Below are 57,443 nucleotides of genomic sequence, written 5' to 3' on the forward strand. Positions count from 1 at the left end.
GAGGCGTAGCTAGATGGGACAGCAGAGTTCCGCATGCGGGCCCGGCCGGTTTGACTAAACCATGAACATCGATACAACGAACGGTAACGTAGCGGCTCGCGAAACAGGATTGAATGCCCGAGAAACCTTAAGCTCCAGAGACATCATGAAACGATTTCTAATTTTGAACGGCGACAAGACGACGGCTAACGGCGTCGTTCAGGCAGTGCCGGCCACCATTCAATTGAGTGATAAAGACGTTGCCCATGAAGGGGATCCGATCGCGTGCCCCGCTTGTAATACAACGGGGAAAATCCAGTGCGACGGACCGCGCCAGGTTATGACCGCGCCGGACGGAAGGCATGCCGCGTTGAGTGACGATTTATGCATTTGCGGCTGCCATCCACCGCCGCGACTGGTGTCCTCGCAGCAGATGATGTCCGTCGATGCCTAACGATTGACCCGCGCCTCCGCCTCTGTCTTAATCCACAACGGGGCACCGCGCGTGGGAATACCTGACCAACGAGGAAAGGGTCCACGTGCACGATAGTTTCTATCGAGGTTTGAAAGATGAGTTCACGCAGACTTTGTCCGCGCCATGGTTTTCATGGGGTACATCGAATCATCAAAGGATATTGATGCCTGCATCGGTGCGAGGGGACAGTTTGCTGCTGGTCAGCTAGTCAAGGTGTCGTTCGACAGACCGAAGCGCAGCAGGGAGGTCTGGGTGCACCTAGCTGAACTGGCCGAGTACGCACACCTCATCACTTACGCGGGAAAGACCGCTCATCTGAAAGACTTTCCGTCTATAGCCGCAATCGAAAGGTCTTTGGTTCCGGTCTGCCCGCGCTGTCTCGGCGAATTGTTGGCGCGCTCCGACGAGCAGCCCTTGCAGGTCACCTCAAGAGAAAGCGCTTTCGACACTTCTCTCGTCGCTGAAGACGCCAATGTGTCGGAAGACGTTCTCTCCTGCCCGATACATGGCCTTGTGCGTCCGAAGAGAACTTCGCCGCAGATTGCTGACGCAATCGATTCAGGTGGGGCGCTTCCAAGTAGCCCTTTGATTAAAACCATTCTCGAATCCGACAAACATGAAGACGTGTTCTGGTTTGAGGCCAGCTATTTGCGTAGGCGGTTTGGCCCGGGAATCGATTTGACATCGTCGACCTATCGGTTGAATTGGGGGGAGCAAGAGGAAGCACTGCTGGAAGGCGCCGTGCGGGTCTGCCCTGTGTGTTTACGCGACTTTCTTATTCGTAACGGTATCGGAGTCTGAACGACTACTTCAAGCCCGAGATATTTCATGAAACGATATTTGATTCTGAACGGCGACAAGACGACAGCTATGGCGTCGTTCAGGCTGTGTCAACCACCATTCAATTGAGCGATAAGGATGTTGCCCATGAAGGGGATCCGGTCGCCTGCCCCGCTTGCAATACAACGGGGAAAATCCAGTGCGACGGACCGCGCCAGGTTATGACCGCGCCGGACGGAAGGCATGCCGCGTTAAGTGACGATCTATGTATTTGCGGCTGCCATCCGCCACCGCGGCTGGTGTCCTCGCAGCAGATGATGTCCGTCGATGCCTAATCCAAGACGCGTGCCTGTGTCGCTGGCTTAGCCCACAACAAGACGCCCAAAAAAAGCAAGAAATATCCTTGCTGCAGCATTTATGGACATGCATGTTGTTTTTACCGAATTCATATGTGCATCGAATCAAGGCGAAACAAATTCCGATTTAACATTTGTTTTTGAATATACGATTGCTGTAAACGTCTGATCTTTTGTATTATCGCGCGATGGCGCGGGGGCGCAAATTGCATAAATAAGAGGCGGCATGGGCGCGCAGGACATTATCGCGGCAATAAAAGGCGGCTTGTTGCAAAGCGACCGCCTGCTTAAACTGGACACGCCATTGGGCGCTAATGTTCTTCTGCCACAAAGACTGGTGGGCCAGTCGCGCTTGGGCCGTGATTACGAGTTCACGCTGGATGCCGTTTCCACGTATGACAACATCGAACTCAAAACGCTGATCGCCCAGCCAGTTACGCTCTGGATGCAGCAAACCGACCAGTCCTACGCCCCGCACCACGGTTATGTCCACACCGCCCGCCGTTTGGGCTCCGACAGCACCTTAACCAGCTATCAGATCGGGTTTGTGTCGTGGATGCATTTTCTGCGCTTCCGGAAAGATGCACGGATCTGGCAGGATAAACCGGCTGATGAAATTCTCACCGATGTATTCAATATGCATCCGCAGGCGCAAGGTGCATTCCGTTTTGCGTTGCGCAATCCTTTGCCGCAACGCTCGTTCTGCGTCCAATACGAGGATGACTGGAATTTCTGCCACCGGCTGATGGAAACGGAAGGCCTGTTCGGCTATTTCGAACAGGCCGCCGATGGTAAATCGCACACGCTGGTGGTCACTGACGATATCGGCAGTCTCCAACCCTTGTCGCCCCAAAAGGTCGATTTCTACCGCTCAGGTACCAACAGCGAAACTGACGCTTTTGTGCAGTGGAGCGGCACCCGCACGCTGCAGAGCACGACGCTCACCACCCGCACGTTCGACTACAAGTCGCCATCATCGTCTGCGAATCCGAAGGGCACGACGGTCCCGACGCTGAGCACCCAGGGCAACCTGCCGCAGCAGGCCGAGGTGTACGAGTACACGGGCGCGTATACGTACGGACAGCAGGACCGTGGCGATCAGCTGTCGAAGATACGCATGGAAGAGTGGGAGTCGCGCGCGAAGCGTTTCCATGGGGTAGGCGCGGTACGCCGGATCGATGCGGGCCGCTGGTTCGAACTGCAAAACCACCCGGAGCACGACGCTGGCAGTCAGCAGGACCGGCAGTTCGCGGTGATCGACGTCGAATGGGTCATTGAGAACAACCTGCCGGTCTCTGCCGGGACGACGGACTTCCCGCATAGCCTGAAGCAAACGATAGCCGCAGCCCGTGCGCAGCACGCGAACGATCCAACGCTGCTCATCAAAGCGGCAGACGGCAGCGAAGGTTTCTTCATGGCGACGGTCGAAGCGCAGCGCAAGGCCATCCCGTTCCGGAGTCCACTTGAGCATCAGAAGCCCGAGATGCACATGCAGACGGCGACCGTGGTGGGTCCGGCGAACGAGGAAGTCTTCACCGATTCGCTGAACCGCATCAAGGTGCAGATGCACTGGGATCGCCTGAACCCCGGCGATGAGAACGCGTCGTGCTGGATGCGCGTTGCGCAATCGCATGCTGGTGGCGGGCATGGCGGCGTACATGTACCGCGCATCGGCGAAGAAGTCATTGTGTCGTTCCTCGACGGCGACTGCGACAAGCCGCTCGTCACCGGCCGCGTCTATAACGGTGCGAAGACTCCCGACTGGCATTCGAATGGGATCCTGTCGGGATATAAGTCGAAGGAATACCAGGGCAGCGGCTACAACCAGATGGTGATGGACGATGCCACCGGCCAGAACCGGGTGCAGCTCTACAGCACGAGCGCAGACTCCCAACTGCATCTTGGATATCTGATCGCGCAAACAGGCAACTCGCGCGGCGCCTATCTCGGCAGCGGCTTCGATCTGAAGTCCGATGCGTATGGTGCGGTCCGGGCGGGGCAAGGCTTGTATGTGTCGACGCATCCAACGACCGGGACATCAAGCCAGCCTCTCGACGTCCGTGACGCGAGTAATCAGTTGGTCAATTCGGAAAGCGTGATCGAAGCGCTAAGCCAGGCAAGCGAAACCCATCAGGCAGAAAGCCTGAAAGACGGTCACGACTCGCTCAAAACTTTTACCGATGCGACACAGAGCAGCGTAGCGGGCGCAACAGGTAGCGGTGGCAATACCGCAGGGGGTGGCACTGGCAATGCCAACGGCTTCAAGGAGCCGATCATGCTGTTCGCGACGCCATCGGGCATCGGGATGTCGACACAACGGTCAGCACACGTAGCCGCGACCGAGCATGTCAACCTCGTCAGCGGCCAGAGTACCCACATCGCAACCGGCAAGTCACTGCTCGTGAGCGTTGCCGAAAAGATCAGCCTGTTCGCACAGAACGCGGGTATGAAGCTTTTCGCGGCGAAGGGAAAAGTCGAAATCCAGGCGCAAGGCGATAACCTTGAAATCACCGCCCAGAAGACGCTGAAGTTGCTCTCCGCGACCGAGAAAATCGATGCGGCTGCCAAGCAGGAAATTCTTCTCACATCGGGTGGCGCGTACGTGCGCATTTCCGGCGGCAACATCGAGATTCATGCGCCGGGAAAGATTGACATCAAAGGAGCCCAGCACGCTTTCAGCGGCCCGACGAGTCTCGATCGAACTTACAACGCGGAGGGCAAGAAAGCCGACATGCGCATCCGCTACATGGATGCGGAAGGCAAAGTGCCCGAAGGTGAACCGATCAAGCTCGCGTCGGAGGATGGCGCGCTGCATAACGTCGTTCTCGATGGTGAGGGCAAAGGCGAACTGAAGGGCATCGATTTCGGCAAGTTCGTGGCAGACCAAGTCAAGCGAAGCGGAGAATAACAATGGCCGACCGTCCCCTGATCCAACATACCGTGTGCATCGATTTACCGGGTGAACCGGTCGAATGCTGGGCCGAGACTGATATCACCGTTCTGCTACGCAAGCACCGCGACGTGATATTCGATATTCAGGTGAAGAAGGGAGCAACCTATACCGTCGAAGCAACCGAGGACTGGATTTACGACGTGGTCAGGAAAAAGCGCGTCAAGCAGGGGCAGTTCCAGGACGGCCAGCGTTATCACATCTGGATTAGCAGGGATTTCAAGGGACATCTGATACTCAAGCAGAATGGCAAGGTGTATCAGAACTATTCTATGCAGATGTTCGGTTTGACGAACACCGCCGCTTCGCCGAAAGCCAAGCCTGAGCCGATCATCATCGCGATCGGTACGAATCACGCCTCGCATCCGCCTACCGCTCCAACGTCATCGAAGTCGACGAACGTATCGCCACTGATCACGTACCCGCAAGCGCCCACCCCCGAGTATCTGCGCCTTGCGCCGCCGTTTGATCCGCTGCGCGCAGATCAGCTATGGTCGTGCCCGTTGCCGATCAAGTTGGCGCCTGGCACCACGGTCGAGCCAACGCAGGAGGCACATGTCTTCGAAGTCGACAAGAGCTCGGTTCCCAAGGAAGTTGTAGATGCGCTGGCCGCGGGCGGCTCTGACGAAACGGCGATCGACACTAACAAGATTGCGACACGTAACTGGCTAATTGGGCAACTGGCCGGTACAACGGCGTTTCTAAACGATAACAAGCAATGGATTCAGGAGCTCTGGGGAGAGAAGTTCAGATTGACGAAGGTTGTTCACAAAAACGTCGGAGAAAGGCTGTATGTCGTTTTCACCGGCAACCCGAGATTGCGCAAGCTGGTGACGGCCGCGCGGTATGGCGTGAAGAACGAAAAGGTGCTGACGATTGCTGGCGGCGCTGGCACGGCAGAGTCGGGCGCGGCGGCCGCCTGGGAAGGATCCAAGGGCGCATTCAAGAAGGCCGGTTTGATTGCGTTGATTTTTACCGTCACGCTCGATACGGCTGAATGGCTTCACGATTACGAAGAGATCGGTCCGGACGGAAAGCGAAAGAAGGACTTTGCGGATTTGCTCGGCAAGATAGGCATCGATCTTGCCAAAGCAGGCTTAAGTGCCGCCATTGCTTCCGTCGTGGTTGGTGCCATTGTGGCCGGACTGGCGGGCACTGTGGCCCTGCCGGTTGCCGCAATCGTGGTGGGAACCATTGTCGTGGCGATCGCGGTGGGTTACGGGCTCGACTGGGTCGACAAGAAAACGCACGCGACGGAGCATGTCACCTCGTGGTTCCGCTCCATCGGCGAGTCGATGAAGCACGCGGCTGAATACTTGGAAAAGTCCATGCCAAAAGATTACGATACGTACCCAATGATGTACATGCCGTGATAGGACATCCACCGGAAAGCGAACCTAGATGCCACGAGCACAATCGATGACGAAGCCCCAGGCGGAACCGAAAGACTCGGTTTGGGAGATGACGAAGAAAGCCGCGCCGATGAGCCTGTTGCTTCCCTTGCTGGGCACGGGTATTTCGTACGCGGCATATGCGGACGATCTTGCGGTATCTGGATGGCCATGGAAAATCGGCCTGCTCGTTACGCTGTTTTGCCTTTTCGTACCGTTCGCTGTCTCGATGATGTACCGCCGCACGAACCTGTTGTGGGTGTGCGGATTGGTACTGTCGACCGGAATATTTGCCGTCTATTTTTTCTTTGGTGTATTCGCTTATTTTTACTATTTTGTGTTTGCACCAATGTCACCCGTTCTGCGTTGGCCAGGACTATTGGGCGGGATTGCATTGACGCTGTACTGGATCGTCATGTCGCGGCAAACAGTGAAGCATACGATCACGACAACCTCTTTCGTCAAGGAGGCCTTCGACGAAAATGCATCTGACTTTCGCTATCGAACCCAAGCCGGAATGGCGCTTTTCGAGCGGCTCAATAAAGAGCGTTCGCCGTTTCCAAAAATCTATTCCTACATTGCCTTCGGTATTGCGCCTTTCTATCTGATATTGGGTCGATTATTGTCGTCGAGCTTTGGGGCGAACGGTGTGTTGTTCGCCTTGGCGGTGTTGGGTATGCCAGTGTCGCTTTGGTTTGTTGGCCTGCTCGTCCGCATCTATCTCGTGATGGTCCGCTTACCTAGAAAGCTGGAGCAGGAACATCGCAAGCCTGTGTTGGTGGCCGATTAGGGAAATGGGGAATTCTATGCAAGTGATGCGCCACCATCTGTCGGGACTGAGGGTTTGTGCCACGCGCGGTGGAGCGTGAAGGTGGAAGACGATCTGCCGCCCTACAAGATCAGACTTCGATAGAAGTCGAGCACTGAGAGGCAACCAGTTTCGGCGGCGGAGTGCACTGGCAGATGCACAGGTCGTCGCTCAGTGCCGACAGTCGCGTGCATGCCCGCGTGCTGCCCCGGCACTGGCGCCCGACCGAACCGCTGCACCGCGCCATAGTTGAAGGGGCGGTGCCGGCCTCGAACCGAACCAGTGTACCGGCTGCCTCTTTGGTACTCGGCGCCCGATGAGGCGCGCATCCCATTTCGACTCCCCGAGATGCTTGAGTGGCTGGCGAGCTCTCCACCCACAGCCAGTCCACAAGCGCCGGCGGCATTCCAACGATGACATTTGTGTTCCAGAAGATTCCAGACTGATCTTCAAACATAGCATGCGGCTTTGAAGTCTCTTGGGAGAGCAGATCACGACGAGCGTGGGGATCGTAGTCTCGCCAAGCGACCTAAACGCTTTCAGCCGCCCCTCGCCGCACACCAGCAGATACCGTTCGACACCCGTCGCAGTAGCTCGCGGGGTTACAAGGATCGGCTTTTTCAGTCCTATCGCCTTGATGTTGCCAATGATTCCTAGTCTTGGTAGTCGGAGTACTTACGCGAATCTCCCCGCACTTTTTCGGCGGGATACTTCACCCCATTGATATCCATTTTTTCCAGACAGGATTGATAGAGGTCGACATCAAGCTTGTCTGCAAGGCGGACGAGGTAGAGCAACACGTCCGCCATTTCATGACGAATGGCGGCTTGTTTACCGTCGCCCAGTTCGCTCTTGTCTCCAGTGGTCAGCCACTGAAACGGTTCCAGTAGCTCACTCGCCTCGACGCTCAATGCGGTCGCCAGATTCTTTGGCGTGTGGAATTTGTCCCAGTCGCGTTCATCCGCAAACTGACGAACGAGGTCGCGCAAGCTAGCAAGGTCACTTTGCATTTCAAAGTCTCTTCGGGTGATGGGTTTCCCCGGCGGCGAAGCAGCACCGACGGGACGGCGCGTCCAGTCTACCGCGCTTACCTAAGCCCACCCGTATGCAAAGAAGAAACGAGCGTGCAACCATACTCAGATGCATCGCCGTATTGCGCGACCTCCGAGCCTTTGTCACGGGCTTTTGACGTGGCACGGGTAGTGTAATTATCCGCGTGTTTGGGACAGAACACAGGAGCACCGGTTCTCGCGACGGGATGCCCCATAAAGAAACAGATCGCAGATCAACCCAGCACTTCGCCATTCGAACCGGCGCGGTCACCGAGCCGTATCACACCCGGCATAACGCCCCCCTCAGTTGAGCCGACACCTGATGTCATCGACTAACACCCTCGCGCGCCGAATCAGCTTCAACAATCAATCGGCAAACGTCCCTTCCGTCAGTTTCACCGGCTCGCCATTGACAGAAAACTTGTACTGCATGACGTTCTTGTTCGCTAACGTGGAAAAAGGAGATTGCAGCACCGCTAGTCGAAAATTTCTTATCGACTTCTTCCGCTGCGATTTTTCCCGAAACAATAGCGGCAGAATACGGCGACATAGCAGGAGGCATGCTCAGGTCTTTCAGCAATTCGCGTATCCTCGGATTCTGTGCAGACTGATCGACAAGGCTCGCCTCGTAGATATATTTCCAGCCTGTGACCTTCTTGAGGTGATCCCCGATGTCGTCATCCCACTGATATTTTTTTAGCAAGTCCGCCAGCGTGATGGACGAATTCTTGCTGACTTTCACGCAACAAAGCACGCTGTTCTTTGTGCCGGCATCCACCAGCCCGCTGAACACCGTATCGTCAGCAATCTTTTGATCGACGAAAACAATATTGTGGCGCACCGCATTGGCTCCGCCATTAGCATCGACAACAGGAAGTTGCTCCCACACGCCAACGATCGGGGCTTGTTGGGCATTCGAAAAATTGCAAATCAAAGCGACAAAAACTGATACCGCGATCCTTCGCATAATTTTTCCTGTTAATGACCCGTGTCAGACCAATGCATGTTTTGGTGGGGATCATAAGTCACCCGTAGCCATCGCCAATTTGCTTCAGTTCGGCAAATGACCTGACTTCGACGTCATGGCCCGCCGCACCCTTGACCCGCTTGTCCAGGTTCCGAGTGATATTCAGATGGACTGCCGCGCCATAGTTATGGCGCGGCGCTGCATTGGCGGACGGATACGGAGTTGTACTCGATTCACTATTTGCCGCGCAACCGGTGCTGGCCGTCGCCGCAACTTGCGGCGTTGACGCTGGAAGGTTATTTCCGGCAGCGTTGTTCACCGCCGTAGCCATGGCATGCATGGCAGAGCCGGCAACGGATTTAGCGCCGGTGACTGGTGTATGTGATTGATCGGTTGGTTGAGATTGGGCATAGAGTTAGCGGCGGCGACATTGCGGATGCGCAGACATGAGCCCCTTATGCGCGATCTCGTGGGCGAGGCCTCTATTGAAGGCTAGAGTTCGCCTCGTCCGCTAAATTTCCGTCCGACCTACAGTTCGGCATACAACGGTAATAAATCCTGATCGACCAACCGCAGTTCAATCGCATTCGCGACTGCCACATGCTCCTCCTTCGCCGCTGAAAACGGTTCATCGACGACACTGACCACAATCGTCCCTTTCTGCAACTCGCCATCCATCACAGGAATGAGGGAAGCAGCTTCCGGCACTTGCAGTGACGTGAGAACACGTGGCAAATAAAGCATCCAACCGGCACCCGGTCGTTTTTCAAAGACCTTGTGTTCCGAGGCATATATAAAGGACCCCACTTCAATACTCAGCGCCGGCCAGATACGCGTCGCTTCGCTGACGATATACGCCACGACTTCAAGCCTTGCCATCTCCGTAACGCCTTTGGTTTGCAAGCTCAAGGTGCACAGACCACTCACCGATAAATGGTCCGTAAAAACCGCGCCTCCGTTACCTTCAATTCCATTCCAGGCACCGAACGAGCGCACCCCCGGGTAGTCCTGCTTCTCGGCCTTGGCCATCGCAATTACGGCCGTGGTCGGTCCTGACGCATAGAAAGCACGATTACGGAGTGAAGCCTTCACGCTTGTCGCAGGCGGATACCAACCGTCGATCGGCAAATTCGCGCGTTGCAACACGCTTGCGAACTCCCACAGCCAGGCGCATTCGGTTTCGATGGCGGGCAACACCGGCTCCGACAGACGAAATACCAATTCAAGGTTCAGACTGAACTTCATGGTATCGGCCAATTTCCTCCGAGCTAAAGTTCGGTGAATAAGGGCAGCAAGTCCTGATCGACCAATCGCTCTTCAATTGCGTTGGCGATCTTCACATGTTCCGGATTAGAAGCAGAGAAAGGCTCATCGACAACACTGACGATGAGGGTGCCTATCCGCTTCTTACCATCCATGACCGGAATCAGGTCGCGAGCCTCGGGCACTTGCTGCACGGTGAAAACTCTCGGCAAATAAAGCATCCAACCGGCGCCGGGTCGTTTTTCGAAGATCTGCTGCTGCGAAAAATACTTGAATGGGCCGACCTGAACGCTCGACGCGGACCAGATGCGCGCCGCTTCCGAAACAACGTCCGCCACGAGCGTTGTCTGCTGAAATCCAACAATGCCTTTCATCTGGAAGGTCACCGAGCACACACTATCAATACCCTGCGAGTCGGAAAAAGCAGCTCCACCGTCTCCCTCCAAGCCATTCCAAACCCCGAGCGACCTGACGCTAGTGCCATTGGATAAAGCGGAATTCTTCGCCATGGCAATCGCCGCGCTGGTCGGTCCATTGGCATCGAAGGCAGCGTTTAGCAGCGACGCTTTTTCCGTATCCGCCGCTGGATACCATTTGTCCACGGGTAAGCCGGCTCGCGTTAGGACGTTCGCAAACTGCCAAAGTCGGTCGTACTCCGACTCGATGGTCGGCAATTGCGGGGCAGCTACGCGATAGGTGACATCAATGTTCAAATGAAAGGCCATGTTCGTCAACGTTCAGTGCTCGTACTCATTAAAGTGGCTTCAATTCTGTGTTGACCAGCGGCGCGGTGGTGCGAAAACTGCGCGTGAAGTACCGATAGCTCAGCGGCTGCATAAAATACCAATGCAACAGCGCCGGTGTATTGGCCGCCGCAACGAGGTTCTGTTCTCTCGCCTGGTTGCGCATTTTTTCAACACCAGAAATCAGGAAGAATCGCTTTGGATTGCCCGTCTCCGGATCAAAAAACTGATCATAATTCGCCTTTGCCTCTTCCAGCTGACAAAGCGACGCACGAAACCCATCGAAGTCGAGCCCGCTGAAACTCCACTCCGTATTCGGCGCGAAGCCTGTCACCTGCGCCTGATACGTGCGCGAGGTGTCTGACATATTCCAGTTACGCGTCACGAGATTACCCGCATCCGGTGGACACTTCTTGCACGCTTCGTCTGTCTTCGGCATGGTTCGCGCGACCGGTTGGGTCTTGCTCTTGTCTTGCGCCTGATCGCCGGGTAGCGACAGGATTCCCGCCGCAGCGGTCCCGCCTAGCAAAGCGGGGAATGCTTCGGCAAGCAATGCGCCCGCTCCTTCGACGAGCGGAATTGCCAATACAGCCATCACCGCTTCTCCCTTTCCCGATCAATCAACTTCCGCCGCGTCACCGCCAGCAGATCCTCGAACCGCTCCTCGACCGGTCGTCCCGGCTTCGCGAGCCAGGCCGCGATCCCCGGCTTGCGATAAAACTCTGGCACATCCGCTTCGATATAAAGAAACTCCACCAGCTCCTTGTCCTGCTGAAACCCCATACGCTTAGCGTCCCCATACGCCCGCACCAGGCGGTCGAGTAAGGTCGGATCGTTGGCGTAACGCGGGGCGTCGCGCACGATATCGTCGCGAATCGTCGCGACAAAATTGCGTTCGTCGCTCGCGCACAAAGCGGCCCATTGTTCTGCGGTCAGTTCAAGCATGGTGAGAGACGTGAAAGCGTTTGCCATCCGCGAGGCCGTGCCACTCGTCCACATCGCCGAAATAAGCGCGACGTCTTTCGGTGTCGAGCGCATTGAAGAGCGGCACGAAAACACGCGGATCCCAGAACCGGAGCAACGCAATCTTGCCATTCGGCAGTTTGCTGTTGAGCTTGCGTTGCAGTGTCCGCACGAGCGACTCGATATCCTGCGTGCTGAACAACCACATCACACCAGGCCGCGCTGTTTCCAGTTCATCGAGTGAAGCCACCACGTCGGCATCGGGTTGCGCGATGTCGACAAGCCATGGTCCAGCGGATGCCAATGGCTCATCTTCTGTCCCGGCGAAAAGCGCGTGCACAGTGCCCCAGCGGCGCCGCAAGCTGCGGCCGAAATGCTGTTCGTACTGCAGGCCATCGACCAGCGCATACGCACGCAGCCCCGGCGCATCCGCACGCAAACGCTCCAACCGTTCAGCGAGAGTCGTTGGGATCATGAGCGCACGACAGTGGAAGCGCCCATTTCTGCGGCATGAGCGAGGCACTCACGACATAAGGTCGGCGCGACTGTGGACTCCGCCGCCGCGGCTGTCGTGCCCTGCATCGACGCAGGTACATTGCCGGTGGTCTCGGATTGCGCGGCGATCAACACCGCACCGCACGAGGTCTTGTCCCCATGAAAAGCGAGCGGCACACCTTCCACGGTCATCGCCGGATTCTGCGATGTCACAATCGGAAACGTGCCGTCGCATTTCGGACAATGCACGAGGTCACCGAGCCGGGCCGCGCGCCGTCCGCTGTCGCCGACGCCGATGGTCGCCGAAGCGGAAAGGATCTTGCCGCCGTGCGACGTGCTATCGCCTTCACATGCGATCGAAGTCATAAGTCACCTGCCATCAGTCTCGAATGTCGAATCACGTTCAAAGCTAGGTCCGTTTGCTGTGGCGCCCACCGCTGAAGTCGACGGTGCTGACAAAGAACACACCAACGGCGAAGAACGGCAAGCCGATGACAAAGAGGATGGCAGGCAGTCCCCAGTGCTCCCAGAAGCTGTCGATCATCGCGCGATCGGGCGTATTCGCATCGTAGAGAACACTGACCTCATCACCGCTGCCGAGATCGTTATGCGATGACGACGACCCCTGCGCAAAGGTGACTTCTTTCCCCGTCGCGGTTTTGAACGCGACAATCGCCGAGTACATGTGCGAGCGCGGCTGATAAGGCCGCTCGGCTCCCTGGACTTCGACGACTTTGCCAGTCGTGCGCGTATAGCTTCCAATGATCTGCCGTTCGCGCATCGCCGAAGCAGCAGCGCCCAGCAGAAATCCCGCGCCGATGACAATCGGAATCAGGCAGATCAGTAGATTCTGTCGGGCGCGTTTGCGCCTCGCCTGCGAGTATGACGAAAGCGCGACATGTTTAACCTTGCCGCGTTCGATTATGAACATCACCGCGCCAATCGCTGAAAACACCACGCTGAGCAACATCACTACGCCGACAGGAAACCAGCGCTGCCCAAAGTCGTCGATGATCGCCGAGCGTGCGGGGTTCGCAGGGTCGTAGAACACGCGCAACGTTTGGCCGATATCGTAGGCCGGCTGCGTCGACGACGTCTGGCCCGTGACCTGTTCGCGCTCGCCGCGTGCGGTCGTGAAGACGATCACGGGTTGATACGAACGCCAGCTCCGGCCGCCCTGGTCGTAACTCACCACGGTTCCTTCGGCGACCGTCATGCGATGCGTGGCGATCAGCGAAGACACGAGCCAGCACAGCGAAAAAAGCAGCGCGCCGAGACTGAGCGTCAGAATGACGAGCGTGCTTCGGCTGTGCGGCGACGGGGCGGCGGCTGAATTCATCATGAGTGGACGGTTGGAGCGTGCGTGCGCATCTCACTGACCTGTTGGCGAAGACTGGTTGAGCACGCATCGAAACCCGAGATCGGCCTTCGCGGTATCGGGCGCGAAGCCCGTGCGGTCGATGACGAGTCGCGTGCGGCTATCGGTTGCATACCGGACGCTGCGCAGACTGCCTCGCTCCGGACCTCGCGGATCGTGCGGCGCGGCGCGGCTATAGTAGTTCTTGTCGAACCAGTCATAAGTCCATTCCTTGCCGCGGCCGAACACGTCCGACACGCCCAGCCGATTGTCGCCATACGTGCCTACCGGCCGGCTAACCAGCGGCTCCGGGCTGGTGCCGTTCTCTTCCATTTTGTCGATGATGTTGTCGAGCTGTTCGAGGTTGTATTTGCCGTCGACAACCGGCACCGCGGCGCTGGGAATCACCCACAACTCGCCGCGCGAACGTGCTGCATATTCCCACTGCGCCTCAGTCGGCAAATCGACCGGCAGACTCACGAGCTTACCGACCCATGCGCAGAAATCGCGCGACTGTTGCCACGTGATATGCGCCACGGGGTAGTCGGGAAAACGGAACTCCAGGTCTTCGTGTTTGCTGATCGCGATCGGCGGCAAGCCATTGGCGCGTGTGTAAAGGTCATAGTCGGCGTAAGTCACGCGATGCTTGAAAATCGAGTAACTGTCGAGCGTCACGTTGTGTGCGGGCGCGGCGCCGTCGTTGGCGGAGTAGGGCAGTCTGTCCTGCGACTTTTCCGGACCGAAATCGCCCATCAGGAACTGGCCGCCTTTGACGAAGACCAGTTCGCGATGCACCTTGTCCTTGAATCTGGCGAGTTCGTCATTAGAAGGCGGCGGCAACGACTTGAAGTAATCCTGCAAGATGCGGATGGTGTCGTCGTACGGCTTACCGGTTCCCCAGTTCAGCACAGTGCTGAGATGTTCCCACGTGTCCTTCTTCGGTGACGGTGTCGTAATCTCGCGGATCAATCGATCTTTGTCAGCGGGTGCGTTCACGTCGACTTTCTGTGCAAAAACGCTGCCCGACAACAGCAACGATATTCCAGCAACCAACAGCGGCCGTGATTTCTCTTGAGCCAGACGAGACCGATAACCCATGCAGCACCACTCCTATATTCTCTATTGAACCGATGTCGCCGCTCAAGCCATCTGGGAGCCGTCGCCCGCGGTCGTTTTTGGATCCATCCAGGCGAGCGCGGTTCCTTGCTGCATCCGGTACGCAGCCGAATCGTTGAAGACAAAGCCGAAACCCGGTGCCGGGTCGACACGCATACGGCTTTCCACCATCGCCAGCTGGCTCGTGCCGACGAACTGTCCGATCTCATTGCGCGCAACTTGCGCATTGCCCTTAACCGCAATTTCCGACGAGGTGAACTGGTAGACGTTCTCCAGTTCGTTCCTTATCTGGGCGGCTGCAAGAATACGGCTGATCGCATCGGTCGCTTCCAGCCGCCATTCGTCGAATCGGTCGGCGATGGACTTTAACGCATAAACGATATAACCCTTCACCTCCGCAAGACTGTTCAGCAGCGAGTCATGCGCGTTCCTGATTGCGTTGAGAAATGCCCGAGGCTGGGTACGGATAAAGTCGGTCAGCTCGGTTCTCATTTCGTCGAACTGTTTGCCGACGTAGGCGCCGATCTCCTTACCCTTGGCAATCGCCAACGTGTACATCGCCACGAACGTCCTGAAGGCATCCTTGGCGAAGTACTGAAGGTTTTTGTCGCCAGCATAGGCAATTTGGGTTTTGGCCCACCAGGCGAACTCGGCCATGTTGACGACGTCGACCGCGGCTTCCACTTCGCCCTTCAAGCCAACACCGACGCATAAGCCCGCCCTCATCAGAATGCGAAACTTGTCGTCATAGGTAATGTGGAACGCGGCCTGCGCGCCGGCGCCGGCCTGGCCGCTCACGCCCGGCTTGACGGACGCGAACGAGGTCCATTTGACCTTTTCCTGCGGGCGCCCCCATTCGAATGCTCCCTCCACGGAGGCCTCCGCCTCGACGCCGGCAAAGGCCTTCAGATCACCGCCCGCGTCAGCCTTGACTTCGACCTTTGTTACATCGAGTTTGGGTTGCTGCATTTGCGCCGCGTTGCGAGTAGCACGCGTACCTTTGACCTTCTGCGTCTTACCGTCGCGACCAAGTTTGAATTCGACCCCGCCTTCCGCGAGGAGGCTCGCACCGCAAGAAGCTTCCGCCTTTGCCGCGAGCGAGATCCTGAAGAAGCCCAGCGTGGTGTCGGGCGAGCTCTTCCACGAGATCGCGCCACTCGGGCTCTCAGTCGGTGCCGGAATCCATAGTTCAAGCCCGGATTTCCACGGCAGATAAAGCGTGGCTTTGATGTTTCCGTCAGCCAGCACTCCGCCGACTTCACCCTTCGCTTTCGCCGATGCGGCGACTTCGCCGCGCAGGTGCAACAGGTCGTCGAACGACTTGATGGTGCTTTCCGCTTTGGCGCTCGCGCCAGCGCCGGCGAACAGCCGCAGGATCTGAGTGCCACCGGAGAACTCGCACATTGCGTTGGGATCGTCCGGCGATTTGAATTTGGCGGCCTTGTTGAACGCCTCTGCAAACTCAGGTATGCGAACAGGCTGATCTTATCGACCGCATTTGCGACGAGGCTCTTGCCGATCGCAACGTTGATATCGGTGTTCGCGGATATCGTCGCGTTCTCGCCCGCGTGAATATGGACGCTTTCCGGCGTAGTGATCCCTACGCCTTTGGGGGAAGCGAGCAGCAGCACGGGATCGCTGAAGCCGTTGGCTTGGCCAGTGCCGCCCGACGTCTCCTGTCCCTGCGCGGAGGAAGCCGACAAGGCAGGCGAAGCGCTTCCGCCGTAGCTGGATTGGGTGGCATTTGTGAACGTCTTCAGCGAGTCGATCGCTTGCATATCGGCTGCACCGTGTTGTTGCGCAGTGTCCGCCGTTGCGCTCAACAACTGCTGACCTGCGGTCAACTGACCGCGCGCCTCGGTGGCGTCGAGTTGCTCACCGCTCGCAGCCGGACGGCCAAACGTGCTGATGTAGAGCCCTTTCTGGGAGCGGATCGCGCCGTAGGCGTCGGTGTGAAGTTCGAAGCCCGTGCCGCGGAATGCGCCACGCGTGTTGTCGGTTTGCGAGACCAGATAGCCGAGATTCAACTGTGCTGCGGTTTGCGTGCTGTAAAGCTGCGCGCGATTCTGACCGGTGGAATCGTCGAGCACTAGCTGGTTATACCCCGAGCCTTTATGTTCCTTTGACTTATAGCCGGACAGCTGGCCCTGCGTGTGCCACTGCGGCGAGCTTGCGGAGTTATAGACGCGGCCTGTAATGAGCGGCCGGTCAGGATCGCCGTCAATGTACGTGATGATGACTTCCTGACGATGCGCGGCACGAAGACGCCGCCCCAGTTGCTGCCGGCATTCGGGTATGACACGCGCACCCAGCAGGAAGCCTTTTCGTCGCCGCTATTGATCCGGTCCCAGTGCATGCGGACCTTCACGCGATTCAACGAGTCCGTAAAGACTTCTTCACCCGTGGGACCGACGACCGTTGCGGTCTGCGTCGGCATGACGGGTTTGTGATGGTCCAACGGACTGCGAAACGGAATGCTGCGCCGCTGAACCTCAATGGTCGCCATGAAAAAGCCGGTGCTGCCGTCGCCGCCCGGAATCAGCGCGGACGGCTGCACTTGGCCGAAATTGGCGCGTGTCGTGTTGACCTTAGTCTGGAGGCTATGCGGAAAATCGGCACCGCTACGTGATACCGGCAGATTGTTTTCGATAACCCAATCCACTGCTAGCACGGCGAATTGCCGCTCTTGCCCGTTGCCGCCTGAATGATCCGGATGATCGACAAGTTCAAACCACTGCCCTGCATCGATCCGCCGCACTGCGCCTACGCCATAGAAACGCTTTGCGCGCGACTCCCACTCCTCCATGCGGATCTTCGAAAGCGCGTCGCCACGGTCCTGCTCGCGATACGTGTACGCACCGGAATATTCGTAGACTTCCGCTTGCGAAGGCAATGAACCCTGATTGCCGACCGTCGGAATATTGGTGCCTTTCGCATATTGCGGCGATTTATAGTCGAATGTACTCGTGACAAGCGAGGTGCTTTGCAGCGTCCGGGTACCGGACCATTGAACGAGCGCGTCGGTTTCGCTGTTAGTGCCCGCCCGATAGAACGCCACGCTTTGCGGTGACGCAGATTTGAACGAATCCAGATTGTCCGTCACCACCAACTTGTGCGACTGTCCGTCGTCGGCCTGTTCAAAATAGCTGTACCAGCCTTCAGCTTCCATCAAACGATTGACGAAATTCCAGTCGTCTTCGTACTGAACGCAGAATGACCGCGGCTGAAGCGGCTTATTCAGCGCAAAGCGAAATGCGCCTTGGGCTTGAGGATGCTGATTGAATACGTCAGTAATGATTTCATCAACCGTGACGTCCTGCCAGATGCGCGCATCACGTCTGAAGCGCAGAAAATGCAACCAGCATGCAAATGCGACTTGATAGCTGGTCAGCCCGCCATCCGAGCCGAGCCGGCGAGCGGTGTGAACGAAGCCGTGCACTGGCCGATACGATTTGTCGGTTTGCTGCATCCATAGCGTAACGGGCTGCGCGATAAGCCGTTTAAGCTCGATGTTTTCGTCTGTGGACGCGACGTCGACGGTGAATGCGTAATCGCGGCCTACGCGGCTGTTTCCCACCACTCGCTGGACGAGCAATGCATTCGCACCGATAGGCGTATCCAGTTTGAGCAAACGCTCATTCTGGAATATTCCCGAACGAATTTGTTCGATTAGGTCAGCTGCGCCCATTTTTTGCACCCCGTCTTGTCACGTACTGGTTCTAGCCCGCAGATTCTAAGTCTGATGATAGTGGATGGTAAACATTCCCTTGAATGTAGCTATCCGTTCCTGTTAAAGGCGGTGGCGACCGGAAATACATTCCGATCAGATTGTTAATTTCTGTAAATCGGAAATATTTTTTTTGGCACGTGTTCAGAAGCGAGAATTTAAAACGGCCTTTTCATTTAGACGCGAGCGCAAAATTTCCAGACACTTTTCCTGTTCATGCCGACGCATTTCATAGAACGACAGTGTGGCTCGACGCGGACTGGTACGCGCTTCATTCGGGCGGTTATACCGGATCGTCAGCAGAAAACGCCCTCGTTTTACAAACGCGACGTTCTCGTAAAGAATCACGGTGCGCCCCACCTTGCATCGATCGTCATAGAAAACCGCGCGTGTCGTGAAATTCATGCTTACGAGCGCGGCCAGAGGTGCGAGAAAAACCATAAAAACATCGCCAAAGCTCATGAACGGGTTCGATTGTGCGAAGACGATGTAAGACCCGACAATAATAACGAAAATGATGCTGAGAGCCGGCATTGCAAAGCGGCTGCCGCGTACAATTAGTTCTGGCTCGATGGTCTGGGGTAGGCTGTTCATATAAGGAATAGAAAATTGAACTCGTAGAAGACATCAGGCCCGGCATTCCCCTGCACTTCCACAGTCTGGACTAATGCAGAGATATTTTTATTTGAACAAACACGAGTAGGCTGGAACAGTATTCTGCACGACGGTCTTGGCTTTGTCCGCAATAAAACTTGATATTGATTCATCGCGCATAAATTCAACAGACACCTGCTCTATTGCTCGCTGACTACGATTACGACGAGGGCAGCGGTCCATTAGCGATGTCACAGCCAATATCTCATCGACAGCGGGCTTCAATCGACAACGCGTGATAGGCCCTTGATACACGGAAAAGGCGGAAGTCGAATGACGGGATGGTGTAAAAGTGATTCTTGCGGATTCCCGCGATCTTGTTGAAAGTCCGCTGTTGATGTCCATGCAGAACTGACCCAGCTCATTGCCTCACAGACGCGAGGCTCGCTATCGGCATAGTGACGATTGCCGCGCTGCACTCAACAGCAGAGTCGGGGCGCTCCTTCGTCGAGCCCAAAATCCGCGTAAGCGCTGACTGCTGCCTCCCAAGGAGCACGTCTTCCGTCTTGCCCGGACGCAATCGAAACGCGTATCGGCAGACATCTCATATTGCTCATGGCGGAAACTGACCGGAAGAAAATGGGTGCAACGGCAGTCGCGGCCGGACTAGCAGGGTTGGGCGGCATCGCCGTCGGCGTAAGCGGTATGGCGATGGATACGACTGAAGAAGCGGATCTACTGGAGTTCGATCTGGACGGCAAGCCAATCAAAGCGTGGGTGTGGCAGTCGGTCTTTGATGAAGGTGACGAGGTGGAAGTTGTCGCCGAGCCATGGGACGATCATTGGCAAGGATATGGCATAAGCGGATCAGAGACAAAATTGTGGCACTGCATCCGCATTGCAGCCGGGGCAGATACGCCCACTACAAAGCTTCGTTGAAATTGTGGCTGAAGGTCTGCCTGCCGCTGCTTCTATTTATGTACATCTTGACCGGTGGGATAGCCTTCTTTGAATCGCTGGACAATTGGGCAGGCATCGTCCAGATGTGGGTCCTCGGTGGCTCCGGATTGATGGCGATATTGGGCGTTATTGCGTTTCGGATGTCGCGCAAGTTCATGGGTTTCGTTTGCCTCGCCGAAGGCATTTTCAAAAGCTTTGGTTGGAAGAACGTTAAGAGCATCGATCTACCGGCGGCCACCAGGAAAGGCAAAGCGCCGGGGGACCCCGGCGCGCTCGGCATACTCTATTTTAGATATTGATGGCGTTGATATCTCCGGTGACAAAATCAGAACCTCGACTTTCATTCGTCTTGCTGCGCCAACTGGCGCGACGACGCCAAAGGGCCGATGCAAGTTGTTTTCCGGCCCGATCGGGCGTCAGAAAGTCCACTTCGAGGCACCTCCCGCAGCACGAATGGATAGCAGGTGGCCGCGGCACGTCGTACGAGCCAGCGGACGAGCGCTAAATAAGCCGCTCAACTTATCCACACCCCCCTCTGGATAACTTTTGTACAAGCCCCCTGGCAGCTTGTGGGCGAAACTTTGATAACCATCCAGGTTAACCAGGCCATCAAAAAGTTGTCCTTGGCTCCGTGTTCCTATCCGCGTTAACTCCGCAGGCTTATGGTTTACGCAGATCCTTGATACGTAAACGAAGTTCCAAGTTATCCACAGGCGGGTGCGATGCTTGTTAACTATTACTACGAATACGTATACAAAGAATATAAAAACCAGAGAAGCATGCGAAACCTCTGCATCGCAAGCGTGCATCGAGCACAGGCAAAGGGACGTAAACGCCGTAAACATCAAAACGCGTATACCCAACTCACCCCAACCCTCACCTCAACGGTAAACATATCTCCGTCATCAGATCCCCAGGCGCAGTGTCCTTGGGGCTATTCAAATACTCCTCAAACACCGGCGCATCGGCCGCTTCACGACCAGACTGCACAAGCCACGTCCCATACAACCACTCATAAGCCGCTCGCATATCGCTATACGGACCGGTGTGCCGCAACACCGCATATTCCCCGCCTCTCACCGAAACCATCGAAACCGGCGCACTCACCGTCACCGCCGCCAATACCCGCTGCGGCAACAAAACCCCGGCCTTCGACCGCAATGCATTTTCATCAATCACACCGGGATCATCGAAATAAATCCCGATCATCCGCATTTCCGCCTCAAGCAAATTATGTCGGGCGAGCCAGCCGAACAAAGCATCAAACGCCTTGCCGATCTGCATATACGGTCCAACGTGATCCACCGATAAAAGCGTAAACGGCTCGACAGAACGAATCACCACTTCACGCATCGTCATTTGATCGTCTCCTGGGAGTGCCGGACGGAACCGGCTATGCGTACCTCGCTTGCGATACTGCGCCGGCGGCACGCCGAACACCGCGCGAAAAGTGCGGGAAAAAGACTGCAAACTGCTGTAACCCGAGCGCTCGGCTATCTCGGCAATCGACATCGAGCCGTTCGCCAGATACCCGGCCGCGTGATGCAACCTCAACCGACGCACCGTCGTCGCGACCGTTTCGCCATACATCGCCTGATAAATCCGATGCCAGTGGTATGGCGACAAACAGGCGATTTCCGCCAGATGGTCGATATCAAGCGGCTCATCGAGATGATCGTAAATATGGTCAAGCACGCGTGCGAGCCGCGTTTCATACCGGGCCCGACTTCCGGATTCATTCATGACGGAGCGGAGAGGAATAGCGAGAACCAAAAGTACCACGTCCCCGTTTACCAAATCCTGCGGAGTTAACCGGCTGGCGAATCTACGCAAACGCGCTAACAGCAGCCCAGTACACAAAAGCACCTTCCGCCCAAAACTTTGCCGAATTTCGATAACACCCTCGAATAATGGCTCCCTACCATCAGTTGAAGCCTGTCGGCCGACGCATAACGCTACGCACTAACGCCAACTTCGGGAGCATCCGATGAAACCAGAGTCCAGCAGTCAGCCCATCGGCAAAATCATGCATCAAGAGCTAAAGCAGACGCTCGGCACATGGCAGTTATGGGGCATCGCAGTCGGCCTCGTCATTTCGGGCGAATATTTCGGCTGGAGCTATGGCTGGGCAAGCGCCGGCACGCTCGGCTTCGTCATCACGGCGATCTTCATTGCCGCGATGTATACGACGTTCATTTTCAGCTTCACGGAACTCACCACGTCGATCCCACACGCCGGCGGCCCGTTCGCCTACGCGCGCCAGGCGTTCGGTCCGACCGGCGGATATCTCGCGGGCGCCGCGACGCTCGTCGAATTCGTGTTCGCGCCACCTGCGATCGCGCTCGCTATCGGCGCGTATTTACACGTGCAATTCCCCGGACTCGAACCGAAACACGCGGCAATGGGCGCGTATCTTGTCTTCATGGCGTTGAACATCGTCGGCGTTCAAATCGCCGCGGCGTTTGAATTGTGCGTGACGTTGCTGGCTATTTTCGAGCTACTGGTTTTCATGGGCGTCGTGTCGCCAGGTTTCCGCTGGTCGAACTTCACAACCGGCGGCTGGTCGGGCGCGAACACCTTCAGCATGGGCTCGTTCCACGGCATGTTCGCGGCGATTCCGTTCGCGATCTGGTTTTTCCTCGCGATCGAAGGCGTCGCGATGGCAGCCGAAGAAGCCAAGAATCCGAAGCGCTCGATTCCGATCGCCTACGTCACCGGCATCCTGACGCTGGTCGTGCTGGCGATCGGCGTGATGGTGTTTGCCGGGGCGGCTGGCGACTGGACCAAGCTCTCGAACATCAACGACCCGCTGCCGCAGGCGATGAAATTCATCGTCGGTGAACATAGCGGCTGGATGCATATGCTCGTGTGGCTCGGCCTGTTCGGGCTCGTCGCGTCGTTTCACGGCATCATCCTCGGATACTCGCGGCAAATCTTCGCGCTGGCTCGCGCGGGTTATCTGCCGGAGTGGCTTTCGAAGGTGCATCCGCGCTTCAAGACACCGCATCGCGCGATTCTGGCGGGCGGCGTGGTCGGCATTGCCGCGATCTATAGCGACGAGCTGATTCAGTTCGGCGGCCAGACGCTGACGGCGAACATTGTGACGATGTCGGTGTTTGGCGCTATCGTGATGTATATCATCAGCATGTTGTCGCTGTTCAAACTGCGCCGTACCGCGCCGAACATGGAGCGGCCGTTCCGCGCGCCGCTGTTTCCGTTCTTCCCGGCGTTCGCGCTGGTGGCCGCGGTGATCTGTCTGGCGACGATGGTCTACTTCAATTTTCTGGTGGCAATTGTGTTCGCAATCTTTCTCGCGCTGGGCTACGTCTACTTCCTGATGACGCGCAGTCAACGCGACGCGGCACCGTCGGACGCTTTGCTCGAAGAGTGACGTGACGAATCGAGCCGCTGCGCAAGCAGCGGCGATGGAGTCGTAAACATGAGCTACACCGAGTCGATCGGCAGTCGAACGTATCGGTTTGCCGATCTGAAAACGCTGATGGCGAAGGCCAGTCCGCAACGTTCCGGCGACCAGCTTGCGGGCGTCGCGGCAGCGAGCGAAGAGGAGCGGGTCGCCGCAAAAATGTCGTTGGCGCAGGTGCCGTTGCGCACGTTCCTCAACGAAGCACTGATTCCGTACGAAAGCGACGAGGTCACGCGTCTCGTGATCGATAGTCACTCGCCGCAGGCGTTTGCCGAGATTGCGCATCTCACGGTCGGCGATTTCCGCAACTGGCTGCTGAGCAGCACGACCGATGCCGACGCGCTCACGCGTATCGCCGCTGGTCTCACGCCAGAGATGGTTGCAGCTGTTTCCAAGCTGATGCGCAATCAGGATCTGATCGCCGCAGCGCGCAAACGACCAGTGATTACGCGCTTTCGCAACACGGTCGGTTTACCTGGTCGGATGTCCGTGCGCCTGCAACCCAATCATCCAACCGACGACGTCAAAGGCATTGCCGCATCGATGCTCGACGGGCTGATGTACGGTTGCGGCGACGCGATGATCGGCATCAACCCGGCCAGCGACAATCTCGCCGCCATCATGAAGCTGCTGGTGATGGTCGACGACTTCCGTCAGCGCTATCAGGTGCCGACGCAATCGTGCGTCCTCACACACGTCACCAACACGATTGCCGCAATCGAAAAAGGCGCACCGGTCGACCTGGTGTTTCAATCGATCGCGGGTACCGAGAAAGCGAATGCGGGCTTCGGCATTTCGCTCACGCTATTGCAGGAAGCGTACGAAGCGGGTTTGTCGTTAAAGCGCGGTACGGTCGGCAATAACCTGATGTACTTCGAAACAGGACAGGGCAGCGCTTTGTCGGCGGATGCGCATTTCGGCGTTGATCAGCAAACTTGCGAAGTGCGCGCGTATGCCGTGGCGCGCAAGTTCAATCCGTTTCTGGTTAACACTGTGGTGGGTTTTATCGGACCCGAGTACCTGTACGACGGCAAGCAGATTACGCGAGCGGGTCTGGAAGATCACTTTTGCGGCAAGCTGCTCGGCGTGCCGATGGGTTGCGACATCTGCTACACGAACCATGCCGAAGCGGATCAGGACGACATGGATAATCTGCTGACCTTGCTCGGTGTGGCGGGTATCAATTTCATCATGGGCATTCCGGGCGCGGACGATGTGATGCTCAACTATCAAAGCACGTCCTTTCACGATGCACTGTATGTGCGCGACGTTCTAGGCTTACGTCGCGCGCCGGAATTCGAAGAATGGCTTGAGTCGATGCAGATCACCGACGCGCGCGGCGCGTTGTTGAGCGCGTCGCCGCAACAGCCGCTGCTCGAAGGCGCGAGCGACTGGATGGGGACGGCATGAGCGACTTCCTTGAAAAGAATCCGTGGGATGCGTTGCGGCAGTTCACTAATGCACGCATTGCGTTGGGCCGCGCGGGTAGCAGTTTGCCGACTGCGCCGTTGCTGGCATTCAACCTGTCGCATGCGCAGGCGCGCGACGCCGTACATCATCCGCTCGATGCCGACGTGCTCCACGCCCAGTTGCGGGAACAAGGCTTTGAATCGCTGGACGCACACAGCGCCGCGCCTGATCGCGAGCATTACCTAAGGCGCCCCGATCTGGGCCGGCGTTTATCGGAAGAGAGTCGGACGGCACTCACCCAGATCACAGCAGAACCGAGCGACGTCGTTTTCGTGATCGCCGATGGTCTGTCCGCGTTCGCGGCATCGAAGCAATCCATTCCGCTGCTGCGGGCTGTCTGCCCGCAATTGAAGGATTGGAAGATCGGACCCGTGGTGATCGCGCGTCAGGCGCGTGTCGCGCTAGGTGACGAGATCGGCGAATTGCTTAAAGCAAAGATGGTGGTGATGCTGATCGGCGAACGGCCGGGTTTGAGTTCGCCGGATAGCCTCGGCGTCTATCTGACGTACGCGCCGAAAGTTGGTTGCAGCGACGCGCAACGCAATTGCATTTCGAATGTGCGTCCCGAAGGACTCGACTATCCGTTGGCTGCACACAAGCTGCACTACCTGCTGACAAACGGGCGGCGCCTGGGGCTTACAGGTGTCGGTCTGAAGGACGATAGCGACGCGCAGCAGCTTGCAAGCGCGCCCGCCACGCCCGCCGTGAGCGATGACTCAAATCCGGGCGCGTCGTAATACCTGATCGGTCATGCGTCCGCTTTCTCCACGGGATGCGTTTCGAGCCACGCATTCTCGTCATCTTCGAACAGCCTGGAGCGCGTCAGAAACCGCAGTCCGCTTGGACGCTCCAGCGAAAACATTCCGCCATTTCCCGGCACCGCGTCGATGATCAACTGCGTGTGCTGCCAGTACTCGAACTGAGACTCGCTCATATAAAACGGCACATCGGCAATCGACCCGAGTTTTACGTCGGATCCGCCCACCATGAACTCGTTCTGCGGAAACATCATCGGTGCGCTGCCGTCGCAGCATCCGCCGGATTGATGGAATATCACGTCCCCATGTTCGGCGCGCAATTTGTCGATCAGATCGACCGCCGCAGGCGTCGCGACTACGCGGGCGACTTTCTTTTCATCGGTCATCACATGGCCTCGTTGAAAGAGAGCGAGCCGCGCAATGCGGCCCGCCCGAACAGACTCGTTAGCGTTGACTCACGCCAGGATGCTTAGAAGAACCCGAGCGGCTTATCGCTATAGCTGACCAGCAGGTTCTTGGTCTGCTGATAGTGGTCGAGCATCATCTTGTGATTTTCGCGGCCGATACCCGATTGCTTATAGCCGCCGAACGCCGCATGTGCCGGGTAGGCGTGATAGCAATTGGTCCACACGCGGCCTGCCTGAATCTGCCGACCGAAGCGATAAGCCCGCGTGCCGTCGCGTGTCCACACACCGGCGCCCAGACCGTAGAGCGTATCGTTGGCGATTTCGAGCGCTTCCTCTTCGTTCTTGAACGTCGTCACCGATACGACCGGCCCGAAGATTTCCTCCTGGAAAATGCGCATCTTGTTGTGGCCGCGGAATACGGTCGGCTTCACGTAATAGCCTTTGCTCAACTCGCCGTCGAGCGTATTGCGCTCACCGCCAATCAGACATTCAGCACCTTCCTGTTTGCCGAGATCGACATACGAGAGGATCTTTTCCAGTTGCTCCTGCGAAGCCTGTGCACCGATCATCGTCTTGCTGTCGAGCGGATGCCCTTGCGTGATCGCGGCGACACGCTTCAATGCGCGCTCCATGAAACGGTCATAGATCTTTTCTTCGACCAGCACGCGCGACGGACACGTACACACTTCGCCCTGATTCAGCGCGAACATCGTGAAGCCTTCGAGCGCCTTGTCGAAGAAACTGTCGTCGTCGTTCATCACATCGGCGAAGAAGATGTTCGGGCTCTTGCCGCCGAGTTCAAGCGTCACCGGGATGATGTTCTGGCTCGCATACTGCATGATCAGACGGCCAGTGGTGGTCTCGCCGGTAAACGCGATCTTGGCGATGCGTTTGTTCGATGCGAGCGGTTTGCCTGCTTCGAGGCCGAAGCCGTTCACAATGTTGATCACGCCTGCGGGCAGCAGGTCGTGAATCAGTTCCATCAGCACGAGGATCGACGCGGGCGTTTGTTCCGCGGGCTTGAGTACGACGCAATTGCCGGCGGCGAGTGCGGGCGCGAGTTTCCACACGGCCATCAGAATCGGGAAGTTCCACGGAATGATCTGACCGACTACGCCTAGCGGCTCATGAAAGTGATACGCAACGGTGTCGTGATCGATCTCGGAGATGCCGCCTTCCTGCGCACGCACAGCGCCGGCGAAATAACGGAAATGATCGATGGCGAGTGGAATGTCGGCGGCCATCGTTTCGCGCAACGGCTTGCCGTTGTCGATCGTTTCGGCGACCGCGATGCGTTGCAGGTTCGCTTCCATCCTGTCGGCGATGCGATTCAGGATGTTGGCGCGTTCGGCAACGGAGGTCTTGCCCCAGGCGACCTTAGCCTTGTGCGCGGCGTCGAGTGCGAGTTCGATATCGGCTTCGCGTGAACGGGGGATCGACGTAAACGGCTCGCCGGTAATCGGCGACACGTTGTCAAAGTACTCGCCGCCTACAGGCTTGACCCATTCGCCGCCGATAAAATTCGCATACTGCTTCTTGTACGGGAATTCGGTGGTCAGAAACTGCATCTCTGCATGATTCATCTGTGTGCTCCTCACATGTTTGAATGGGCTATATCCGGCGAGATATTTCGCTCGACCGTGAGGGGCTAGAGCGAGAAGCGTGCCAATGCACCGGGCTGGTGATGTATGCACGTGGAGAAGGCACGGCTGTGCCAGAGCGCGGGTCGCCTTGTTCAATCGGTGGCAACGGAACGCATCGTTTATGAGCAGGGCAGACAAGGGTGTTCAGGAATTGAACAGGGTTGGCGTGGAGAGCCGCTTTTCAAACAGGAAACGCGATGCGACGGTTCGGCATGGGAATTGCCTTGTTGTGCGGCTTGATATTCCGTTTGCAGATCACTTATGACGATTGATGCCCGGAGCGATCACCTGACCCATTCCATCCTCGCGGCGCAGCCTGGCTCCCGCGTGCAGACACACGTCGCTTACGACGCCGATGAGCAGGCGCGCAATCTCCATGGCTGGAACCAGACTTACGATCAGTTAACCGCAGGCTGCTTCGTGGGCGGCCTGACGGAATTGTGCGTCGATCATATGCAGGTGTTCGTCGAAACGACGAGCCACACGTTGCGGCAAACCTGCGAAGTGCAGAAGGACGCGTACTGGTTCGGTGTTCCGACTTGTCCTTCGGGCTCGGGGCGTATCGACGCGCAGGTTATTTCGGGCGATGCACTCGCGTTTCGCCCGGGTGGTGTCGAGTTCGAACTACTGACCTCGGCGGGCTATGAGATTTTCGGCGTCGTGGTGTCGGGCGAAATGCTGCGCCGTTATGCGGCCGAAGTGGAGGGCGTAGGCGCGGGCAATCATCTGCCGGATGCGGAGGTCGTGCCGATCGGCGCGCAGCGCAAGGAGCAACTGTGTACCCTGCTGCGTCAGTTGCTCGATGACGGCGCGGCGAGCGGTGCGCCGCTCACTTCCACGGCGCGTATCAACTTGCAGGCCTCGGTACTGGCATCGCTATTCGACGTTGGCGCGTTGTCGGCGGCAGGACAGGCTGCGATGCCTGCACGTCCGCGTCGTCAGTCGATTGTGTGGGAAGCGCGCGACTATGTGTTGGCCAATCGGGACCGCGCGATCAACGTGCCCGAGTTGTGCGAACAGCTTCACGTGAGCCGCAGAACGTTGCAGTACTGCTTTCAGGATGTGCTAAACATGGCACCGGCCACGTATTTGCGCGCGATCCGTTTGAATGGCGCCCGGCGCGATCTTTCGAATGCGGCGCGTGAATCGCACTCCGTACAGGATGTTGCGGCCGCGTGGGGCTTCTGGCACCTGAGCCAGTTTGCGACTGATTACCGCAAGATGTTCGGCATACGGCCTTCGGAAACATTGAAGGCGGCTGCGGAGCGTCGGGCGCGGTTCGCTCACTAGTTGTGCGCGCACCGCTGGCGAACCTCAAAACAATCGAGACGAATGGCTGGTGTAAAACGCGTGCGCGGTCGCCATTCGATCGTTTGCTATTTGCGCAGCAGACGCAAGCCATTGCCCACGACCAGCAAGCTCGCGCCGACATCGGCGAATACCGCCATCCACATGGTCCCGAGGCCCATCAGGGTCAGCACGAGAAACACGCTCTTGATGCCGAGCGCCAATGCAATGTTTTGCACCAGCACCGCATGCGTTGCCTTCGACAGGCGGATGAACGACGGAATCTTGCGCAGATCGTCGTCCATTAACGCGACGTCGGCGGTTTCGATGGCGGTGTCGGTGCCCATCGCGCCCATCGCGAAACCGATGTCGGCGCGCGCCAATGCGGGTGCATCATTAATGCCGTCGCCGACCATGCCCACGGTCGCGCCATTCGTCGACCATTGCGCGATGGCGCTCAACTTGTCTTCCGGCAACTGATTGCCGCGCGCTTCGTCGATACCGACCTGCTGCGCGATGGCGGACGCAGTGTGCGGGTTGTCGCCAGTGAGCATCGCGGTACTGACGCCCAGCCGCTGCAATTCGGCGATGGCAGCGCGGCTCGTCTCTTTCACCGTATCGGCGACTGCGAACAGCGCGAGCACGCGTTCGCTGTCGGCCAGCATCACGACGGTTTTGCCTTTCTGTTCGAGCGTATCCAGGCGTGCTTCAAGCGACGCAGAACAGCGTCCCAGTTCTTCGACCAGCCGATGATTACCGAGCCAGTACGACGCGCTTTCAATCTCGCCGCGCACGCCACGCCCGGCGAGTGCCTCGAAAGCATCGACTGGAAGATGGATGATGCCTTCGGCCTGAGCCGCTGTAGCAATGGCCATCGAAACCGGGTGGTCTGAGCGCCCGGCCAGACTCGCCGCGAGCGTCCGGTAACGGAGCGCATCGCCGTCGGCGCCAGAGGAGGCAAACGTCTCAAACTCTGTTTGCACCGGTTTGCCGTGAGTAATCGTGCCGGTTTTATCGAGTGCGAGGCGGCTCAGCTTGCGGCCTTGTTCGAGATAGGCGCCTCCTTTGATCAGAATGCCCTTGCGCGCGGCTGCAGCGAGCCCGCTGACGATCGTCACCGGCGTCGAGATCACGAGCGCGCACGGGCAGGCGATTACCAGCATCACCAGCGCCTTGTAGACCCACTCGTGCCACATTCCGCCGAACAGCAGCGGTGGCACGAGCGCAACCGCCAGCGCAATGGCGAATACGATCGGCGTATACACCCGCGCGAATTGATCGACGAAACGTTGGGTGGGGGCCTTGGTGCCTTGCGCCTCTTCGACCGCGTGGATGATCCGCGCGAGCGTCGTATTGCTGGCTGCCGCCGTGACCCGGTAGTCGAGCGAACCGGCCTGGTTGATCGTGCCGGCGAACACGGCATCGCCGATGGTCTTGTCGACCGGCAGGCTTTCACCGGTGATCGGCGCCTGATCCACGCTCGAACGACCCGCGACGATTTCGCCGTCGAGCGCGATCCGCTCGCCCGGTTTGACGCGGACCACCGCGCCGGGCGCAATCGCTTTGAGATCGGTGAGCTGCCAGCCGCCGTCGGGCTGCTGCACGCTGGCCTGCTCGGGCGTCAGTTGCATCAAACCCTGGATCGCGTTGCGGGCGCGGTCAAGCGACTTCGCCTCGATCAGTTCGGCGATCGTGAACAGCACCATCACCATCGCGGCTTCCGGCCACTGGCGCAGGGCCAGCGCGCCGGTCACGGCAATGCTCATCAACGCGTTGATGTTCAGGTTGCCGTTGCGGATCGCGAGCCAGCCCTTGCGGTACGTCGTGAGGCCGCAGGACGCAATCGCGACGATCGCCAGTGCCGCAGATACCCAGGCGGGTGCGCCGAGCCAGCCTGCGGCCTCTGAAGCGGCCGCAGCGACAACCGCGAAGGCCAGTGGCCACCACGGTTTGGGTTGCGCTTGCGGAGCGGCCGCTGACTGGTCGGCTTGACGGTCATCCGCAAGTTCGGGCGTGAAGTCGAGCGAGCGGAGCGCGGCGAGGATCGTGTCGAGCGCGTCGGGTGCGTGGACGACGGTCAACACCCGCTGCATCAGGTTGAAATCCATGCTGCGGACGGCCGGCATACGGCTGAATTTCTTGCGGATCAGCGCTTCTTCGGTCGGGCAATCCATCTGCATGATGCGGATGGCGGTACGCAAATCGCTGCCCACGGCTTCGGAGCGAGGCAGGCGCGTCGGCGCGGCAACGGTCGAGGCGGCGGTGCAGCAACCGGCATCGGCATGGTCGTGCGCGTGATCATGGTGATGGTCATGGTCGTGCCCGTGATCTTCATCAACCCCATGGCTACACCCCTGTTGGGGATGATGCTGATGGTCATGCCCCGCTACGGACACGTGCACATGCCGCCGCCGCTGCCCATCCTCTCCATGGCCGCCGCAGTCCGGCTTCTGGCCCTGAGCACTGGCGGGCCCATCGGCAGGGCGATCCTGTTCCCTTTCGAGATGGTTAACGTGACGCATAGTGGCTTCCTGGGTCGATTTGTGGTCTAGTAAACACCTTGAAGCCACTACAAGGTCAAGGTCGGCTTCAAGACCACCGCCGGGAGGGCTCATGAAAATCGGCGAATTGGCGAAAATCGCCCATTGCACGACTGAAACCATCCGTTTCTACGAAAAAGAGGGCCTGTTGGCCGAAGCGGAGCGTACCGAGGCCAATTACCGCAGTTACACGGCGAAGCACGTCGAAAGACTGCGTTTTATCCGCAATTGCCGAGCGCTCGACATGACCCATGACGAAATCCGCGCTCTGCTGCGTCTGACGGATGCACCGGCCAACGGCTGCGGCGGCATCAATGCGCTGATCGAAGAGCACATTGCACACGTCGACACCCGCATCAACGAACTAAAGCAGCTGAAAGTGCAGCTCACCACGCTGCGTGAGCAATGCCACGGCGAACAGAGCGTCGAGGACTGCGGCATCGTGCACGGTCTGACCGACATGGATGTCGCCGTGCCGCGTGCGCGGCATACGCATCTGGGTTGAAACGCTTTCCGCAGCCTGCAGCCGTAACTGAATTTCTGGCCGAGGCCGCGCATGGCCGGCCCGCCCAATCAACTATCGAATCCAGCTGGAGAATCAACGTGTTTACCTGTAGAAATCAGTCCTGCGACGCGCAGTGGGCGCTGTCGGACGTCGTCATCAAGAACGAAGGACAAGGGCTTCTGTTCCGTTGCCCGATGTGCGGCGCACGCAACTACGTCGAGCGTTTCGAAGGGGACGACGGCACGGTGCTGTACGAACAGCTTGATGGCCGTCCCGCCGACGGCCCGATGGCCGAATAATCTGAAGCCTTCAGCCGGCTCAGCCGCCCTAGCCCCTATCGAGCCCATCCTATGAACAGTCCCACCTCCGCTGGCGCGCCGTTTAGCGACTTATCGCTGCCGCCAGCGACCCTCGCGAACCTGTCGCAACTCGGCTATGTCGAGATGACGCCGATTCAGGCCGCGAGCCTGCCCATCGCGCTCGCCGGCCACGATCTGATCGCGCAGGCGAAAACCGGCAGCGGCAAGACCGCAGCGTTTTCGCTGGCGCTGCTCGCGCGCCTCGACGTACGCAACTTCGCCGTTCAGGCGATGGTGCTGTGCCCGACGCGCGAACTCGCCGATCAGGTCACGCAGGAAATCCGCCGCCTTGCGCGCGCGGAAGAAAACATCAAGGTGCTGACGCTGTGCGGCGGCACGCCGATGCGTCCGCAAACCGCAAGCCTCGAACACGGCGCGCACATCGTGGTCGGCACGCCGGGCCGCATCATGGATCACCTCGAGCGCGGCAGCCTGCCATTGCAGTCGCTGAACACGCTGGTGCTCGACGAAGCCGACCGCATGCTCGACATGGGTTTCTTCGACGACATCGCGACAGTGGTCAAGCAATGCCCGAAAGAACGGCAGACGTTGCTGTTTTCGGCGACGTACCCGGAAGGAATCGTCAAACTGAGCCAGCAATTCCTGCGCAATCCGAAGGAAGTGAAGCTCGCCGAACGGCACGACAACACCAAGATCCGTCAGCGCTTTTATGAAGTGGCCGAAGATGGCCGACTGCATGCGGTTGGCTTGCTGCTGAATCATTATCGTCCGGTGAGCACGCTCGCGTTCTGCAACACCAAGCAGCAATGCCGCGATCTGCTCGACGTGCTGCGCGCGCAGGGTTTTCATGCGCTTGCGCTGCATGGCGAACTCGATCAGCGTGAACGCGATCAGGTCCTGATCCAGTTTGCAAATCGTAGTTGCTCGGTGCTGGTGGCGACCGATGTCGCCGCGCGCGGTCTCGACATCGCGCAACTCGAAGCCGTGATCAACGTCGACGTGACGCCGGATCCGGAAGTGCACGTGCACCGTATCGGCCGCACGGGTCGCGCGGATCAGGAAGGTTGGGCACTGAGCCTCGCGAGCATGAACGAGATGGGCCGGGTCGGCAGTCTCGAACAGGCGCAAAAGCGCGAAGTCGAATGGCACAAGCTGTCCGAACTGACCGCTGCGAGCAACGAACGCCTGCTGCCGCCAATGGAAACGCTGCAGATTCTCGGCGGCCGTAAGGAAAAAATCCGTCCCGGTGACGTGCTCGGCGCACTGACCGGCGAAGCGGGCTTCGCCGGTTCGCAGATCGGCAAGATCAACGTGACCGAAATGTCGACCTACGTGGCGGTGGAGCGCAGCATCGCGCGCGACGCGCTGCGCAAGCTCAGCGCTGGCAAGGTGAAGGGCAAAAAGGTCAAAGTCCGCCTGATGGACGACGCCTGACACTTGACGCTTGACGCATGACAGGGGCGGCTGCATCCACGCAGCCGTCCCTTCAGGCAGACGCACGCATCACATTACGTCATACCTCCGCTGTTCGCCGCGTGTGTCACGCGAGTCGCTTTCCTCCCCGCAAGCCCCGATCCCACCTGTATTGCCCGCAACCGAACGGGGTCGCGCGAGCCATGACATAAACGCATGCCGCGCATGACAAAGTTTCGATTGTGAGCGTTCTTTGGCTGATGCCTAATCACCTCACCGGGATGGATTGCCGCGTAGTCGGCCGTCCGCGAGTCCCCTGCCGGATGGAGAAAGGGAGAAAGCCTTATGCAGAGCGCCACGCAAGCCCGCTCGAAACTGCCTGATGTAGGCACGACGATTTTTACCGTGATCGGTCAACTGGCCGCACAACACGATGCGCTGAACCTGTCGCAAGGCGCGCCGAATTTTGCGCCGGACACGAAACTGGTCGAGGGCGTCGCTCAGGCCATGCGCGCGGGTCACAATCAGTATTCGCCGATGGCCGGCATCTCCGCGCTGCGCGAAGCGCTCGCCGAGAAAGTCGAAACGCTCTACGGCGTGCGCTACGACCCGGAGAGTGAAGTGACCGTGATCGCCAGCGCGAGCGAAGGGCTGTATTCGACAATCAGCGCGTTGGTGCACCCCGGCGATGAAGTGATCTACTTCGAACCTTCGTTCGACAGCTATGCTCCGATCGTCCGTTTGCAGAGCGCGACGCCGGTGGCGATCAAACTCTCGTTGGACGATTTTCGCGTGAACTGGGACGAGGTCGCCGCCGCGATCACACCGAAGACGCGGATGATCATCATCAACACGCCGCACAATCCGACCGCGACGGTATTCAGCGAAGACGACATCGCGCGATTGAAAGCGATCACGCGTAATACCGATATCGTGATTCTCGCCGACGAGGTCTACGAACACGTCGTATTCGACGGCGCGAAGCATCAGAGCATGGCGTGCCACCCGGAGCTCGCGGAACGCAGTGTGATCGTGTCGTCGTTCGGCAAGTCTTATCACGTGACGGGCTGGCGTGTCGGTTATTGCCTCGCGCCTGCTGCATTGATGGACGAGATTCGCAAAGTTCATCAGTTCATGGTGTTTTCCGCCGATACCCCGATGCAGTACGCGTTCGTCGACGCATTGGCCAATCGCGAAAGTTATCTCGGCCTCTCCGCTTTCTATCAGCAGAAACGCGATCTGCTTGCGCATGCGTTGCGCGAGTCGCGTTTCGAGCTATTGCCGAGCGAAGGCAGCTTCTTCATGCTCGCGCGTTTTCGCGGCTTCTCTGACGAGAGCGATAGCGATTTCGTGTTGCGTCTGATCCGCGATGCGCGCGTTGCGACGATCCCGTTGTCGGCGTTTTACAGCGACGGCACGGATTCCGGTTTGATCCGCCTCAGCTTCTCGAAAGACGACGCGACGTTGATCGAAGGCGCGCGACGTTTGTGCGAGATCTGATCGTTCACCCGCGATCGAGATTCGCGCAGGCCGCATTTTTGAACGCGATATGATCGCCGCGCCTGGCGCCGCTAGCGCGGGTGTTAAAGAAAAATCGAAGAGAAAAGGGACCTGTTATGAAGTTGCTGAAGCCTCTATTGGCACTGGCCTGTGCATTCGCATCATTTGCCACGGTAGCCGCGGCGAACGCTGCCGATACCTCGACGCTGCGTTTCGGACTCGAAGCGCAGTATCCGCCGTTCGAATCGAAAGGCGCGAACGGTCAATTGCAGGGGCTCGATATCGATGTCGGCAATGCGGTCTGCGCCGCTGCGCATATGACGTGCAAATGGGTAGAAACCTCGTTCGATGGATTGATTCCCGCGCTACAAGGCCGCAAGTTCGACGCGATCAATTCGGCAATGAATGCGACCGAACAACGTCGCCAGGCCATTGATTTCACCACGATCGTGTATCGCGTACCGACGCAGTTGATCGCGCGGCGCGACAGCGGTTTGCTGCCGACGCCTGCTTCGTTGAAGGGCAAACACGTGGGCGTGTTGCAGGGATCGATTCAGGAAACCTTCGCGAAAACGCATTGGGAACCGGCGGGTGTGACTATCGTGCCGTATCAGGACCAGAATCAGGTTTATACCGATCTCCAGGCGGGCCGTCTTGATGCGACGCTTGTACTGGCGCCCGCAGGACAAACGGGTTTTCTGTCGAAGCCCGATGGCAAGGACTATGCGTTCGTCGGCCAGCCGGTGCGTGACGACCGGATTCTCGGTAGCGGGATCGCGTATGGAATTCGCAAAGGCGACACCGCGCTGCGCAACCAGTTGAACGCGGCGATCGCAAAAGTGCAGGCCGACGGCACCGTGAAGACGCTGGCTGCGAAGTATCTCGGCGATATCGATGTGAGCGCGAAGTAAGCTTATCGCGCGTTGGCTTGTTGTCGATGCATTTGACGACTACGATACGTAGGCTTCGCTGCAGCGAAGCCTACGCAACGATCGGAGAGCGCGCCAATGAGCGATGTAACGGTGACGGCGGCGTCATCGGCAGTTCACGCAAGAAATGCTTCTGCGCCGAAGTTCTGGCGCAGCGACGCATTGCCGTTCATCGAAGCGCGTTCCATCGAAGATGGCCGCGCAGTCTGCTACGCCAAACATTCGCACGAAACGTTTTCGATTGGCGCCGTCACGGGTGGCCGCAGCGTCTATGTGAATCGTCATACCCGCGAATGGGTCGGTGCGGGCGCGGTCGTCATGATGAATCCCGACGACGTGCATGCATGCAATCCTGTCGCCGACGAGCGTTGGTCGTATCTGATGCTGCATGTCGATGTCGCCTGGCTCGCGAATCTGCAACACGAACTGGGCTTCAGTAAGAACCACACATTTTGTGCGTTCTCTCAAACCATGACGCCGGATCCGGCGTTGTTCGACGGACTGAACCGCTTGCATGCGATTCTTGTCGACGTCGACGTCGACGTCGACGCCGACGCTGAAACACTGCGCAAGCAGAGCGCGGCCGTGACGTTTTTCTCTGCAGTGCAGCAGAAACTGAATCCCGCTTCCCTGCCGCCGGACGACGACGCTAGTCATCAACTCACGAGGGCGGCAGAATTCATAGCTGAAAACTGTACGCAATCGCTGACGCTCGACGATGTTTGCAAGGCTGCGGATCTGTCAGCGTCGCATCTGATTCGTGCTTTCAAACGACGCTACGGAATGACGCCTCACGCGTATCTGATCAATCGCCGCATTCAATACAGCCGCGAGCAACTCAGGCGCGGCCGTCTGATCGCCGACGTCGCGCTCGATGCCGGTTTCGCCGATCAGGCACATTTGCAACGCACCTTCAAACGGCTGGTCGCCGCAACACCCGGGCAGTACCGCAGGTGATCACGCTATCAGCAGATACAACGCGCTCGCTGCGAGCAACGCAGCCATCACGCGATTGAATAGCTGAACGCGTTTGGGCTCCTGCAAGTACTTACGCAGGAACGTGCCGGCGTACGCCCAACTCGCAATCGATAAATAGCAGACCACGAAGTACACGACGGTGAATTGCCAGACGAGGCCGCCGTCGCCACCGGCTGCATAGGCGCCCATGCCGGCCAGCGACGCCAGCCATGCCTTGGGATTAAGCCATTGCATCGCCGCGCCGTAAGCGAAGGAGGGGCCGCGAGACGGCTTGTCTGCACCGAGCTGACCGTTGTCGGCGGCGAGTTTATAGGCCATATAAAGCAGAAACGCGACGCCTGCCCATTTGACGATGTCGATCAGATTGGGAAAGTGGATAAGCAGTTCATGCAGGCTGAGGCCGATCAGCAGAAGCAATACCGTGAAGCCGACCGTCGCGCCGGTGACATGGCGCATGCTTGCGGCGAGTCCGTGTTGCGCGCCCGTACTGAGTGCAACGACATTCACTGGACCTGGCGTGATCGAACTGGCCAGCGCGAACGCGGCCATGGAAAGTAAAACAGTCATCTGATGCCTCGATACGTGAGTGCGCAGGATTGGCGACACTCAAAGGTATCGGGCAAAGGGCGGCGATGTATTGAACGAAATTGCTTTGTGAGCCGGTGCGCGTGCGGAACTGGCGTAAAAAAAGCCCGATCGCAAGGATCGGGCTTTCGAAGTTGCCAGGCGGTCTGCGCCTGAAATCCAGCTGTATTTTTAAGCGTGTTGCAGGCTGAATTCGGTCAGCGCGTTCGTCAACGTGGCGACTGCCTCTTCCGTTACCGCGTTATAAAGCGACGCACGCAGCCCGCCGATCGAACGATGTCCTTCCAGTCCGATGATGCCCTGTTCACGCGCCACGTGAATGAACTCTTCGCCAAGCCGCTCATCGCGGAACTTGAACGAGACGTTCATTTGCGAGCGCCAGCGAGGATCAGCGTGAATCGTCACGACCTCATTCAGAGCATCCAGTGTGTCATACAGGTGTTGAGACTTGCGTTCGTTAATGCTCTGCATTGCATGAAGCCCGCCAATGTCGTCGCGCAACCAGCGGGTGATCAACGTCAGCACGTAGATCGCAAATACCGGCGGTGTGTTGTAGTTCGAACCGTGCGATACGTGAGTGCGGAAATCGAGAATCGCCGGCAGCGTGTCCGGAATCCGTTCAAGCAAAGAACGTTTCACTACGGCTACCGTGACCCCTGCTGGCCCGAGGTTCTTCTGCGCGTGCGCGTAGATCATCGAGTAGGCGTCCGGGCTGATAGGCTTTGACAGAAAATCGGACGACATATCCGCGATCAACGGTACCCGGGGTGCTTTCTCGTAGACGGGAAATTGCAGCCCTTCGACAGTTTCGTTGGTCACATAGTGCAAATAGGCGGCCGAGTCGCTGATCGCCAGTTGATCCAGATCGGGCAAGCGCCGATAACCCGTCGTATGGCCGTCCCACGCAACTTTTCTGTCGGTCACTTTCGCGGCCTCTGAAGTCGCGCGACCGCTCCAGTAACCGGACGTCACGTACTCGGGCGGAGCGAATCCCTGACCGGCGAAATTCATCGGGATCATTGCGAATTGCAGGCTGCTGCCACCTTGCTGGAAGGTCACCGCGTACTCGTCGGAGATGCCTAGCAGGGCGCGCAGATTGTTCTCCGCTTCGTCCAGAATAGCGCGGAACCAGTCAGAGCGATGACTCATGCCGAGTACCGAAATGCCGGTGTCCGGCAACGCGGTAATGGCGATGCGCGTTTGCTCCAGCACCGATTCCGGGAGGGCTCCGGGACCACCGGAAAAATTCAATGCGTTCGACTTCACTGCGCCTCCGAAGCCATCAGTTGAATAGTGTTTGCGCTTGCAGCGGCGCTGCGCAGCATGTGATGAAACGCGTCTGCAACCCGGCGTACTTGCGGAAATTTGTAGGGGAAGATATCGGTATCGTCCATGTCGTGAATCACCATACCGGTGGCGATTTCGAATATGAGGAGGCGGCCGTCGCTCGTTTCCGCGCAGTCGAATCCGACATAGTCGAGGCCTGTTAATTCGGTGATGCTGCGGAACGCGTGATGATGGCGCACGGCGAAATCGTTATCGAACGTCGCCATGATTTGCGCTTCTTCTTCGCGCCGCTCCGCATGCGCGAGCATTTCCGCGTATGGGTAGTGAACCATCCAGTCCTTCGAAATGCCCATATGGCACACGAATGGCTTTCCGTCGACTATCACGATCCGGTACTTGCGAAACAGACCGTCAGTGCTGCTGTAATCGATGAACGGCGCCATGTAGTACTCACCCGCGTCAGACCCGGCCAGATAACGCGCGAGGTCCTCGGCGCCGGACACTTTGGCGAGACCTTGTCCCGCGTGCGAGCCTCGCGGGCGGATGATGAACGGATAGTGAGTGCCGAGTACTTCAGACAAGTCGAACGTGCCGGAGGCAGCTTGATTCACCCGCTCGCGGGACAGACGCACCGTGCGTGCCATGCAGATGCCGGGAACTGCACCTAGCAATGCATACGCTGCATCGCGTGTCGTCTTTGCGACATGTTCGGACCGGTTCAGCACGCGGCAACCGGTCTCGCCGGTCAGCGACGCGATCTGAGCGAGAACGTCGGCCGTTTCATCCGATGCACATGCGGCGACAAAGACGACATCGTGCGGCGGCAATGCGGTATTCGCCGGCGAGTTCGAGTCGACATAAAGCACTTCTATCTGCAGATCGGCGTTTTCAACCAGACACTCGAATGGCGTGTTTGCCATCAGATCGCCCGGCGCTTTGAGCACCAGCACTCTCACTGGAGCCTGGGCCGCCTGCGCATTCTTCAACCGGTAACGCCGTGTGATTTGCAGTGCCTGCTGCTGAACGGCAAGCGCTGCGGTCTTCTCGTATTTCAACTGCAGCACAAGCGAGAGATCGAGCAGTGCGTAGGGATCGTCGTGTTGTCGGGCGTGGTCGAGCAGACCCTCGCCGAGCGGCGTCAGATCGTTTCCAGCGGTGGCTGCGCGAAGCAGCGTCGCCAATCCGAGCGGCTGATATAGCCAGGGATGAGCGGCATCGCCCGTTAATTCAGTTTGAACAGTATTCATGATGGGCGCGTTTCAGTGGAGCACTACCCGGGGCGTAAGAAAGTATTCGGCTGTATCGCTCTTACGCGGAGTTCACTCGGTTATTGACGGTGAGCGATCGGTCCGTCTGTGCTTGCGTCACCTTCCGCAGGGAACGCGACAGTGCGCGACACGTTGATTGCAACGGACAGTCTGGCCGGGTTAGCACGCCGCTTTGCAATTGCCATACATTTTTCCTTCGATTAAGACGCCTGGATTCGCGTATCGGCGACGAGTCCGTCACGTCGTATTGAACCCACGGTATGAACCCATCATACGAGCGCAGCGGCGAAGCAAATGGGAGAAAAGAGGGGCGATTGGCTGCTTAATCAGGGGACTTTGGGGGTGGGGGTTTTTTCGGATGAGCAGCGAGGTGGTGTGCGGTTTCTTCGGCGCGATGGGGAGTGCCAGCTCAGGTTCGCAGATACCGCGCTGGTTTTGAAAGTCACAGTTCGTGCCGCAATTTGCTGAAGTACGGGCCGCGGTGATTTCATTTGCAGCGTGAAGGCGTTTGACGAAGGCGCGCGTTGGGCGAGCGCATCGACACGCAGTGATTAACCCGCGAACGCAGGGCCGACCCGAACAGAGACTGGATTGCCGCTGGATGCCAAAGACCAGCACAGTTCAGCGAACCCGGAAAAGCAAAAAGCCCGGTCAGCTTTCGCTAACCGGGCTTCAAAATGCTTGGTGGGGCGTGAGTGACTCGAACACTCGACCTACGGATTAAGAGTCCGCTGCTCTACCAACTGAGCTAACGCCCCCAACAGAAACGAGATTATGCAGTAACTCTCACGCGTTGCCAAGCCCCTTTAGCAGATTTCTTAAAAATATTTGCGGCGGCGCGTTCGAGCGCTTCCTCAATCGCTGCGAAGCGCCGAAGAGGGCGCTGGCGTCGCTGTCCCGGTATTATGTCGCGGACACCTTGCCGCACGAAGCGTCGCGCGGCGTTCGACCCGGGGGCTGCCATGGACGACAAAGAGATCAATGCGTTGCTCGACCGTATTCTCGCCCCGTGGGTCCGCGCGCTGACGCTGACTCCGGTCAAGGTGGACGAGGAGGGCGCGACGCTGCGCCTGCCGTTTTCGGGCGGCCTGCGCCATGCGGGCGGCGTGATCTGCGGGCAGGTGTTCATGGCCGCGGCAGATACGGCGATGATCGTCGCCATTTCAGCCGCGCTCGGCGGCTTCAAACCGATGAGCACGGTTTCACAAAACATCAACTTCATGCGCGCGGTCCGCAAGGGCGACGTGCTGATCACCGCCCGCGTGCTGCGCATGGGCCGCAATCTGGTGTTCGGCGAGGTCGAACTCTTCGACGAGACCGGCCATATGGCGGTCCATGCGACCACGACTTACGCGCTACTCGACTGAGATCCGAAAGCAGCGTAGCAAGCCGTATTCAGAGGAATAGGAAAATCAGGATGTTCGATCAGGTCGTTTTCGCGGGCGGCGGTAATCGCTGCTGGTGGCAGGCAGGTTTCTGGGACGTCGTGCAGCCGGAGTTGAACATCCGTCCGCGCGTCATCACCGGCATTTCAGCCGGCGCCGCCACTGCGTGCATGCTCTACACGCGCGACTCCGACTGGGTTATGCGCTACTACGAAGACGCGTTGCGCCACAACACCCGCAACGCTTATTGGGGCAACCTGCTGCGCGGCGAATCGGTGTTTCCTCACTACCGCATTTACCGGCAGGCGCTGCTCGATATCTATGGTGAGAAGTTTTCGACGCTCGCCGATGCGCCGGAAATCCGCATCGGCGTGTCGCATCTGCCGCGCTGGCTTGGCGCGCGCAGCGCGGTTGCAACGGGTCTGATTGCATACAACATCGAAAAATATGTGCGCAAGACGCTGCATCCGACCTTGGGTCAGACACTCGGCTTTCATCCGGAATTCGTGCGGGCTCAGGACTGCGCGAGTGTCGAGGACCTTGCCGACCTGATCCTGCAATCATCGAGTACGCCGCCTTTCACACCGGTTCTGCGGCGCAATGGCCGGCCGGTGCTGGACGGCGGGATGGTCGACAACGTGCCGGTCGGCGCGCTCGACGCCGATGCGCCAGGCAATGTGCTCGTGATGGTCACGCGTATTTATCCGCGTCCGCAGATGTTTGTCGTGCCGCACGGCGTGCAGCAACGGCTCTATGTGCAGCCGTCGCGCAAGGTGCCGATTTCGAGCTGGGATTACACCAGCCCTTCGCAGATGGTGCACGCGTACAACTTGGGCCGTGTCGACGGTGAGGGTTTTCTGGAGCGCGTGCCCGAGCTGCTGGAAGCCGGCGCGCATGCGGCGCGCTGACGTGAGTGGCGGCGCGGGTGGCTGGTTTCATTGGCGGGCGTTGAATTGCCGCCACCGCGAAGCTGGGCTACTTGCTGCGCGTTAAAGAAGCCGTGCAGCGGTGCGCATACGAATACGAATACTGAAAAGATAAGCACCGTCGCCAGGCGCGACGCTGAAAATACCAGCGCAGCCTGGCGCCAGTTGGCTAACTAGCCAGCATGCGACGCGCCACACGCCCCAAGAAATTACCGCCGACGCCCGCCCTGCAATGCCTCAGGATTCGCCACGCTCGTGGTATCGCCGGCATCGAACGCCAGGATGTTGTTGAAAGCCGCGGTGAAATATAGCTCGTAGCTCTCGCGTTCCACGTAGCCGATGTGCGGCGTGCAGATCACGTTTTCCATCCGCAGCAGGCTGTAGCCCTGCAGAATCGGCTCGCTTTCGTACACGTCGATCGCAACCATCCCCGGACGGTTGTGCGACAGCGCATTCACCAGCGCATTTTCGTCGAGCAGTTCGGCCCGGCTCGTATTCACGAGCAACGCGGTCGGCTTCATCCGCATCAGATCTTCCTGCTTGACGATGCCACGCGTGTCGTCGTGCAGACGCAGATGCAACGACAGCACATCGCTCTGTTCGAACAATTCTTCGCGGCTTTCGGCGACGCCGTAACCATCTGCGCGAGCAGCTTCACGCGAATGCTCGCGGCCCCAGATCAGCACGTTCATGCCGAACGCCTTGCCGTAGCCGGCGACCAGGCGACCAATCTTGCCGTAGCCCCAGATTCCCAGCGTCTGACCACGCAGCAATTGACCCAAACCGAAGTTCGGCGGCAGCGCCGACGTCTTCAGGCCGGACTGCTGCCAGGCTCCTTGCTTAAGGTTTGCCACGTATTGCGGAATCCGGCGTTGGGCCGCCATGATGAGAGCCCACGTCAGCTCAGCAGGTGCGAACGGCGAGCCGCTGCCTTCCAGCACGGCAATGCCGCGCTCAGTACAAGCCGCCAGATCGATGTGGCTGGACACTTTGCCGGTCTGGCTGATCATGCGCAAACGCGGCAATTTATCGAGCAGTTGCGAGTTGATGCGAGTGCGTTCGCGAATCAGGACGAGCGCGTCGACTTCGGAAAGGCGGCTTGCCAGTTGGCCAAGTCCCCGAACGGTGTTGTTGAAAACTTTGACTTCATGGTCAGCAAGCAATTGAAAGCAGTCGAGCTTACGAACGGCGTCCTGATAATCGTCGAGGATGGCAATCTTCATGGTATGTGTCTTGCGGCGCACCGTGACGGTGCGAAACGGAGTGTTATGCTGACTGTCCCACCATGTGACCCAGGTCACATGCCGGTCTGGCTGGATGCCTTACCGTAGAAGCTGCAAAGAACGGCAGCGCTACGTTATGGCCGATTGACATCGTTTTTAACAGTTTGTTGCGTGTTGAGGCAAGCCGCTTTACAGACGGTTGCAGAAGCCCCGTCAGCAGGCGTCTCCGCCCGACAAGCTGGTTGGCCCAGGTTGACCTGCGCAATTATGCGTCGAGTGGTGGAAACCTCGGCGCGAAGAATTGAATGCCTCTCGCATGCAGCGTCGCCGGGCTTGTACCGTTTTTCTATTGCTACAAAACGGAGACAAGTCGATGAATCATCCCTCATTCGAAGGACAGCCCACTATTGAGGCGCCCGCGTGGGTTAGACACCGAAAGCTGATCGACTGGGTCCAGCGGGTCGCCGCGAAGACCAAGCCGGACGGCATCGTCTGGTGTGACGGCTCGCAGGAGGAATACGACCGCCTGTGCGCACAGATGGTCGCGGCGGGCACCTTCACGAAGCTCAATCCCGCGAAACGTCCCAATTCCTACCTGGCATGCTCCGATCCTTCCGACGTCGCGCGCGTCGAGGATCGCACCTTCATTTGCTCGCAACGCGCGGAAGATGCCGGTCCCACGAACAACTGGATCGCGCCAGCCGAAATGCGGACTACGCTCGATGGCCTGTTCGACGGTGCGATGCGCGGCCGCACGATGTACGTGGTGCCGTTCTCAATGGGCCCGCTCGGATCGCCGATCGCACATATCGGCGTTGAATTGAGCGACAGCCCGTATGTGGTGACCAACATGCGCATCATGACGCGCATGGGGCGCAAAGTGTACGACGTGCTGGGCGAGGACGGTGAGTTCGTGCCGTGTGTCCATTCAGTCGGTGCGCCGCTGGCGGCGGGCGAGAAGGACGTCGCGTGGCCGTGCAACGAGACCAAGTACATCGTCCACTTTCCTGAATCGCGTGAAATCTGGAGCTATGGCTCGGGCTACGGCGGCAATGCGCTGCTCGGCAAGAAATGCTTCGCGCTGCGGATCGCGTCGACGATGGGCCGCGACGAGGGCTGGCTCGCCGAACACATGCTGATTCTGGGCGTGACGTCGCCGGAGGGGCGCAAGCATCATGTGGCGGCAGCATTTCCGTCGGCGTGCGGCAAGACCAACTTCGCGATGCTGATCCCACCGGAAGGCCTGAACGGCTGGAAGATTTCGACTATCGGCGACGATATCGCGTGGATCAAACCGGCTCAGGACGGCCGCCTCTACGCGATCAACCCCGAGGCTGGTTACTTCGGCGTCGCGCCGGGCACGAGCGAGAAGACCAACTTCAACGCGATGGCCACGCTGAAGGAGAACGTGATCTTCACGAACGTCGCGCTGACCGACGACGGCGACGTCTGGTGGGAAGGCATGACCGACGAGGCGCCCGCGCATCTGATCGATTGGCAGGGCAAGGACTGGACGCCGGCCAGTGCGAAGGAGAGCGGCCGCAAGGCCGCGCACCCGAATGCGCGCTTTACGGCGCCGGCCTCGCAATGTCCGTCGATCGACGCCGACTGGGAAAACCCAGCGGGCGTCGCGATCGACGCATTCATTTTCGGGGGCCGTCGTTCGACCACCGTGCCGCTCGTCACCGAAGCGCGCAACTGGGTCGAAGGCGTCTACATGGCGGCGACCATGGGTTCGGAAACGACGGCGGCCGCTGCAGGCCAGCAGGGCGTGGTGCGCCGCGATCCGTTCGCGATGCTGCCGTTCTGCGGCTACAACATGAGCGACTATTTCGCTCACTGGTTGAAAACCGGCGAACGTCTTGAACAACTGAACGCGACGCTGCCGAAAATTTTCTGCGTGAACTGGTTCCGCAAGGGCGCGGACGGCAAGTTCGTCTGGCCGGGTTTCGGCGAGAACATGCGCGTGTTGAGCTGGATGGTTGGGCGGATCGAAGGCACGACGCAGGGCGAGGAGCATGCGTTCGGCGTGTCGCCACACTATGACGACATCGACTGGAACGGTCTGAATTTCAGCCGCGAGCAATTCGAGCAGGTCATTTCCGTCGACGACGCAGCATGGCGCGACGAACTCGCGCTACACGCCGAGCTGTTTGACACCTTGAAACAAAAGCTGCCGCCAGCGCTGCAACACACCCGGCGCACGCTCGAAGGAAAGCTCATCGCGTAGCAAGGTGAGTATTCACTATCTAAAAAGACCGCCTTCGGGCGGTTTTTTCTTTGCGTTCTGTCCCCGAATGGCGATTTTTTCTGAATCCGCAATACCGAGACGACCTTTACGTCTATTCGCACAAAAAAGACAGTTTGCGGTGCAGTGCAGCAGATTGTTTCTTTTTTTCGATCAATCGAGGTTCATGCCCTACATTAGGGAGCAGAGTCGCACGAAAACTGACAATATTTAAGCCGTTGTGGGCAACTTATGCACGATTTCGCGAGTCGTAGGAGAATTCCAAGTTCGCTTCACTGGTTTTCACCAATTGTCAGGAAGCTGTAACACGGCAGGAGTTGTCCTATGGATCATTTGCAGTCGATGCGAGTTTTCGTCAAAGTGGCGGATCTCGGCAGTTTTGCCCGCGCTGCGAGCGCGATGGATATTTCCAACGCAGTTGCCACCCGTCACGTAGCCGACCTCGAAGGGCGTCTTGGTACGCGGCTGCTCAATCGCACAACCCGCAGCTTGTCTCTGACCGAATCGGGTCAGGTTTATCTCGAGCGCGCGCGCCAGATTCTCGACGAACTGGAAGACGTCGAACAGATGGTGGTCGCGCGCAATCACGAACCCGTCGGCACATTGCGGATCGTCGCGCCGGTGGTGTTCGGGTTGCATAATCTCGCGCCCGTGCTTCAAACGTACGCGGAGCGTTACCCGAAAGTTATCCCCGATGTCACGCTGGTCGATCGCCAGGTCGATCTGGTCGAAGAAGGTTTCGACGTTGGTGTAGTCATCGCGCGTCAAATGCGCAGCGCGAGCATCGTCACGCGACGTCTCACCACGGGTTGCATGACCGTGTGCGCGACGCCGGCGTATCTGGAGAAGCACGGCACGCCGACGCGTCCTGAGCATTTGCTGGAGCATCCGTGCTTGAGCCTGCCGTCGGAGTATTGGGGCGACGAGCGTGTATTCACGGGGCCGGAAGGTGAAGTGCGGGTGCGTCCGTCGAACGTGATCGTCGCGAACAACACGGAAATGCTGCGGCAGTTCGCGTTACTGGGCATGGGCATCGCGATTTTGCCGAGCTACCTGATTGGCCGCGATATGACGCGTGGTCGCCTCGTGCGTTTGCTCGGCGATTATCGTTTGCCGCAAGTCGAGATCAATATTGCGTATCCGAGCCGCCGTCACTTGCCGGCCAAGGTGCGTACGTTCATCGATCACCTGGTCGAGCATTTCAACCAGACGCCGAACAGTCTGCTTGGCGAACAATGGATCAAGGACGGTCTTGAGCGGCCCGCTACGTCGGCGTCGTACGATTCCACTGACTCGATGCCGCCGGAAGCGTTCGACGGCGCTGAGCCGTTGTCGCGACTGCTGGACAGCGAGTTGTCGCCCGTGTCGACGAATCTGGCGCAGTCGACGAATCGCACACGGCCCACGATTGTATCGCCGCTATAAGGGTTGGTCTGGCTGGCGTGTGGCGCTGGCGAGTATAAAAAAGGCGCAGTCACTTGAGGTGACTGCGCCTTTTTTCATGGCAAGTGCGAAAGAGCGAAAGCGTGAGCCGGGCAGCGGGCCGGAAGCGGATCGCGTTCCGGTTGCCGCCGTGTTCGGATCAAGATCCAGTCTTGCGCGCCACGGCCTTTTTAGCGGGTGCCTTCTTGGCGGCAGCGGTCTTGGTCGCGGGCGCCTTCTTGGCCGCCACTGTTTTCTTCGCCGCCACCTTCTTGGCCGCTGGCGCAGTTTTCACTGCGACTACTGCGCCGTCTTCGTCGGAATCAGACTCTGAATCCGATGCAGCCTTGGCCGAAGACTTGGCCGCCGCGGTCTTCGCAGCCGTCTTAGCCGACGGTTCCTTCTTTTCGAACTCGAAGCCGACCTTGCCGTCGGGCTGTCTGACCAGGAATGCTTTGAAGTTACGACCAGTACGCGACGACTTGAAGTTGGTCAGCAGATCCGTGCGACCCTCTTCGAGCAACTTCGCCATCTGTTCGCGAGCAATTTCCTGCTGCAGAATCACCTTGCCCGAGCGGAAGTCGCAAGTCTTCGGGTTGGCAACCGAGTTCTCGCAGACGTAGCTCATGCCGTGCTCGAACACGCGGCCTTTGCACTTCGGACACGCGCCGACCGGCTGCTGGTCGGAGAAGTCTGGCGGTTCGCCGTCTTCGCCGCCCGCATCCTGACCGAAGTCGAATTCGAGCTTGTAGTTCTTGATCTCGTCGTCGAGCGAGAGCTTCAGGATCGCCGAGAACGGACGGCCCATCTTGCTGCGGAAACCCGACAGCGGTCCGATCGTCTTGTTCTGCAGCAACTCTTCGACTTCCGGAATTTCGAACTGACGGCCGCCCGGAATCTTCGAGATCGAAAACTCGCATTTCGAGCAGGCAAAACGCCGGTAGTTTTCCTTCACCTGACCGCCGCAATGCGGGCAAGGTGTTTGCAACGTCGCGTAATCGCCCGGGATCGTGTCGGAATCGTATTCCTTCGCGCGTTTGACGATAGTCTGCGTCATGCGGGCGATTTCCTGCATGAACGCGTCACGAGGCAGGTTGCCACGTTCCATCTGCGAGAGCTTGTATTCCCACTCGCCAGTCAATTCCGGCGCGGTCAATTCTTTCACGCCGAGGCCGCGCAACAGCGTCATCAGCTGGAATGCCTTCGCGGTCGGAATCAGATCGCGGCCTTCGCGGATCAGATACTTTTCACCCAGCAGACCTTCAATGATGGCGGCGCGCGTAGCCGGCGTGCCGAGACCCTTGGCCGCCATCGCTTCGCGCAACTCGTCGTCTTCGACGAGCTTGCCCGCGCCTTCCATCGCCGACAGCAACGTCGCTTCGTTGTAGCGTGCGGGCGGCTTCGTCACCAGTTGCTGGGCGGCGATCTTGTCGGTCTTGACCTTTTCGTCCTTCTGCACCGGCACGAGGTTCGCGTCTTCACCGCTGATTTCGCGGCCATAGACCTGCAACCAGCCCGGTTCGACCAGTACCTTGCCTTCGGTCTTGAAGTGATGGCCGACCACTTCGGTGATCCGGGTGGTCACGCGATATTCGGCGGCCGGGAAAAATACCGACAGGAAGCGCTTCACGACCAGGTCGTACAGCTTCTGTTCCGGCTCGGACAGATTTTTCGGCGCCTGCGCCGTCGGGATGATTGCGAAGTGGTCGCTGATCTTCGAGTTGTCGAAGATGCGCTTGTTCGGCTTCACCCAGCCCTTGTCGAGCACCTGCTTCGCGAACGGCAGGTAGTTGTTGCTCTCCTTGAGCATGCCGAGCGTGTCCTTGACCGTATCCATATAGTCTTCCGGCAGCGCGCGAGCGTCGGTCCGGGGATAGGTCAGCACCTTGTGCTTTTCGTACAGCGCCTGGGCGAGGCCCAAGGTGTTCTTCGCGGAGAAGCCGAAGCGGCCGTTGGCCTCGCGCTGCAAACTGGTCAGGTCGAACAGGGCCGGCGAAAGTTGCGTGGACGGCTTCGATTCTTCGGTAACCGTGCCGATCTGGCCGCGGCACGCGGCAACGATCGTCTCGGCTGCAGGCAGCGCCCACAGACGCGAATCACGCTTTTCCGGATCGAACTCGTCGCGCTTGAATTTCGGGTCGAACCAGCGGCCTTCGTAGAAACCGTGCGCGCAGACGAACTCCGCCTTCACTTCCCAGTAATCGCGCGGCACGAAGCGGCGAATCTTTTCTTCGCGTTCGACGACGATAGACAGCGTCGGCGTCTGCACGCGCCCGACCGTGGTCAGGAAGAAGCCGCCGCCCTTGCTGTTGAACGCGGTCATCGCACGTGTGCCGTTGATGCCGACCAGCCAGTCCGCCTCCGAGCGGCAACGTGCGGCATCCGCGAGCGGCTGCATTTCTTCGTCGCTGCGCAGACGGGCGAAGCCATCGCGGATCGCGCCGGCCGTCATCGATTGCAGCCACAGGCGCTGCACCGGCTGCTTCGCTTTTGCGTGCTGCGCGATCAGGCGGAAAATCAGCTCACCCTCGCGCCCCGCGTCGCATGCGTTGATCAAACGGTCGACGTCTTTACGCTTGAGCAGCTTGGTCAGCACCTTCAGGCGCGACTCGCTCTTGGCGATCGGATTCAGATCGAAATGTGGCGGGATGACGGGCAGGTTGGCGAAGCTCCACTTGCCGCGCTTGACTTCGTAGTCTTCGGGCGCGGCAATTTCCAGCAAGTGGCCGACTGCCGAGGAAAGGACGTAGTCGTCGCTTTCGTAGTATTCGTCATGCTTGGTAAAGCCGCCCAAAGCGCGCGCGATGTCGTTCGCGACGGAAGGCTTTTCGGCGATGATCAGTGCTTTGGACATGACTCGATGTGAGGTTGGTAGATCCGGGTTGATGGCCTTGAGTGCGCTTTTGCTAGCGCGACCCTCGTTTGCGACCTTTGCGACCCATTAACGACCGCTTTATAGCACACGGCGCGAAGGCGGCGTGTCAAGTGCCATAAAAAGCGCGCCATCATCATTGCGCGCTCTGTCGTTGGGCAAGCAGCGCCAAACGCGCCGCGCGCTGTCTCGTGCAGCGCTTGCTGCGTCTCGTGCGGTAAAGCGCGAACGCTCACCGACGGCCGCTCTAGGCAACCGTTAGCGCGGGCCGCAGCTTGGGCGCACCGCTGACGCCCGGTACGGCCGTCAGGTCCGACAACATCCGTTCAACAATCGACGCCTGTGGCAAAACCGTACCGAAAAAACGTGTCGTAACCGAGTCTTCTATCAGGATGGTGGGGAAGTTCTCGACATCGAGATCGTCGAAGCGATCCGCATGGTTCTCGATGTCGATCCATGCGAAACAGATATCTGGATGCCGGTCAGCCAACTTGTCGAAAGCATCCCGATAGTCACGGCAGGTGCCGCACCACTCCGCGCACAGGCAGGCAACGAACAGCGTGTCGGGTTCGTTGACGCGCTCGGCAATCCGGTCTTGATCGGTGTCGAGGTTCAGCGCGGGCATGGGGCGTTTTCCTTGGATACTTTGTTCAGGTGCTTTGGCGCGAATGTAGCATGGCGCATCTGTCAGGGTGGTCAACCCTGATCGATGCGGGGTTGGTTTCGACTCGTGCGGACGAAGCGGCCGCCGGGCAGAACCGTCACCTGGCCGGATAGTTCGAGTTGAAGCAGGGTGGTTTGCAAGGTTGCGTCCCCCATCTCGGTGCGGGTGGCGAGAATTTCAAGCGTGGTGGGTGAATGGCCGAGCGCAGCGAGGAGACGCTGGGCCTCGGGAGCGGCGGATTGTGGGACTGGCTGAGGCTCAAGCCCCTCTTTCAACGCCGGCACCTGGCCGAACGCAGGCGCAATCGCCAGTTCACCCTGAACGCCGGCCGAGGCGGCGGCTGCAGTCGAGCGCCGTGAATGAGCGGCTTCCCAAGGAAGCGCTCTCTTCGAGGCTCGCGCGGCACTGGCAACAGGCCGCCGCGCAAAACCAAGTTCCTCGAGCACCTCATCGGACGTTTCCACCAGTTTTGCCCCTTGTTTGATGATCCGATGACACCCGCGCGACAGCGGCGCGTGAATCGACCCAGGCAACGCAAAAATATCGCGTCCCATTTCATTGGCGAGCCGGGCCGTGATCAGCGAGCCGGAACGCATCGCAGCCTCGACAATCACGACACCGCTGACAAGCCCTGCGATTAACCGGTTCCGCTGCGGAAAATTGGCGGCGCGTGCCGGCGTGCCAAGCGGCCATTCCGACAGAATGGCGCCCTGCACTGCAATTTGCCGCGCCAAAGCATGATGCGCCGCCGGATACACGAGGTCCGCGCCCGTGCCGATCACGGCGACCGTGCCGCCAATGCCTTCCAGACCACCGCGATGCGCCGCGCCATCAATGCCAAGCGCCAGACCCGACACGACGGTGACGCCCGCCGCGGACAATTCGCGCGCAAACCGCTCTGCGTCTTCGACACCCTGCGGCGTCGCGCTGCGGCTACCCACAAGGGCGACCGCCCGGTTATGCAACAGATCGAGCCGGCCCTTTATATATAGCAGCGGTGGCGGATCGGGCATGGTCAGCAGCGCTGGCGGGTAAGCGGGGTCGTCGAGCGTCACGACCTGATTGCCGGGTTGTTCTCTCCACGCGATCACAGCATCGAGTTGAGCGTCGAATTCGGGACCTGCAGGAGCCAGAGCGGCGCGTGCCGCAGCGTCGCCAGCGACCGCCGCGAGCGCCTCCTGGGTCTGGCCAAAAATCGCTTCGGGCAGCCCAAAAGCGCTGAGCAGCAGACGTAGCGCAGCGGGTTTGAGCCCCGGTGCAAACGACAGCCGCAGCCACGCGGCAAGTTCGGGATAGGTTGCGGGGAGGGTGTGCATTGCGGGTCGCTCCTCTTGCAGGGCCTGCGGGCAGGCGGGCGCCATGCTAAAATTTTCATCATCCGAAATAACTGCAGCGCCGCGCCCACCCGCGCGGGCCCGTCGTCTAGCGCAAGTGGCGCGTTGAATCGAACTGGTTCGACACCATCTATCCTCGGCGTATTGCGACGGGCTCACAACCTGGCCGAATGGCCAACGCGAGCCTTCTTCCGGTCAGCGGCGCCTAAAAACACACTCAAGATCATGGCTTTACTGAATATCCTCAATTACCCGGACAAACGGCTGCACAAGATCGCGAAGCCGGTCGAGAAGGTCAACGACCGCATCCGCCGTCTCGTCGCCGATATGGCGGAAACCATGTATGCGGCGCCCGGCGTCGGTCTTGCCGCGACCCAGGTGGACGTGCATGAGCGCGTGATCGTGATCGACGTGTCGGACACGCATAACGAGTTGCTCGCGTTCATCAACCCGGAAATCATCTGGTCGAGCGACGAGAAGAAGCTGAATGAAGAGGGCTGCCTCTCGGTGCCGGGCATTTACGACAACGTCGAGCGCGCCGAGAAAGTGCGCGTGCGCGCATTGAACGAGAAGGGCGAGACCTTCGAGCTGGACTGTGACGGGCTGCTCGCCGTGTGCATCCAGCACGAAATGGATCACCTGATGGGCCGCGTGTTCGTCGAGTACCTGTCGTCGCTGAAGCAAACGCGCATCCGCAGCAAGATGAAGAAGCTCGCCCACGCAATGTAATGCGCGGCCACCTCGTCTACTGTTCCCGTTCATGAGCCATTCGTTGCGCGTTATTTTTGCCGGCACGCCGGAGTTCGCCGCGGCCGCGCTGGCCGCGATTCACAGTGCCGGTTTTCCGGTGCCGCTCGTGCTGACCCAGCCCGACCGGCCTGCCGGGCGCGGCATGAAATTGCAGGCGAGCCCGGTCAAGCGTTACGCGCAGGAGCACGGTCTCGCGGTTGCGCAGCCGACTTCGCTGCGTCGCGCTGGCAAATATCCGGAGGAAGCCACGGCTGCTATCGACCAGCTGCGCGCCACGCCGCACGACGTGATGGTAGTGGCGGCTTACGGCCTGATCCTGCCGCAGGAAGTGCTCGATATTCCGCCGCTCGGCTGCATCAACATTCACGCTTCTTTGTTGCCGCGCTGGCGCGGCGCCGCGCCGATTCATCGTGCGATCGAAGCGGGTGACGCCGAAACCGGCATCACGCTGATGCAGATGGACGTCGGCCTCGACACCGGCGCGATGATCTCTGAAGCGCGCACCCCCATTTCCGCCGACGACACCACCGCGACCCTGCACGACCGGCTCGCGCAAGACGGCGCGAAACTGATCGTCGAAGCGCTGCTCGAACTCGAACGCAGCGGCAAGCTGGCTTCGACTCCGCAGCCGGCCGACGGCGTGACGTACGCGGAAAAGATCGGCAAACACGAAGCTGCGCTCGACTGGCGCAAACCCGCCGAGGTTCTCGCGCGCCAGGTTCGCGCGTTCGACCCATTCCCCGGCGGCGTGGCCACGCTTGAGGACGGCAGTTCGGTCAAGATCTGGGCGGCAGTACCTTCAACGGCCCATGGCAACGGCACTCCAGGCACGATCGCCGAAGTCTCTGCCGAAGGCGTCGTAGTCAACTGTGGCGAAGGCGCGCTGCGTCTCACGCAATTGCAGAAACCCGGCGGCAAGCGCCTGCCGGTGCGCGAATTCCTCGCCGGCTCCACGTTGGCCAACGGACAGCGTTTCCGGCTTCCCGAAGTAAATTAACCGAGTTGCCCCTGTCTGACCATCGTCCGATCGGACGATGGTCACTGCACCCGCCTCGAGGCTTGCCGCGCGTTAGAATCCTTCATGCAACAGCTTATGTTTTGAGGATTCCAATGTTCGGCATTACCCATTTCGAGTTTTTCATCGTCGCGGTGTTTCTTTTGAACGTGACGCCCGGCCCCGACACGGCTTATATCGTGGGGCGCAGCGTCGCCCAGGGGCGCGGCGCAGGCCTGATGTCGGCACTGGGCATCTCGGCAGGTTGCTGTGTGCATTCGCTGGCCTGTGCGTTCGGCCTGACTGCGCTGCTGGCCGCGTCGACCACGGCGTTCACCGTCATCAAATTCATCGGCGCGATTTATCTGATGTATCTCGGCGTGCGGCTGATTTTCGCCAAGTCTTCAGCAGACGACGCAAACACGGCAGCAGCCGGCGAAGCGCGCGCAGCCGGCGCACCCAAGTCGCTCAGGCAGTTGTTCCTGCAAGGTTTCTGGACCAATGTGCTGAACCCGAAGGTCGTGCTGTTCTTCGTGTCGTTCTTTCCGCAATTCGTCACGACCGGCAGCGATCATAAAACCTTCGCGTTCCTCACCCTCGGCGCGGTGTTCGTGCTGATGAGCATGATCTGGAACAGCTTTGTCGCGTGGATCGCAGGAAGCGTGACGCAGCGTTTCTCCGGCAAGCCGTCGATGAAGAAATGGCTGGATCGCGGTGTAGGCAGCGCGTTCGTCGGACTGGGCATCAAGCTCGCCACCGCCTCAAGATAATTGAATTTTCTGCATCCGACCATATCTAACAGTTCGCTTACAATCGGGCGCCGCGATCACGCGGCGCAGATATGAAGCCCGTACTTAGGGCAAGGAGTAGCAAACATGTTTAATTGGGTCAAAACCGCGATGTTGATGGCCGCGATCACGGCCCTTTTCATCGTGATTGGCGGGATGATAGGCGGGTCGCGCGGCATGATGATCGCGCTCGTGATCGCCCTCGGAATGAATTTCTTCTCGTACTGGTTTTCGGACAAGATGGTTCTGCGCATGTACAACGCGCAGGAAGTCGACGAAAACAGCGCGCCGCAGTTCTATCGCATGGTGCGCGAACTGGCCACGCGCGCGAATCTGCCCATGCCGCGCGTCTACCTGATCAACGAAGACGCGCCGAACGCGTTTGCCACGGGGCGTAATCCGGAGCATGCAGCGGTTGCTGCCACCACCGGTATTCTGCGGGTGTTGTCCGAGCGTGAAATGCGCGGCGTGATGGCGCACGAACTGGCGCACGTGAAGCACCGCGACATTCTGATCTCCACCGTGTCGGCGACCATGGCCGGAGCGATTTCCGCGCTGGCGAACTTTGCGATGTTCTTCGGTAGCCGTGATGAAAACGGTCGTCCGTCAAATCCGATTGCCAGTATCGCCGTCGCGTTGTTGGCGCCGATCGCCGGCGCGCTGATCCAGATGGCGATTTCGCGTGCGCGAGAGTTCGAAGCGGACCGCGGCGGCGCGCAGATTTCCGGCGACCCGCAAGCGCTCGCTTCGGCGCTCGACAAGATCCATCGCTATGCGAGCGGTATTCCGTTCCCTGTGGCCGAGCAGCATCCAGCCACCGCGCAGATGATGATCATGAATCCGCTATCGGGTGGCGGTATCGCAAATCTGTTTTCGACGCACCCGGCCACTGAAGAACGCGTCGCGCGTTTGATGGAAATGGCGCGCACGGGGCGCTTCGACTAAACGCCGGCACTTCAAAAAGCTTCACCGGCAGTTCACGACGCTCTCACACAGCGTTGGCGTGAAGCAACGAAAAGGCGAGCCTCCAGCAGGCTCGCTTTTTTTTAGGCGAATGGGACTGCATGCGAGTAGACCCGCTGCCGCAGTCACTAGCGACGGCGCCCACACTGCGCCACGCTACAATGTGTGCTGATTGCGCTGCGCGTACCGCGCGGCCTGCCCTTGTTTCTTTCATGACACCAAAGCCTTCTCCGCGTTCAGCTTCTCCATCGGCGCGTCCGCGTGAATCCCGTTTGTCGGTGTTGCATCTCGCGCCCGAATCACTGGGTTTTGCGCTCGACGGCGCGGCCCAGGCCATCGGCGCAGTTCGTCTCGGCGCAGCGTTGCCGGCCGCGCTGCAAGCCGTCTTCGTGTCCGCGCCTGAAGGCAATGCGGCTGCCGCGCGCGGCGCGGTGCAAGACATTGCGTATCGCACGATGCGTCGTCTCGCAACCGCTGAGTGGCTGATTGCAAAGCTGGTGAAGAAGGCGCCGCCGCCGCATGTGGGTCATGTGCTCGCCTGCTCGTTTGCGCTGCTGATCGACGACGAAGCGACCGCCGCCTATTCGCCGTTCACCGTGGTCGATCAGGCGGTCAGCGCGATCGCTGCACGCCGCGAGTTCTCGTTCGCCAAAGGTCTCGTCAACGCCGTACTGCGCAACTTCCTGCGCGAGCGTGAGACTTTGCTGCAAGCGGCGCAGGCCGACGAAGTTGCGCGCTGGAACTACCCGGCATGGTGGATCGACGCCGTAAAAAAAGCGTGGCCCGATGCGTGGCAAGCAGTGCTCGCGGCTGGCAACAAGCAAGGCCCGCTCACGTTGCGGGTCAACGCCCGTCACTCGACTGTCGATGCGTACCTGCAAGTACTGCAGAGCCATCACATTGCCGCTAGCCGTGCCGGCGAGTACGCCGTCAAACTCGACACGCCGATGTCGGTGGACCGCATCCCCGGCTTCAGCGACGGCGTGGTCTCGGTTCAGGACGCCGGTGCGCAACTCGCCGCGCCTCTGCTGGGCGCGCGAGATGGCATGCGCGTGCTCGATGCGTGCGCAGCGCCTGGCGGCAAGACTGGCCATCTGCTCGAACTGGCGAAGCTTCAACTCGTAGCGCTCGAAAGCGATGCATCGCGTGCGCGACGTATCGGTGAAAATTTGCAGCGGCTCAGGCTCGAAGCGGAAGTGCGGATCGGCGACGCGGGCGCGCCGTCGAAATGGCACGACGACATCGACCAGCCGTTCGACCGCATTCTCGCCGACGTGCCGTGCTCGGCGTCGGGCATCGTGCGGCGTCATCCGGATATCCGCTGGCTGCGTCGCGCGTCCGACATTCCCGCGCTGGTGGCCGAACAGCGCCGCATCCTCGAAGCACTCTGGCCGCTCGTGAAACCAGGCGGCGAGTTGCTCTACGTTACCTGTTCGATCTTCCCTGAAGAAGGCGAGTTGCAGGCGCAGTGGTTTGGAAACAAGTATCAGGATGCGGTACGATTGGACGCGCCGGGGCAACTGTTGCCATCAGTCGCTCGCGCGCCCGCCGATACCTCGGCCGGTTCCGACGCCGGACCATCCG

General features: G+C 59.0%; 52 protein-coding genes, 1 tRNA gene and 4 pseudogenes (2 of these 57 running past the window's edge). 28 read left to right on the top strand and 29 right to left on the bottom strand.

Annotation, left to right across the window (positions count from 1 at the left end):
- The 7 genes and pseudogenes from LMG28727_RS17810 to LMG28727_RS17840 form a co-directional block, all read left to right on the top strand.
- Positions 1-9: the 3' portion of a PAAR domain-containing protein gene (locus LMG28727_RS17810; RefSeq protein ID WP_328810961.1), read on the top strand. It extends 261 nt beyond the left edge of the window; only the last 9 of its 270 coding nucleotides appear in the window; its start codon lies beyond the left edge, outside the window; it ends in the stop codon at positions 7-9.
- A gap of 52 nt (positions 10-61) precedes the next feature.
- Positions 62-433: a PAAR domain-containing protein gene (locus tag LMG28727_RS17815; protein WP_328810932.1), complete on the top strand. Its 372-nt coding sequence runs from the start codon at positions 62-64 to the stop codon at positions 431-433.
- 153 nt (positions 434-586) lie between these two features.
- Positions 587-1,255 (top strand): hypothetical protein, encoded by a 669-nt coding sequence (locus LMG28727_RS17820; protein ID WP_201643619.1) that lies wholly within the window; start codon positions 587-589, stop codon positions 1,253-1,255.
- A gap of 27 nt (positions 1,256-1,282) precedes the next feature.
- Positions 1,283-1,569 (top strand): annotated as a pseudogene (locus LMG28727_RS17825) (PAAR domain-containing protein).
- Positions 1,570-1,816: 247 nt separating this feature from the next.
- Entirely contained in the window at positions 1,817-4,498 is a 2,682-nt protein-coding gene (locus LMG28727_RS17830; protein WP_201643620.1) for a type VI secretion system Vgr family protein, read from the top strand.
- 2 nt (positions 4,499-4,500) lie between these two features.
- Positions 4,501-5,913, top strand: coding sequence for a hypothetical protein (locus tag LMG28727_RS17835; protein WP_201643621.1), 1,413 nt, complete (start codon positions 4,501-4,503; stop codon positions 5,911-5,913).
- 46 nt (positions 5,914-5,959) lie between these two features.
- Entirely contained in the window at positions 5,960-6,721 is a 762-nt protein-coding gene (locus LMG28727_RS17840; protein WP_236592046.1) for a hypothetical protein, read from the top strand.
- Between the two features lie 501 nt (positions 6,722-7,222).
- Here the strand turns inward: LMG28727_RS17840 and LMG28727_RS17845 are convergent.
- The 17 genes and pseudogenes from LMG28727_RS17845 to LMG28727_RS17920 form a co-directional block, all read right to left on the bottom strand.
- Positions 7,223-7,390: pseudogene (locus LMG28727_RS17845) on the bottom strand (chromosome partitioning protein ParB); the annotation flags it as partial.
- A 2-nt stretch (positions 7,391-7,392) separates the two neighbouring features.
- Positions 7,393-7,749: a nucleotide pyrophosphohydrolase gene (locus LMG28727_RS17850; RefSeq protein ID WP_201643623.1), complete on the bottom strand. Its 357-nt coding sequence runs from the start codon at positions 7,747-7,749 to the stop codon at positions 7,393-7,395.
- A gap of 77 nt (positions 7,750-7,826) precedes the next feature.
- Complete coding sequence (locus LMG28727_RS17855) at positions 7,827-8,006, bottom strand: PAAR domain-containing protein (protein WP_236592049.1); 180 nt, start codon at positions 8,004-8,006, stop codon at positions 7,827-7,829.
- Positions 8,007-8,116: 110 nt separating this feature from the next.
- The gene (locus LMG28727_RS17860) at positions 8,117-8,758 is read right to left on the bottom strand and encodes a hypothetical protein (protein WP_201643624.1); all 642 of its coding nucleotides are present in this window, start codon (positions 8,756-8,758) and stop codon (positions 8,117-8,119) included.
- Positions 8,759-8,816: 58 nt separating this feature from the next.
- On the bottom strand, positions 8,817-9,098 hold the full coding sequence (locus tag LMG28727_RS17865; protein WP_201643625.1) for a hypothetical protein: 282 nt from the start codon (positions 9,096-9,098) through the stop codon (positions 8,817-8,819).
- A gap of 188 nt (positions 9,099-9,286) precedes the next feature.
- Positions 9,287-10,003 (bottom strand): Imm52 family immunity protein, encoded by a 717-nt coding sequence (locus LMG28727_RS17870; protein ID WP_201643626.1) that lies wholly within the window; start codon positions 10,001-10,003, stop codon positions 9,287-9,289.
- Positions 10,004-10,026: 23 nt separating this feature from the next.
- Positions 10,027-10,746: an immunity 52 family protein gene (locus LMG28727_RS17875; RefSeq protein WP_236592051.1), complete on the bottom strand. Its 720-nt coding sequence runs from the start codon at positions 10,744-10,746 to the stop codon at positions 10,027-10,029.
- A 28-nt stretch (positions 10,747-10,774) separates the two neighbouring features.
- Complete coding sequence (locus LMG28727_RS17880) at positions 10,775-11,317, bottom strand: restriction endonuclease fold toxin 5 domain-containing protein (protein WP_236592054.1); 543 nt, start codon at positions 11,315-11,317, stop codon at positions 10,775-10,777.
- Between the two features lie 41 nt (positions 11,318-11,358).
- Positions 11,359-11,709, bottom strand: coding sequence for a hypothetical protein (locus LMG28727_RS17885; RefSeq protein WP_064266928.1), 351 nt, complete (start codon positions 11,707-11,709; stop codon positions 11,359-11,361).
- Positions 11,702-12,202: a DUF4123 domain-containing protein gene (locus LMG28727_RS17890; protein WP_201643628.1), complete on the bottom strand. Its 501-nt coding sequence runs from the start codon at positions 12,200-12,202 to the stop codon at positions 11,702-11,704. The genes LMG28727_RS17885 and LMG28727_RS17890 overlap by 8 nt, the downstream gene beginning before the upstream one ends.
- Positions 12,199-12,588, bottom strand: a complete 390-nt coding sequence (locus LMG28727_RS17895) for a PAAR domain-containing protein (protein ID WP_201643629.1) — start codon at positions 12,586-12,588, stop codon at positions 12,199-12,201. The genes LMG28727_RS17890 and LMG28727_RS17895 overlap by 4 nt, the downstream gene beginning before the upstream one ends.
- A 43-nt stretch (positions 12,589-12,631) precedes the next feature.
- Positions 12,632-13,564 (bottom strand): DUF3592 domain-containing protein, encoded by a 933-nt coding sequence (locus tag LMG28727_RS17900; protein ID WP_201643630.1) that lies wholly within the window; start codon positions 13,562-13,564, stop codon positions 12,632-12,634.
- Between the two features lie 30 nt (positions 13,565-13,594).
- Positions 13,595-14,575: a formylglycine-generating enzyme family protein gene (locus LMG28727_RS17905; RefSeq protein WP_201643631.1), complete on the bottom strand. Its 981-nt coding sequence runs from the start codon at positions 14,573-14,575 to the stop codon at positions 13,595-13,597.
- 144 nt (positions 14,576-14,719) lie between these two features.
- Positions 14,720-16,099 (bottom strand): hypothetical protein, encoded by a 1,380-nt coding sequence (locus tag LMG28727_RS17910; RefSeq protein WP_236592083.1) that lies wholly within the window; start codon positions 16,097-16,099, stop codon positions 14,720-14,722.
- A gap of 122 nt (positions 16,100-16,221) precedes the next feature.
- Positions 16,222-16,785, bottom strand: a pseudogene (locus LMG28727_RS34220) (type VI secretion system Vgr family protein); the annotation flags it as partial.
- Positions 16,785-18,383 carry a type VI secretion system Vgr family protein gene (locus LMG28727_RS34225; protein ID WP_236592055.1) on the bottom strand — a complete coding sequence of 533 codons (1,599 nt, stop codon included), beginning with the start codon at positions 18,381-18,383 and terminating at the stop codon, positions 16,785-16,787. The gene LMG28727_RS34225 and the pseudogene LMG28727_RS34220, both read right to left, overlap by 1 nt.
- A 183-nt stretch (positions 18,384-18,566) precedes the next feature.
- Positions 18,567-19,016 (bottom strand): hypothetical protein, encoded by a 450-nt coding sequence (locus LMG28727_RS17920; protein WP_201643633.1) that lies wholly within the window; start codon positions 19,014-19,016, stop codon positions 18,567-18,569.
- 615 nt (positions 19,017-19,631) lie between these two features.
- Here LMG28727_RS17920 and LMG28727_RS17925 point away from each other — a divergent pair.
- Positions 19,632-20,275 (top strand): annotated as a pseudogene (locus LMG28727_RS17925) (putative type VI secretion system effector).
- A 577-nt stretch (positions 20,276-20,852) separates the two neighbouring features.
- Here LMG28727_RS17925 and LMG28727_RS17930 read toward each other — a convergent pair.
- Entirely contained in the window at positions 20,853-21,719 is an 867-nt protein-coding gene (locus tag LMG28727_RS17930) for an AraC family transcriptional regulator (RefSeq protein ID WP_201643634.1), read from the bottom strand.
- 244 nt (positions 21,720-21,963) lie between these two features.
- Between LMG28727_RS17930 and eat the strand changes: the two genes are divergently transcribed.
- From eat to eutC, 3 genes are read left to right on the top strand one after another with little or no spacing between them, the layout of a single operon-like run.
- Positions 21,964-23,367, top strand: coding sequence for an ethanolamine permease (eat, locus tag LMG28727_RS17935; RefSeq protein WP_201643635.1), 1,404 nt, complete (start codon positions 21,964-21,966; stop codon positions 23,365-23,367).
- Between the two features lie 48 nt (positions 23,368-23,415).
- Positions 23,416-24,810, top strand: coding sequence for an ethanolamine ammonia-lyase subunit EutB (locus LMG28727_RS17940; RefSeq protein ID WP_201643636.1), 1,395 nt, complete (start codon positions 23,416-23,418; stop codon positions 24,808-24,810).
- Positions 24,807-25,607 (top strand): ethanolamine ammonia-lyase subunit EutC, encoded by an 801-nt coding sequence (gene eutC / locus LMG28727_RS17945; RefSeq protein WP_201643637.1) that lies wholly within the window; start codon positions 24,807-24,809, stop codon positions 25,605-25,607. The genes LMG28727_RS17940 and eutC overlap by 4 nt, the downstream gene beginning before the upstream one ends.
- Positions 25,608-25,618: 11 nt before the next feature.
- Here the strand turns inward: eutC and LMG28727_RS17950 are convergent, their stop codons facing one another.
- Both LMG28727_RS17950 and adh read right to left on the bottom strand, forming a co-directional pair.
- Positions 25,619-26,014, bottom strand: a complete 396-nt coding sequence (locus LMG28727_RS17950; RefSeq protein WP_201643638.1) for a DUF779 domain-containing protein — start codon at positions 26,012-26,014, stop codon at positions 25,619-25,621.
- An 83-nt stretch (positions 26,015-26,097) separates the two neighbouring features.
- Positions 26,098-27,618 (bottom strand): aldehyde dehydrogenase, encoded by a 1,521-nt coding sequence (gene adh / locus LMG28727_RS17955; RefSeq protein ID WP_201643639.1) that lies wholly within the window; start codon positions 27,616-27,618, stop codon positions 26,098-26,100.
- Positions 27,619-27,939: 321 nt separating this feature from the next.
- Between adh and LMG28727_RS17960 the strand changes: the two genes are divergently transcribed.
- Positions 27,940-28,968 (top strand): helix-turn-helix domain-containing protein, encoded by a 1,029-nt coding sequence (locus LMG28727_RS17960; RefSeq protein WP_201643640.1) that lies wholly within the window; start codon positions 27,940-27,942, stop codon positions 28,966-28,968.
- A gap of 86 nt (positions 28,969-29,054) precedes the next feature.
- On the opposite strand, the gene LMG28727_RS17965 is transcribed toward LMG28727_RS17960, so the two are convergent.
- Positions 29,055-31,145: a heavy metal translocating P-type ATPase gene (locus LMG28727_RS17965; protein ID WP_201643744.1), complete on the bottom strand. Its 2,091-nt coding sequence runs from the start codon at positions 31,143-31,145 to the stop codon at positions 29,055-29,057.
- Here LMG28727_RS17965 and LMG28727_RS17970 point away from each other — a divergent pair.
- The 7 genes from LMG28727_RS17970 (at position 31,032) to LMG28727_RS18000 (ending at position 37,129) form a co-directional block, all read left to right on the top strand.
- The gene (locus LMG28727_RS17970) at positions 31,032-31,517 is read left to right on the top strand and encodes a hypothetical protein (RefSeq protein ID WP_201643748.1); all 486 of its coding nucleotides are present in this window, start codon (positions 31,032-31,034) and stop codon (positions 31,515-31,517) included. The genes LMG28727_RS17965 and LMG28727_RS17970 overlap by 114 nt on opposite strands.
- Positions 31,518-31,578: 61 nt before the next feature.
- Positions 31,579-32,010: a Cd(II)/Pb(II)-responsive transcriptional regulator gene (cadR, locus tag LMG28727_RS17975; protein ID WP_201643641.1), complete on the top strand. Its 432-nt coding sequence runs from the start codon at positions 31,579-31,581 to the stop codon at positions 32,008-32,010.
- A 98-nt stretch (positions 32,011-32,108) separates the two neighbouring features.
- The gene (locus tag LMG28727_RS17980; protein ID WP_201643745.1) at positions 32,109-32,309 is read left to right on the top strand and encodes a hypothetical protein; all 201 of its coding nucleotides are present in this window, start codon (positions 32,109-32,111) and stop codon (positions 32,307-32,309) included.
- 51 nt (positions 32,310-32,360) lie between these two features.
- On the top strand, positions 32,361-33,764 hold the full coding sequence (dbpA, locus tag LMG28727_RS17985) for an ATP-dependent RNA helicase DbpA (protein ID WP_201643642.1): 1,404 nt from the start codon (positions 32,361-32,363) through the stop codon (positions 33,762-33,764).
- Between the two features lie 324 nt (positions 33,765-34,088).
- The gene (locus LMG28727_RS17990; protein ID WP_201643643.1) at positions 34,089-35,243 is read left to right on the top strand and encodes a pyridoxal phosphate-dependent aminotransferase; all 1,155 of its coding nucleotides are present in this window, start codon (positions 34,089-34,091) and stop codon (positions 35,241-35,243) included.
- A 116-nt stretch (positions 35,244-35,359) separates the two neighbouring features.
- Positions 35,360-36,154 (top strand): ABC transporter substrate-binding protein, encoded by a 795-nt coding sequence (locus LMG28727_RS17995; protein WP_201643644.1) that lies wholly within the window; start codon positions 35,360-35,362, stop codon positions 36,152-36,154.
- Positions 36,155-36,250: 96 nt separating this feature from the next.
- A complete protein-coding gene (locus tag LMG28727_RS18000) occupies positions 36,251-37,129 on the top strand; it encodes a helix-turn-helix transcriptional regulator (protein ID WP_201643645.1) in 879 nt (292 codons plus the stop codon).
- Here the strand turns inward: LMG28727_RS18000 and LMG28727_RS18005 are convergent, their stop codons facing one another.
- The 4 genes from LMG28727_RS18005 to LMG28727_RS18020 form a co-directional block, all read right to left on the bottom strand.
- Complete coding sequence (locus LMG28727_RS18005; protein WP_201643646.1) at positions 37,130-37,717, bottom strand: LysE family translocator; 588 nt, start codon at positions 37,715-37,717, stop codon at positions 37,130-37,132.
- A gap of 189 nt (positions 37,718-37,906) precedes the next feature.
- Positions 37,907-39,001 (bottom strand): phosphoserine transaminase, encoded by a 1,095-nt coding sequence (locus LMG28727_RS18010; protein WP_201643647.1) that lies wholly within the window; start codon positions 38,999-39,001, stop codon positions 37,907-37,909.
- Positions 38,998-40,269, bottom strand: a complete 1,272-nt coding sequence (locus tag LMG28727_RS18015) for an ATP-grasp domain-containing protein (RefSeq protein ID WP_201643648.1) — start codon at positions 40,267-40,269, stop codon at positions 38,998-39,000. The genes LMG28727_RS18010 and LMG28727_RS18015 overlap by 4 nt, the downstream gene beginning before the upstream one ends.
- Before the next feature lie 703 nt (positions 40,270-40,972).
- Positions 40,973-41,048, bottom strand: a tRNA-Lys gene (locus tag LMG28727_RS18020).
- A gap of 204 nt (positions 41,049-41,252) precedes the next feature.
- Between LMG28727_RS18020 and LMG28727_RS18025 the strand changes: the two genes are divergently transcribed.
- Positions 41,253-41,657 carry a PaaI family thioesterase gene (locus LMG28727_RS18025; RefSeq protein WP_201643649.1) on the top strand — a complete coding sequence of 135 codons (405 nt, stop codon included), beginning with the start codon at positions 41,253-41,255 and terminating at the stop codon, positions 41,655-41,657.
- Between the two features lie 50 nt (positions 41,658-41,707).
- Positions 41,708-42,583: a patatin-like phospholipase family protein gene (locus LMG28727_RS18030; RefSeq protein WP_201643650.1), complete on the top strand. Its 876-nt coding sequence runs from the start codon at positions 41,708-41,710 to the stop codon at positions 42,581-42,583.
- A 227-nt stretch (positions 42,584-42,810) separates the two neighbouring features.
- Here LMG28727_RS18030 and LMG28727_RS18035 read toward each other — a convergent pair whose 3' ends face one another.
- Positions 42,811-43,824 (bottom strand): D-2-hydroxyacid dehydrogenase family protein, encoded by a 1,014-nt coding sequence (locus tag LMG28727_RS18035; RefSeq protein WP_201643651.1) that lies wholly within the window; start codon positions 43,822-43,824, stop codon positions 42,811-42,813.
- A gap of 373 nt (positions 43,825-44,197) precedes the next feature.
- On the opposite strand from LMG28727_RS18035, the gene LMG28727_RS18040 reads away from it, so the two are divergent.
- Positions 44,198-46,054 (top strand): phosphoenolpyruvate carboxykinase (GTP), encoded by a 1,857-nt coding sequence (locus tag LMG28727_RS18040; RefSeq protein ID WP_201643652.1) that lies wholly within the window; start codon positions 44,198-44,200, stop codon positions 46,052-46,054.
- A 342-nt stretch (positions 46,055-46,396) separates the two neighbouring features.
- Entirely contained in the window at positions 46,397-47,497 is a 1,101-nt protein-coding gene (locus LMG28727_RS18045; protein WP_201643653.1) for a LysR family transcriptional regulator, read from the top strand.
- Between the two features lie 157 nt (positions 47,498-47,654).
- Here the strand turns inward: LMG28727_RS18045 and LMG28727_RS18050 are convergent, their stop codons facing one another.
- The 3 genes from LMG28727_RS18050 to dprA all read right to left on the bottom strand — a co-directional run bounded on the left by LMG28727_RS18050 (position 47,655) and on the right by dprA (position 52,346).
- Positions 47,655-50,348: a DNA topoisomerase III gene (locus tag LMG28727_RS18050; RefSeq protein ID WP_201643654.1), complete on the bottom strand. Its 2,694-nt coding sequence runs from the start codon at positions 50,346-50,348 to the stop codon at positions 47,655-47,657.
- A 265-nt stretch (positions 50,349-50,613) separates the two neighbouring features.
- Positions 50,614-50,991 (bottom strand): thioredoxin family protein, encoded by a 378-nt coding sequence (locus tag LMG28727_RS18055; RefSeq protein WP_201643746.1) that lies wholly within the window; start codon positions 50,989-50,991, stop codon positions 50,614-50,616.
- A 71-nt stretch (positions 50,992-51,062) separates the two neighbouring features.
- Entirely contained in the window at positions 51,063-52,346 is a 1,284-nt protein-coding gene (gene dprA, locus LMG28727_RS18060) for a DNA-processing protein DprA (RefSeq protein ID WP_201643655.1), read from the bottom strand.
- A 243-nt stretch (positions 52,347-52,589) separates the two neighbouring features.
- Between dprA and def the strand changes: the two genes are divergently transcribed.
- The 5 genes from def to rsmB all read left to right on the top strand — a co-directional run.
- The gene (gene def, locus LMG28727_RS18065) at positions 52,590-53,093 is read left to right on the top strand and encodes a peptide deformylase (RefSeq protein ID WP_201643656.1); all 504 of its coding nucleotides are present in this window, start codon (positions 52,590-52,592) and stop codon (positions 53,091-53,093) included.
- A gap of 31 nt (positions 53,094-53,124) precedes the next feature.
- Entirely contained in the window at positions 53,125-54,111 is a 987-nt protein-coding gene (fmt, locus tag LMG28727_RS18070; RefSeq protein ID WP_201643657.1) for a methionyl-tRNA formyltransferase, read from the top strand.
- Positions 54,112-54,224: 113 nt separating this feature from the next.
- Positions 54,225-54,878 (top strand): LysE family translocator, encoded by a 654-nt coding sequence (locus LMG28727_RS18075; protein ID WP_201643658.1) that lies wholly within the window; start codon positions 54,225-54,227, stop codon positions 54,876-54,878.
- 105 nt (positions 54,879-54,983) lie between these two features.
- Positions 54,984-55,841 (top strand): zinc metalloprotease HtpX, encoded by an 858-nt coding sequence (gene htpX, locus LMG28727_RS18080; protein ID WP_074762672.1) that lies wholly within the window; start codon positions 54,984-54,986, stop codon positions 55,839-55,841.
- A 230-nt stretch (positions 55,842-56,071) separates the two neighbouring features.
- On the top strand, positions 56,072-57,443 hold the 5' portion of the coding sequence (rsmB, locus tag LMG28727_RS18085; protein ID WP_201643659.1) for a 16S rRNA (cytosine(967)-C(5))-methyltransferase RsmB. Its footprint extends 68 nt past the window's final position; the window shows 1,372 of its 1,440 coding nt (coding positions 1-1,372); its start codon is at positions 56,072-56,074; its stop codon lies beyond the right edge, outside the window.

It is taken from the genome of Paraburkholderia metrosideri (genome assembly GCF_904848625.1).
GTDB lineage: Bacteria > Pseudomonadota > Gammaproteobacteria > Burkholderiales > Burkholderiaceae > Paraburkholderia > Paraburkholderia metrosideri.

Coding starts and splice junctions, on each gene's coding strand:
- LMG28727_RS17815 (WP_328810932.1), top strand. CDS start 62: ATGAACATCGATACAACGAACGGTAACGTAGCGGCTCGCGAAACAGGA.
- LMG28727_RS17820 (WP_201643619.1), top strand. CDS start 587: ATGGGGTACATCGAATCATCAAAGGATATTGATGCCTGCATCGGTGCG.
- LMG28727_RS17830 (WP_201643620.1), top strand. CDS start 1,817: ATGGGCGCGCAGGACATTATCGCGGCAATAAAAGGCGGCTTGTTGCAA.
- LMG28727_RS17835 (WP_201643621.1), top strand. CDS start 4,501: ATGGCCGACCGTCCCCTGATCCAACATACCGTGTGCATCGATTTACCG.
- LMG28727_RS17840 (WP_236592046.1), top strand. CDS start 5,960: ATGACGAAGCCCCAGGCGGAACCGAAAGACTCGGTTTGGGAGATGACG.
- LMG28727_RS17850 (WP_201643623.1), bottom strand. CDS start 7,749: ATGCAAAGTGACCTTGCTAGCTTGCGCGACCTCGTTCGTCAGTTTGCG.
- LMG28727_RS17855 (WP_236592049.1), bottom strand. CDS start 8,006: ATGGGGCATCCCGTCGCGAGAACCGGTGCTCCTGTGTTCTGTCCCAAA.
- LMG28727_RS17860 (WP_201643624.1), bottom strand. CDS start 8,758: ATGCGAAGGATCGCGGTATCAGTTTTTGTCGCTTTGATTTGCAATTTT.
- LMG28727_RS17865 (WP_201643625.1), bottom strand. CDS start 9,098: ATGCATGCCATGGCTACGGCGGTGAACAACGCTGCCGGAAATAACCTT.
- LMG28727_RS17870 (WP_201643626.1), bottom strand. CDS start 10,003: ATGAAGTTCAGTCTGAACCTTGAATTGGTATTTCGTCTGTCGGAGCCG.
- LMG28727_RS17875 (WP_236592051.1), bottom strand. CDS start 10,746: ATGGCCTTTCATTTGAACATTGATGTCACCTATCGCGTAGCTGCCCCG.
- LMG28727_RS17885 (WP_064266928.1), bottom strand. CDS start 11,709: ATGCTTGAACTGACCGCAGAACAATGGGCCGCTTTGTGCGCGAGCGAC.
- LMG28727_RS17890 (WP_201643628.1), bottom strand. CDS start 12,202: ATGATCCCAACGACTCTCGCTGAACGGTTGGAGCGTTTGCGTGCGGAT.
- LMG28727_RS17895 (WP_201643629.1), bottom strand. CDS start 12,588: ATGACTTCGATCGCATGTGAAGGCGATAGCACGTCGCACGGCGGCAAG.
- LMG28727_RS17900 (WP_201643630.1), bottom strand. CDS start 13,564: ATGATGAATTCAGCCGCCGCCCCGTCGCCGCACAGCCGAAGCACGCTC.
- LMG28727_RS17910 (WP_236592083.1), bottom strand. CDS start 16,099: ATGTGCGAGTTCTCCGGTGGCACTCAGATCCTGCGGCTGTTCGCCGGC.
- LMG28727_RS34225 (WP_236592055.1), bottom strand. CDS start 18,383: ATGGGCGCAGCTGACCTAATCGAACAAATTCGTTCGGGAATATTCCAG.
- LMG28727_RS17920 (WP_201643633.1), bottom strand. CDS start 19,016: ATGAACAGCCTACCCCAGACCATCGAGCCAGAACTAATTGTACGCGGC.
- LMG28727_RS17930 (WP_201643634.1), bottom strand. CDS start 21,719: ATGAATGAATCCGGAAGTCGGGCCCGGTATGAAACGCGGCTCGCACGC.
- eat (WP_201643635.1), top strand. CDS start 21,964: ATGAAACCAGAGTCCAGCAGTCAGCCCATCGGCAAAATCATGCATCAA.
- LMG28727_RS17940 (WP_201643636.1), top strand. CDS start 23,416: ATGAGCTACACCGAGTCGATCGGCAGTCGAACGTATCGGTTTGCCGAT.
- eutC (WP_201643637.1), top strand. CDS start 24,807: ATGAGCGACTTCCTTGAAAAGAATCCGTGGGATGCGTTGCGGCAGTTC.
- LMG28727_RS17950 (WP_201643638.1), bottom strand. CDS start 26,014: ATGACCGATGAAAAGAAAGTCGCCCGCGTAGTCGCGACGCCTGCGGCG.
- adh (WP_201643639.1), bottom strand. CDS start 27,618: ATGAATCATGCAGAGATGCAGTTTCTGACCACCGAATTCCCGTACAAG.
- LMG28727_RS17960 (WP_201643640.1), top strand. CDS start 27,940: ATGACGATTGATGCCCGGAGCGATCACCTGACCCATTCCATCCTCGCG.
- LMG28727_RS17965 (WP_201643744.1), bottom strand. CDS start 31,145: ATGCAGATGGATTGCCCGACCGAAGAAGCGCTGATCCGCAAGAAATTC.
- cadR (WP_201643641.1), top strand. CDS start 31,579: ATGAAAATCGGCGAATTGGCGAAAATCGCCCATTGCACGACTGAAACC.
- dbpA (WP_201643642.1), top strand. CDS start 32,361: ATGAACAGTCCCACCTCCGCTGGCGCGCCGTTTAGCGACTTATCGCTG.
- LMG28727_RS17990 (WP_201643643.1), top strand. CDS start 34,089: ATGCAGAGCGCCACGCAAGCCCGCTCGAAACTGCCTGATGTAGGCACG.
- LMG28727_RS17995 (WP_201643644.1), top strand. CDS start 35,360: ATGAAGTTGCTGAAGCCTCTATTGGCACTGGCCTGTGCATTCGCATCA.
- LMG28727_RS18000 (WP_201643645.1), top strand. CDS start 36,251: ATGAGCGATGTAACGGTGACGGCGGCGTCATCGGCAGTTCACGCAAGA.
- LMG28727_RS18005 (WP_201643646.1), bottom strand. CDS start 37,717: ATGACTGTTTTACTTTCCATGGCCGCGTTCGCGCTGGCCAGTTCGATC.
- LMG28727_RS18015 (WP_201643648.1), bottom strand. CDS start 40,269: ATGAATACTGTTCAAACTGAATTAACGGGCGATGCCGCTCATCCCTGG.
- LMG28727_RS18025 (WP_201643649.1), top strand. CDS start 41,253: ATGGACGACAAAGAGATCAATGCGTTGCTCGACCGTATTCTCGCCCCG.
- LMG28727_RS18030 (WP_201643650.1), top strand. CDS start 41,708: ATGTTCGATCAGGTCGTTTTCGCGGGCGGCGGTAATCGCTGCTGGTGG.
- LMG28727_RS18035 (WP_201643651.1), bottom strand. CDS start 43,824: ATGAAGATTGCCATCCTCGACGATTATCAGGACGCCGTTCGTAAGCTC.
- LMG28727_RS18040 (WP_201643652.1), top strand. CDS start 44,198: ATGAATCATCCCTCATTCGAAGGACAGCCCACTATTGAGGCGCCCGCG.
- LMG28727_RS18045 (WP_201643653.1), top strand. CDS start 46,397: ATGGATCATTTGCAGTCGATGCGAGTTTTCGTCAAAGTGGCGGATCTC.
- LMG28727_RS18050 (WP_201643654.1), bottom strand. CDS start 50,348: ATGTCCAAAGCACTGATCATCGCCGAAAAGCCTTCCGTCGCGAACGAC.
- LMG28727_RS18055 (WP_201643746.1), bottom strand. CDS start 50,991: ATGCCCGCGCTGAACCTCGACACCGATCAAGACCGGATTGCCGAGCGC.
- dprA (WP_201643655.1), bottom strand. CDS start 52,346: ATGCACACCCTCCCCGCAACCTATCCCGAACTTGCCGCGTGGCTGCGG.
- def (WP_201643656.1), top strand. CDS start 52,590: ATGGCTTTACTGAATATCCTCAATTACCCGGACAAACGGCTGCACAAG.
- fmt (WP_201643657.1), top strand. CDS start 53,125: ATGAGCCATTCGTTGCGCGTTATTTTTGCCGGCACGCCGGAGTTCGCC.
- LMG28727_RS18075 (WP_201643658.1), top strand. CDS start 54,225: ATGTTCGGCATTACCCATTTCGAGTTTTTCATCGTCGCGGTGTTTCTT.
- htpX (WP_074762672.1), top strand. CDS start 54,984: ATGTTTAATTGGGTCAAAACCGCGATGTTGATGGCCGCGATCACGGCC.